This is a genomic window from Anaerostipes sp. (assembly GCF_018381315.1).
Lineage (GTDB): Bacteria > Bacillota > Clostridia > Lachnospirales > Lachnospiraceae > Anaerostipes.
This window is the reverse complement of sequence record NZ_JAGZSD010000005.1, coordinates 115344-173014: the sequence shown is the minus strand read 5'-3', so window position 1 is coordinate 173014 and position 57671 is coordinate 115344. Positions and strand designations below refer to the sequence as shown.

Here is a 57671-nt window from a genome sequence, read left to right as displayed (position 1 = left end):
CAGAGCATTGGGCAGAGCCATGTGAGTTCGTCCTCTGCGTCCCTGATACTGAGTCTGGAGTCCGTCTTCGGGGTGCTTTTCAGTGTGATTTTCTACGGAGAAAAGGCCACGGTTAAGATCCTGATCGGTTTTGCACTGGTGATGGCAGCCATATTAATCTCAGAGACAGATTTCGGCAGGAAGTCCAGACGAAAAAAAGTTATAAATAAGAAAACGGCAAATGTGGTATAATTTATCTTGAACGATGATAAAACTTCCATCTGTGTACACAGTGGATCAAAATATAAAAAGGAGTGAATTTCGGAGACTATGATAAAGAATTATGAGTTGGTAAAAGAAGAACAGATCAAAGAGCTGAATGGAACCGGCTATGTATACCGCCACAACAAGACGGGGGCCAGAGTGGTAGTGGTTTCCAATGAAGATGACAATAAGGTATTTCAGATAGGATTCAAAACACCGCCCAAAGATGATACCGGGGTTCCGCATATTATGGAACACTCCGTACTCTGCGGGTCAAAAGAGTTTCCTTTAAAAGACCCGTTTGTGGAGCTGGTAAAAGGCTCTCTAAACACCTTTTTGAATGCCATGACTTACCCGGATAAGACCGTTTATCCGGTGGCAAGCTGCAATGATAAAGATTTTTTCAACTTAATGCATGTTTATCTGGATGCGGTATTCTATCCGAATATTTATACAAAGCCGGAGATCTTAAAACAGGAGGGATGGCACTATTCCCTGGAATCTGAAGATGCCCCGGTGACTTACAATGGTGTCGTATATAATGAGATGAAGGGAGTGTTTTCTTCACCAGACCAGCAGCTGGCAAGGCTGATCCAGAAGTCTCTGCTCAGCGACACTCCGTATGGATTTGAATCCGGAGGCGATCCGGAAGCTGTCCCTGAGCTCAGCTATGAGCAGTTTTTGGATTTCCACAGAACCTACTACCATCCTTCCAACAGCTATATTTATCTGTATGGGGATATGAATGCGGAGGAATATCTCACATTTATCGATGAACATTACCTGTCTGACTTTGAAGAAAAGCAGGTTGACACATCCTGGGAACCCCAGAAAGCTTTTAAAGAAATGAAACGGGTGGAGGAAGTATATCCGGTCAGCGAACAGGACGAAACCCAGAGCAAAACGTTTCTTTCTTATAATGCAGTGATTGGAACAAGCCTCGATAAAGAGCTGTATATTGCATTTCAGATCCTTGACAGGGCTTTGTTTTCCATGCAGGGTGCTCCGGTGAAAAAGGCTTTGATGGAAGCCGGGATCGGAAAGGATATCAGCAGCTCCTATGACAACGGTATCGAGCAGCCGGTCTTTTCTGTAGTAGCCCAGGAGGCAGATGAGGAAAAGGAAGATGAGTTTGTCCGCATCATTGAGGATACTCTTCAGAAGATCGCCGAGGAAGGAATACAGAGGCGAAGCCTGGAGTCGGCACTGAATTATTATGAATTTCAATATAAAGAAGCTAATTTCGGAAGATTTCCGAAGGGGCTGATGTACGGGCTTCAGATGTATGACAGCTGGCTTTATGACGATAATGAGCCGTTTATGCATATCAAGACGAACGATGTGTTTGCATTTTTAAGAGAACAGCTGGATGGAAGCTACTTCACTGACCTGATTAAAACCTATCTGCTGTCAAATACCCATAAATCTATTGTGGTGCTGAAACCAGAGAAGGGGCTTCAGAGCCGGAAGGATCAAAAAACAGCACAGAAGCTGAAAGAATTTAAGGAGAGCCTTTCCAAAGAAGAGCTTGCAGAGCTTGTGAAAGATACCAAAGCACTGAAAGAATATCAGGAGGCAGCCACTCCGAAGGAAGATTTGGAGAAAATACCTCTTTTGGATATCAAAGATATTAAAAAGGAGATCCGTCCTCTGTGCAATGAAGAGGTGATGGTGGATGGAGTAAAGGTTATCTGGCATCCTTATTTTACCAATCAGATTTGTTATCTGAAGCTGGTATTCGATATGTCCAAGGTTCCGGCAAGGCTTGTGCCTTATGTGTCTTTGATGTCAGAGGTATTCAGAAGCGTGGACACCGAGAAGCACAGTTATTTTGAACTTGGCAATGAAATCGGCATTGAGACCGGAGGCATGGTGACAACAATGGATGTTCTTCCGGACGGTGCAGACGGAGTAAAAAGCTTTTTTGTCATCAGGACAAAGTGCTTCTATGAAAATGCAGAAAAAGCATTTGAACTTATGGAAGAGATTCTCTTTGACAGTAAGCTGGAGGATAAAAAACGTTTAAAAGAGATCATCGGACAGATCTACACCAACATGAAGACAGATCTCACTCAGGCCGGACATAAAACTGCATCCAACCGTGCCATGTCCTATTTTTCTGCCTATGCCAGGTATAAAGAGCAGATTCAGGGCGTCTCTATGTTTGAATTTGTAAAGGACTGGTATGAATCCTTTGAGCAGGAGAGCAGCAGGATCACAGATAATATGAGAGAGGCCTGCAGATATATTTTCCGTAAAGAGAACCTGATGGTGAGCTATACCGGAAAAGAAAAAGAGCCGCATTTTATGGAAGATGCCCTTCATAAGTTCACAGGACGTATGTTTACGGAAGAGCTGGACAAAGAGGAGACAAAGATTCTGCCGGAAAACAGGGAAGAAGGATTTGCCACTGCAGGAGGAGTACAGTATGTAGCCTGTGCAGGAAACTTTGCAAGACAGGGATATGAGTACACAGGGGCACTCAATGTGCTGCAGGTGATCTTTTCCTATGAGTATCTCTGGCTTAATATCCGTGTAAAGGGCGGGGCTTACGGCTGTATGTGCAGCTTTATGCCGCAGGGAGACAGTATGTTTGTCTCCTACAGGGATCCGAATCTTCTGGAGACTTATCAGGTCTTTGAAAATGCAGCGGATTTTGTAGAGCATTTCGATATCGATGACCGTGATATGGTAAAATATATCATCGGAACGATCAGCAATATGGATACTCCGCTGGAGCCGGATGATCTGGGAGAGAGAAGCTTCCAGGCATATCTTCTTGGAAGGACGGAAGCAGAACTCCAGAAGTACCGGGACCAGGTGCTGTCCTGCACCCAGGAAACCATCCGTGCATTGGCACCGTATGTGCGGTGTGTGGTAGATGCAGGCAATAACTGCACCATCGGAAATGAAGATAAATTAAAAGAGGCAAAGGATAAGTTTAAAGAGATCCGACACGTATTTTAGGAAGGAAGTTTATGGACGAAGGAAAAAGATCAGGATTTGTAACATTGATCGGAAGGCCCAATGTGGGGAAATCCACGCTGATGAATCAGCTGATCGGGCAGAAGATCGCAATCACCTCAAAGAAACCGCAGACCACAAGAAACAGAATACAGACAGTTTTTACGGATGAGAGAGGCCAGATCGTATTTTTGGACACTCCAGGCATCAACAAAGCAAAAAATAAGCTCGGCGACTACATGCTTAAGGTCGCTGAGCGCACGCTAAACGAGGTGGACCTTATCCTATGGCTGGTTGAGCCTACCACCTTCATTGGGGGAGGCGAGAGGTATATCATTGAGCAGCTGGGCAAAGTTAAGACCCCGGTCATCCTTGTCATCAACAAGACCGACACAGTAAAAGATGAGGAAATACTCAAGGCGATCACCACGTACAAAGATGTTTGTGAATTTGCAGAGATCATACCGGTTTCTGCCCTGAAAGGACAGAATACAGATGACGTCATTGACTGTATATTTAAGTATCTTCCGGAAGGGCCGATGTTCTTTGACGAAGATACGGTTACAGACCAGCCCGAAAGACAGATCTGTGCAGAGCTTATCAGAGAAAAGGCGCTTCGTCTTCTGGACCAGGAAATCCCCCACGGGATTGCGGTGGTGATTGATTCCATGAAAGAAAGGCGGCACGGCCATATCATAGATATTGACGCCACTATCGTATGCGAGAGAGACTCCCACAAAGGCATTATCATCGGCAAGCAGGGCAGCATGTTAAAGAAAATAGGAACCCAGGCCCGGATGGAAATGGAAAATCTGCTGGATATCAAAGTGAATCTCCAGCTTTGGGTGAAAGTGAAAAAAGACTGGCGTGACAGCGACATGCTTCTTAAAAACTATGGGTACAACAAGAAAGAAGTATAAAAATGGGTCAGGAGATCAAAGTTACCGGTCTGGTGCTGAATGCCGGAAATATCGGAGAATTTGATAAAAGGGTCACAATCCTCACAAAAGAGAGAGGCAGGATCACAGCATTTGCAAGAGGTGCCAAAAAGGCGACCAGTCCTTATGCCGCCGCCTGCCAGCCATTTACATTCGGAGAGTTTTCTCTGTATGAGGGAAGGAGTTCTTTTAATCTCATGTGGGCAGATGTAGGGCATTATTTTGAAGGGGTGAAAGATGATCTCCTGCTGATTTCCTACGGCAGTTATTTTTGTGAATTTGTGTCTTATCTGACCAGAGAAAACAACGATGAGATGGATATTTTAAAGCTGCTCTACCAAAGCCTGCGGGCATTGGAAAAGAAAACGATCGAGCCCGGATTAATCCGGAGAGTGTTTGAGATTAAAATTATGGCGCTGTACGGACAGGGTATGGAAGCGTTTTGCTGTACGCAGTGCGGAAGTACAGAAGAATTGAGTTATTTTGACAGCAGTGCAGGGGGAGTTTTGTGCTCAAACTGCGGAAAAGCCGGAGGGCGTACCGTACATATCTCCGGTTCTGCCATATATACGATTCAGTATATTTTAAGCAGCCCTTTGCAAAAGCTGTATACATTCAAGGTTTCCGAGGATGTGATGAAGGAACTTGACAGAATCAGCGAATCATTTTTAAAACAGTATGTGAGCCACCATTTTAAGTCATTGGATTTTTTGGAGCTGCTTTGACTTTTTTGGTATATCTCTTGAAAAAAGAGGGGTTACACGCTACAATAGAACAGATTATAGGAAATGAAAAAACGGTGAGGTAGAAACAATATGGAATTAACAATGGAGAAAATCGTAAATTTAGCAAAAGCCAGAGGGTTTGTGTACAGCGGATCTGAGATTTACGGCGGATTGGCAAATACATGGGATTACGGAAATCTGGGTGTTGAGCTTAAAAACAATGTCAAAAAGGCATGGTGGAAAAAGTTTATTCAGGAGAGCCCATACAATGTGGGTGTAGACTGTGCGATCCTGATGAATCCTCAGACCTGGGTTGCTTCCGGACATCTGGGCGGATTTTCGGATCCTCTGATGGACTGTAAGGAGTGTCATGAGCGTTTCCGTGCAGATAAGATCATTGAAGACTACATGGACGAACACGGCATGGAGATCGAAGGCGGTTCTGTGGATGGATGGACAAAAGAGGAGATGGTGGATTTCATCAGCGGGCATGATATCGTCTGCCCATCCTGCGGAAAGAAAAATTTTACAGATATCCGCGAGTTTAACCTGATGTTTAAAACATTCCAGGGAGTGACTGAGGATGCTAAAAATACTGTTTACCTGCGTCCGGAGACTGCACAAGGTATTTTCGTCAATTTTAAAAATGTACAGAGAACGTCCAGAAAGAAAATTCCGTTCGGTATCGGACAGGTGGGAAAATCATTCAGAAATGAGATCACACCTGGAAACTTTACATTCCGTACAAGAGAGTTTGAGCAGATGGAACTGGAATTCTTCTGTGAGCCTGATACAGACCTTGAATGGTTTGCATACTGGAAAGACTTCTGTATTAACTGGCTGAAGACATTAGGAATTACAGATGATCAGATGAGAGTCCGTGACCATGGAAAAGAAGAGCTGTCTTTCTACTCCAAGGCTACTTCCGACATTGAATTTTTATTCCCGTTTGGATGGGGAGAGCTCTGGGGAATTGCTGACCGTACAGATTATGACCTGACACAGCACCAGAATACTTCCGGGGAAGATCTTACCTACTTTGACGATGAGAAGAAAGAGCGCTATATTCCATATGTGATTGAACCGTCTCTGGGAGCCGACCGTGTGACACTTGCGTTCTTATGTGCCGCTTATGATGAAGAAGAATTGGAAGGCGGAGACAAGCGTACAGTTCTTCGTTTCCATCCGGCTATTGCACCGGTGAAGATCGGAGTGCTTCCGCTGTCCAAGAAATTAAGTGAGGGAGCAGGCAAGGTTTACGAGATGCTTGCAAAATACTACAACTGTGAGTACGATGAGCGCGGAAATATCGGAAAGAGATACAGGAGACAGGATGAGATTGGAACACCGTTCTGTGTAACTTACGACTTTGATTCTGAGGAAGACGGAGCAGTGACTGTCAGAGACCGCGACAGTATGGAGCAGGAACGAGTGAAGATCGAAGATTTAAAAGAATACTTTGAAAAGAAATTTGATTATTAAGAACTGCCGGCCGGCCGGATCCGTTGAATGATCCGGCCGTTTTTTTTATTTCATAGGAAAGAGCGCCCTATGAAATAAAAAACGCTCCGCGAAAATCGCACTGCGGCGACAAGGAATCATGTCGCCAAAGCGGCCCGCCTCAGGCGGAGAATCCCGCAAGCGGGATTCTTTCTGGTATTATATAGTTTTTTGGTAGGCAAGTCTTTCACTGCCGTCCTCTAAATAGATAATGCCGCAGTATGAAAAACCGTTCTTCATAAGAAGCCTCTGCATTACATAATTGTCTCTGTGCGTGTCAATGCGGAGATTCCCGCATTGTTCAAAAGCCCAGGAAAGACAGAAGGATGCAGATCCTTTCTTTACTCCGCTGGAAGCAAGTCTGTGAATTACTCCATAGGGATCCGGTCTGAGCCAGTTTCCCTGATAAATATTCTTATAAGAGGGATCATTCCCTGCTTTGTAAAAAAATACGGCAAGGATGTTTCCGTTCTCTGTACAGACATAGCTGTTTCCTGATGTTATGTCATTGGATATTACGGATTCACGGGGATGTGAATCTCCCCATTGGTGTGGATTCCCGTGCTGTTTCATAAACATTCTGGCACCGGAATAAAGTGTCATGATCTCGCTGAGCTGTCCGGGTACAGCTTTTTGTATTTTCATAAGTACTCCCTCTCTTACAGTATCTATATTATTTATGAGTGTTAATATACAATGCATTGCTGAAGAAAGCAATAAAATCCCTTTTCATCTAACTAAAATTTTTAGAAGAATACCTGATAAAAGAGAAAAAGTAAGTAATGATATAATGGAGGGACATTTATTATGAAGAAAAAGTTTTGGTTGATTTTTATGCTGGCAGCAGTCCTGACAGCAGGGCAGGGCATGATTTTTGCAGCGTCCGCAGAACAGGAGAACAAAATCCAGGCTGAGACATCAGATATACAGGCTACTGAAGAGAAAGCTGAATCTTCATCGGAAGAACAGTTTATATCCGGAAGTGAAGAAGCAACAACAGAAAAAGTAAAAAAGGAAAAACAGAAAACGGACAAAAAGGCCAGCAGTACTGTAAGAAAAACCCAAAATTCGGGGGGGGGGGGCAGACAAGGCTTGATGTAAGCAAAGGTGATATCCGAATCACAAAAAATGGGGCAATAGGGGGAGGACTTGATATAAATGAGACAAGTCTTAATCCGGAAGGATATTGGATAACCGGAACTACAACGAAATATAATATTTTAGTTGAAGAGAATGTGACGACTGACTTAACTTTGGAGTCTGTGGATATTACCTGTGATATGGCAAAACTAAGCTGTATTAATGTATCTCATGCAGATGTAACGATAACGCTGATCGGAGAAAACAAGCTGCTTTGTAATGCAGGGGAAAGCACTAATACAAGTGTAGGCGGGGCAGCACTTATGAAAGAAGGAATGGATGATCATGTTCTGACTATCCAGTGCGAATATGCAGAACAGAAAAATCACCGCTGCAATGAGCGCTGCGGATCCTTATCAGCCAAAGGGGCGGCAGATATGTATCATACAGGTGCGATTGGCAGTTCGATCAGTCATGTAAATGATGAAAAAAATTGTGGTTTTGCCAACTTTAAAATTAAGGGAGGCAATATTGAGGCGCTTGCGGGACTGCATACGCCTGGAATCGGCTCTGCCTGTATTTCTCAGACCAGCAAAAAAGGCTACACTAAAAATATTTGGATTACCGGTGGAAATGTAAAGGCCATCGGGACAACATCGGGCTCTGGCATCGGTTCAGGATATGGAAATGATGTGGACGGAATTTATATAACCGGAGGGACTGTGGAAGCAAAAGGAGGAGAATATGCACCTGGAATTGGTGCTTCCGGATATTCTGGAGGAGTCACTGCAGGGCAGCCCGCCAGAACAAAGAATATAAAAATAAGCGGGGGAGATACGGTTGTAACTGCTATAGGAGACAAAAATATGCCGGGAATAGGATCGGCAATGGGAAACTCTCTTGTCTCAAATGTTACTGCAGATCCCGAAGACGGATATCAGGGATATATTCAGGATGGAACATCACTGACTGATTATATATTTATGGATGGAACTCCTTTTGCAGAAGAGACAGCTATCAAAGTCGGAAGTTTTTATACAAAGGTATATTTCGGACCTTACCGGGATGCAAATGCGATTGAACAGAATACAAAAGAACAAATTGGGGCAAACCATGTAATCAGTAAGACCGGAGGCTCTGCATTTACGGAAGAACAGCTTAAAAATCTTACAAAAGTTACAGGAAAACAGCCTGACGGGACGAGCTTCCCTGACGGACAGCTGCATTTAGATAACCAAACCCAGCTGGAAGCTGTCAACAAGGCTAAAACAGCCGGAGAAACAGGGGAATTTCCGTTGGACTACATAACTCCGAACGGCACAAAAGTAACTGTGATTGTGTATCTTAGGGATGACGGGACAGACGCAGTAAAATTTGATCCGAACAACCCTACATCTTCTATTGGAGCCAATGATTTTACAAGAGAAACAGGGGGAGATCCTTTTACAGAAGAAGAGTTAAAAAAGATCGCAGCACTGAAAGGAAAAAATGAGGAAGGAACCAATATTCGGCTGGATGATTTTAGTGTTGATGAAGATCAGATGAAACAGATCAATGAGGCTAAGACAGCAGGCAAGGCGGGAACATTTGAGCTGACCTATACTTCACCGGATGGACAGTCTGTAACAGTGTCTGTCAGCCTGACAGGGGAGTATGATGAGATAGTATCGGATGCAGAAAAGGGAGAGATCATCAAAGCGATGAATATTATCAGCAGGACCGGAGGGAAAGGGTTTACGGAAGAGCAAGTGAAATCCCTGGCGAGGTTAAAAGCAGCCAATGCAGACGGAGATCCGCTGCCGGGTGAGCAGCTGTCTCTGAAGGATCTTAATCAGCTGGAGCAAGTAAACCAGGCGAAAACAGCGGGACAGACAGGAAGCTTTCCGCTTACATTCCAAACGCGGAATGGTTCAGAGGTGACTATACACGTATTTTTAACTGATGAGGGAACTGACGGGGCAGCAAATGATCTGTCTGACGGGAAGCCGGCTATCGGAGCAAACAATATAAGCCATGCTACAGGAGGAAAAGATTTTTCTCAGGAAGAGATCATAGAGCTGTGCAGTGCCCGGGGAAAGGATAAAAATGGGGACAGCCAGAAACTCAGAGCAGATGAGAACCAGCTGGATTTAATTAACAGAGCAAAGGCTGCAGGAAAGACAGGAACCTATGAGCTGCAGTTTTCTATGAAAGACGGGACGAAAACCAGCGTGAAGGTAACATTGACAGGAAAGCATAAAGTAATATTTGATTCAGACGGCGGAGATTATACTCCGGAAATGCAGATAGTGGAGGGGGGAGATCAGCTGATCTGCCCGGAGGCTCCAAAAAGGACAGGCTACACATTTGAGGGCTGGTATTTCAAGGACGATGAAAGCGGGAAAGAAGTGCTGTGGAAATTTGAAGACCCGGTACATCAGGATATGGAATTAAAGGCAAAATGGAAGAAAAATTCTGAGCCTGTGAAAAAAAAGAATACTGAAAACAGTAAACCGGAAAAAGCAGAAAATAAAAAAGAGAGTAAAAGCTATCCGGACTGGGAATACAGCAAAAGACCCAGGAATACCAAGACAGGGGAAGCTGCAAAAACAGGGGATAAAAAGTCTGTACTTCCGTTTCTGTTGATGACATTGGGAGCAGGCTCAGCAGTTTATGTGATCCGAAAGAGGAAACAATCATAGGATCCTAAGAAAATTGTAATAATTTATGCATTTTTTTATCATACTTTTCTGGTATACTTAATTTGTTGTGAAGCAGGAAGGGAGAAAAGTATGAGAAAGATCGTATTTAATAAAAAGTTTTTGGCAGCAGTAGGGATCGTGCTGGCTGTCGGAGGGTGTTTTTTTGTAAAAGGAAGGATGAATACAAAAGCTGCAGATGACAGTATTTTTGTCCAGAATATGAGTGTTCAGTTTAAACTGTGTGAGGGAACTTCAAAGGAAATTCTGGAAGAAGATATAGATGAGAATATTTCCGAGGAGATCATGGTACTGGAGGAGAAAGGACATTCATATGAGATCGGGGAGGCTTTATCTGCCGAAGACAGTGAGTTTATCCCGGTAACGAAACAGATCAACGATGAGACCGCATATGAAGCCATCGGCGGAATCACGGTGAAAAATAAGAACTACGTCATAAAGGTAAAATCTTCTCAGAAGATTACCGAACAGGATGTAGAGACTGCCCTTGAGGCAGTAAAGGATCAGTTAAACTAAAGATACTATGAAGCACAGAGTAAGAGCGTTTCTGTTGGTCAGACAGGGCGGAACTTCTCTGTGCTTTGTTTTTGTTTGCCCGTATTCAGGCACATATGTTATGATAAAACAAAATCGACAGGAGGAATATAGATGATTTTAATTAAAAACGGAAGAGTCATGGATCCGGAAACCGGATTTGACAAAGTTGCAGATATTGTTCTTTCCGCTGGAAAGATTAAAAGTATAGGAAAAACAGAAGAGACAAAATATGAGCAGATTATAGATGCGGAAGGCATGACCGTAGCTCCTGGGCTTATCGATGTGCATGTGCATTTCCGGGATCCCGGATTTACACATAAAGAAGATCTGCAGACAGGAAGCCAGGCTGCCCTCCATGGAGGAGTTACCACAGTAGTCTGTATGGCAAATACGAAGCCGGTGGTGGACAATACAGAGATCCTTGATGATATTCTGAAACGGGCAGAGAATCTGCCGGTCCGCCTGATTCAGACGGCGGCGGTATCCAAAGGATTTAAAGGCAGAGAGCTTGTGGATATGGAAGAACTGAAAGCCCATGGAGCTCTGGGATTTACAGATGACGGACTTCCTCTTATGGATGAAGAGGTTGTGCGAAAAGCTATGGAAACGGCGGCAAAACTGGATGTGCCGGTGAGTCTTCACGAAGAAGATCCCCAATATATAAAACGTCCGGGAGTCAATGCAGGAAAAGTTGCCGATCAGCTTGGATATGGAGGTGCTTCCGATGAGGCAGAGGCGGTGATGGTAGAGAGAGACTGCCGGCTGGCACTTGAGACCGGAGCTTCTGTGGATATCCAGCATATCAGTTCTGCAAAGGCTGTAGAGTTTGTCAGAGACGCCAAGAAAAAGGGAGCCCGCGTATCCGCTGAGGCGTCCCCGCATCATTTTACCCTGACGGAAGAGGATGTGCTTACCTATGGGGCACTGGCCAAGATGAATCCTCCGCTTCGGACCCCAAAAGACAGAGACAGAATCATTGAGGGACTGAAAGAAGGAACCATAGAAATCATTGCAACGGATCATGCCCCGCATTCTGAAGAAGAAAAGGCTGCAGGTCTTGCAAAAGCCCCCAGCGGCATTACCGGATTAGAAACCTCTTTGGGACTTGGGATCACCAAGCTTGTAAAAGAAGGACATCTCACTTTGATGGAACTTTTGGAGAAAATGACCGTGAATCCGGCAAAACTGTATCACTTAGAGCAGGGAAGGATTCAGGAGGGGAAACCGGCAGATCTGGTTCTGTTTAAAGAGGATGAAGAGTATACTGTAGAGAAGTTTTATTCCAAGGCCTCTAATTCACCGTTCAAAGGCTGGAAACTTTCCGGAAAGATTTATTATACAATCTGCAAAGGTAAAGTTTACAAAGTTGGTGAGGAGTAAAACTTCATGATAATGTCATATTTCTGAGATAACTGCATGATATAATAATAGAATAACATGTTCCGTATGATGTCCATTCCGGACAGTCTGCAGGACTTGCATTTAAAGGGATATTGGTTTTTCTTCTTTCAGCAGGATGTGCTGAAAGCTGAATTAAGACCATATGGAAAGAGTCATATTAAGCCGCTTTGACAGGGCAGATACGAAGGAGGGGTGTCTTATGAAAAGATACGGTATCTGTTTTACAAGTATCATTGTCGCTGTTGTTTTATGTACGGAACTTATTGGATTTCCGGCAGCCGTTTATGCCGGAAACATTAAGAATGCAGACAGTATTGCGGCAGATATTGGAGCCGGCAGACGTGCCAGAACTTCAGGCATGGACGAAAGCTTCATGGATGCAGGCCGGTTTGCCAGCATGGATGAAGCGTCTATGTATTTGATGTATGGAGACGGAATGTACACGTTTACCCAGTCCTACCCGAAAGATCATCCTGACAGGCTGATTGAGCTTAGAGTGAGAGAAGCGGGAAGCCTGATCCTTTTATATCTCCAAGAGGATGAGAAAGCACCTGTGCCTACGCTTCTGGACGGCAGGAAGCGGCCTGCAGGCAGCAGGATTCCGGACGGAGCCGTAATGCTGAAGGCTAAGCCCGGCACTTATTATGTAAGACTGCCCGCCGATTACAGTACGGTCTTCATTGCGCCGTTTGTCATCAAGGATGATCCCCGTAATTTATCCAATGAGACATCCTATATCCAGAGCGGCCAGGGAAAGTATACGTATCACACCTTCCATATGGCAAAGCGGGGAACTGCAGATATAACGGCATCCCCGGTCATAAAACAGACAAAACCGGTAACCTTTTTTATTCAGAGAAAAGAAAAGGGACGCTGGAAGAACATCGGCCGGCAGCAGAAGTCCTATTTCAGCAGTGAAACAGGAACCGTTGTCTATGGACTGAAAAAAGGCTCCTACAGGATAGCGGCCAAATCAGGAAAAGACCAGGGCTATTCTCTCTGTGTCATCAAGACTTATATAAAGTCCGGATATAAAACCCAAAAGAAGAAGGCCAGAACTTTAAAAAGATTCCGGGAACAGTATGATTTGTACACAGTGACAGAAAAAGCATCCAGATGGTATCGTATATCAGTGCCGAAAAAGAGGAAAAAGATTTCCGTGGAAGCAGAAACTTATATGAATTCCGGAAAAATCAAGTTTACGGTTTACAAAAAAGGCAGGAAAAAGCCGGTAAAGTCCCTGACTTTGTCCGGAGAGAAGATCAAGAGGTTCAGTTTTAAGGGCAGCAAAGGCACTTATTATATTAAAGTTTCAAAATCCGGAAAACAGGCGAACGGGTCATACTGGCTTTACCAGTACTGATCCGAAATACGGAATCTATGAAAAAGAATCTATGATACATCATAGGTTCTTTTTTCATTTCATGGGAAAGTGTGTCCCATGAAATAAAAAACACTCCGTGCAGGATGCGCAGAGAAATTATTCTATTGCAGCGAGGGTCTGAGTGTTAAATTTCCATGAGCTGTCTGTGAAATTTTACTCAGATTTAACACAACTTATCTTTTGAATTTTACATTGGGCAAGTAAGATATGACATGTAGCGATGAACAGCCAAAAGGAGATTATATATGAGAAAGATGAGGAAAAGGATTTTAAGTGTTCTGCTGACAGCAGTAGCAGCAACCAGTTTATTGGCCGGCTGCGGAAGTAAAGATGAAAGTAAAAAAGCAGCGGGTGAGGATATCACAGTCGTATCCAGAGAAGATGGCTCCGGTACCAGAGGGGCTTTTATAGAACTCTTTGGCATTGAAGAAAAAGACAGCGACGGAAATAAGATAGATAATACGACAACGGAAGCAATGATTACAAATTCTACTTCCGTCATGATGACAACCGTATCTGAAAATGAGGCAGCCATCGGATACATATCCTTAGGTTCACTCAATGATACAGTAAAGGCGTTAAAAATTGACGGAGCAGAGCCGAGTACAGAAAATGTAAAGAACAAGACTTATAAGATTGTGCGTCCGTTTAATATTATAACAAATAAGAAAAAACTGTCCTCACAGTCAAAAGACTTTATGAAGTTTATTATGAGCAAAGAAGGACAGAAAGTAGTGGCAGACAACGGATATATAACGGTCGATGACAAGGCACCAGCATATAAGGCTTCCGGAGCAAAAGGAAAGATTGTAGTAGCAGGTTCTTCTTCCGTGACTCCTGTAATGGAAAAATTAAAAGAGGCTTATACAGCTCTCAATAAAGATGTAAAAATCGAAGTACAGCAGAGTGATTCAACAACTGGCGTCACCTCAACAATTGACGGAGTATGTGATATCGGTATGGCATCCAGAGAGCTTGCCGACAGCGAGACAAAGAAGGGTGTGGAACCGACTGTCATTGCACAGGATGGAATCGCAGTGGTTGTAAACAAGAAAAACGATGTTTCCGAACTGAAGAGCAGCCAGATCAAGGAGATTTTTACAGGCAATGTGACTTCATGGGGCGATGTGAAGTAGGACGGTATACTGCAAAAAAGAATTAGTGGGGAAATGAAGATGAAACAGTACAAAGAAAAAATCATGAAAGGCGTATTTCTTGCCGCAGCCTGTACTTCCATACTGGCAGTCATACTGATCTGTGCTTTTCTGTTCATGAACGGACTTCCCGCTATTGGGAAAATCGGACCGGCAGAGTTTTTGGCCGGGGAGAGATGGATGCCAAAGAACGGACTCTTTGGCATCTTCCCAATGATCCTTGGAAGTCTTTACATCACGGCAGGAGCCATTATTGTAGGTGTGCCGATCGGTATTTTCACGGCAGTTTTTATGGCTAAATTCTGCAGCAGGAAGCTTTATAAGATTTTAAAACCGGCAGTTGAGCTTTTAGCAGGGATTCCATCTGTAGTTTATGGCTTCTTCGGGATGGTTGTTATGGTTCCGATGTTCAGAAATATATTCGGAGGAAACGGAAACAGCATTCTGACCGCCTCATTCCTTTTAGGAATCATGATCCTGCCGACGATTATCGGGGTATCAGAGAGTGCCATCCGTGCAGTGCCGGATCATTATTACGAAGGGGCGCTGGCTCTGGGAGCAAGCCATGAACGCAGTGTATTTTTTACAGTTCTGCCGGCGGCTAAATCGGGTATTCTTGCCGGAGTTGTACTGGGTATCGGACGTGCCATAGGCGAGACCATGGCAGTTGTCATGGTTGCAGGAAACCAGGCCAGGATGCCGATGGAACTTTACAAGGGAGTCAGGACTCTGACTGCCAATATCGTATTGGAAATGGGATATGCCACAGACCTGCACCGGGAAGCACTGATTGCTACCGCTGTTGTACTGTTTGTATTCATCCTGCTGATCAACCTTTCTTTTTCTGCATTAAAACGTAAGGAGGAATTCTGATGGAAGCAACGACAGCAAAGCCAATGGGCAGCATCAAACCGGTGAACAGGGTAAGCCGGAAGCAGCGCTTCTTTTCTTACAAAAGGACACCCCTTTCTCTGCTTTTATACCTGCTTGTCCTGGCATCTGCAATTTTTACAGCAGGAATCCTGATTTACCTGATCGGATATATTTTAATCCACGGGGTTCCGTATCTGACCAAGGATTTGTTTTCACTGAAATATACATCTACAAATGTGTCGCTGTTTCCGGCTATGATCAACACCGTCAGCATGACAGTTCTTGCACTGCTTCTGGCAGTGCCGCTGGGGATCTTTTCTGCCATCTATCTTGTGGAATATGCAAGGAAAGGAAATAAATTTGTTGGAATTGTCAGGATTACAGCTGAGACACTTTCAGGAATTCCGTCCATCGTGTACGGACTGTTCGGAATGCTGTTTTTTGTCACAACTTTAAAATGGGGGCTTTCGATTTTATCAGGAGCTGCAACGCTGGCGATTATGATACTGCCGGCTGTGATGAGGACCAGCGAAGAGGCATTAAAATCTGTTCCGGATTCTTTCAGGGAAGGAAGTTTCGGCCTGGGCGCAGGGAAACTCAGAACAGTCTTTAAGATTGTACTTCCGTCTGCAGTGCCGGGGATTCTCTCAGGAGTTATTCTGGCAGTGGGAAGAATTGTGGGAGAGACTGCAGCTTTAATGTATACAGCAGGAACAGTGGCGGAGATTCCGTCCAATGTGATGGGGTCTGGCAGGACATTATCTGTTCATATGTATGCCCTGTCCAGCGAAGGGCTCCACATCAATCAGTCTTATGCCACGGCAGTGGTTCTGCTCTTAGTGGTGATTTTAATCAACGCAGTGTCTACGTTTATTGCCAAGCGGATTACGAAAGGATAGAACATGGAATCAAAAATCAAAGTACAGGATCTGGATTTATATTACGGGGATTTTAAAGCGCTCAAAGCAATCAACCTGGATATTTCTCCAAATGAGATTACAGCATTTATCGGTCCTTCCGGCTGCGGAAAGTCCACACTTTTAAAATCTCTGAACCGGATGAACGATCTGGTGGAAGGATGCAAAATTACAGGAAAGGTTACCTTGGACGGGGAAGATATTTATGGGAATATGGATATTAACCTTCTGAGAAAACGGGTAGGCATGGTATTTCAGAAACCGAATCCGTTTCCTATGAGTGTCTATGACAATGTAGCCTACGGGCCGAGAACACATGGAGTCAGGAACAAGGCACAGCTGGATGAGATCGTGGAAAAGTCCTTGAGAAATGCGGCAATCTGGGATGAATTAAAAGACCGGCTGAAAAAAAGTGCTTTGGGTCTTTCCGGAGGACAGCAGCAGAGACTCTGTATTGCCAGGGCCTTGGCAGTGGAGCCGGAGGTGCTTTTGATGGATGAGCCAACTTCTGCACTGGACCCGATCTCTACCTCAAAGATCGAGGACCTTGCGGCAGAATTGAAATCCAAGTATACTATCATTATGGTGACCCATAATATGCAACAGGCTGTCCGCATTTCCGACAAGACCGCATTTTTCCTTTTAGGGGAGGTAGTAGAGTATGGAAAGTCTGATAAACTGTTTTCCATGCCGAAAGATCAAAGAACAGAAGACTATATTACAGGAAGGTTTGGTTGATATGAGAAATCGGTTTGACAGACAGCTTAGCCAGCTGAATATTGAAATGATCGAGATGGGTGCCCTCTGCGAAGATATGATTCATCTGGCAGGGAAGCTGGTAGACACAAAGAGCAAAGAGATGATCTTTCGGATTTATGATCTGGAGGAAGAGATAAATCAAAAAGAACGGGACATTGAGAGACGCTGCATGAAGCTGCTTCTGCAGCAGCAGCCGGTGGCAGGAGATTTGAGGGTAATCTCCGCAGTGCTTAAAATGGTTTCTGATATGGAACGGATCGGGGATCAGGCTGTGGACATTGCAGGCATTGTAAAAAAGAGTGATGTTGTGGCTGTGATGAATGACCATACCCATGTGCTGATGATGGCTTCAAAGACTATTGCCATGGTGACCAAGGCGGTGGATTCCTTTGTGAAAAAAGACCTGGACGCCGCAAATGATGTGATCAAAGCGGACGATGAGGTAGATGAACTGTTCTCCAAAGTAAAAAAAGAAGTGATCTCTTTGATCCATCAGGACCCGGAGAAAGGAGAAGCCTGTGTTGCCATTGTTATGATCGCTAAATATTTTGAGCGGATCGGCGACCACGCCAGCAATATTGCTGAATGGGTGGAATTCTCTATAACCGGGGAATATAAAGGAGGAAGTCTGTGATTTATATCGTTGAGGATGATGCAAACATACGTGAGCTTGTTATCTACACTCTTCAGAGTACAGGATTTGACGCAAAGGGATATGAAAGCGGCATCAGTTTTTTTAAGGATCTTTCTTCAGGGAAGATCCCTGAGCTGGTGCTTTTGGACATTATGCTTCCGGGAGAAGACGGCATCAGCATTTTGAGAAAGATCCGGAGCAATCCGGAGGCAAGGCATATCCCTGTGATTATGATGACTGCAAAGGGAGCAGAATATGACAAGGTACTGGGGCTGGACAGCGGAGCGGATGACTATATTACAAAGCCGTTCGGCATGATGGAACTGGTATCCAGGATCAAGGCAGTGCTCAGACGGGTAAAAAAAGAAGAACCGCGGGAAGAACTTTCAGCAGGAAATCTCTATATTCACGTAGGCAAGCATAAGGTGCTGGCAGACGGGGAAAAGGTTGAACTTACTTACAAAGAGTTTCGCCTGCTTTGTATGCTTTTGGAGAGCAAAGGCAATGTGCTTACCAGGGATCAGCTTCTCACAAATATATGGGGATATGATTTTGACGGGGAGACACGGACAGTGGATGTCCATATCCGTACCCTGCGCCAGAAACTGGGAGAGTGCGGAGCCATGATTGAGACCGTAAGGGGGATCGGATACCGTATCGGAGGCAGTGAATGAAGAACAAAATCTTTAAAAACATGTCCTACATTGCCCTGATTACAGTAATCTGTACCACAGTGTTTTTATCTGCGGTAGCATACAGCAGATATATGTCACAGGTAAAAGAAGGAATTCAGAACGAGGCAGGGTATATGGCTGAATCCCTGAACCAGCATGAGAATCAGAGTCTGGATGCCTATAAGGATATTACGATCAGCAGGATCACTCTGATATCTTCCGGCGGACGGGTTTTGTATGACAGTACAGGAAAAGAAAAGACGATGGGCAGCCATAAAAACAGAAAAGAGTTCAAAGAAGCCAGGACAAATGGTGCGGGGGAGAGCACCAGGGTTTCCAGGACACTGAACAAGCAGACATATTACTACGCGGTAAGGCTTTCCGACGGCAGTGTATTACGACTCAGCAGAGAGACACAGACCATTCTGAATCAGGTGGAAGGCATTCTTCCGGCACTGATCCTGATGATGGCAGTTGTGTTTGTACTTGCCCTGGCTCTTTCCAGACTTCTCACAGGAAGGATCATCGAGCCGATTAACCGGATTAATCTGGAGCATCCGGAGAATGAGAATACTTATGACGAACTTGCGCCTTTGCTGGTGAGGATTCACAGACAGAATGAAGCGATCGAGGAAAAAATAAAAGAGATCAAGGAAAAACAGATTGAGTTTACGACAATTACTGAAAACATGAGCGAAGGTTTTCTTGTTCTGAATAAGAAATCTGTTGTTCTCTCGTATAATACAAGTGCGCTGAGGATTTTGGATATTGACAAAGATCAGTGCAGCAATCAGAATGTTTTGTCCATCAACCGAAGCCATGAGTTCCGCAGTGCGGTGGAGATGGCTCTGGATGGAGAGTCTTCAGAAGAAGTGATGGAATTTCATGAGCGGAAATATCTTCTGATGGCGAATCCGGTGACAGTATCCGGCGCAGTTAAAGGAGCGGTGCTGATGATGATTGATGTTACAGAAAAAGAAGAAAGGGAAGAGCTGAGAAGAGAATTTTCAGCCAACGTATCCCATGAGCTCAAAACACCGCTGACGACCATTTCGGGATATGCAGAATTGATGAAGGACGGGTTTGTGAAGCAGGAAGATATCGGAAGGTTTTCTGAAAAGATTTACACAGAGGCCAAAAGGCTGATCTCCATGATAGAGGGGATTATCAAGCTTTCCAGGCTGGATGAAAACAAAATTGCTCAGGAAAAAGAAAATGTGGATATCTACCAGCTGGCCCTGGAAATTAAAAATTCTCTTTCTATGAAAGCAGCTGAGGCAGGGATTGATATCCAGGTTCTCGGAGCCCCTTCCCAAGTATCCGGTGTCCGGCAGATGCTGTATGAAATGCTTTATAATCTTGTGGAAAATGCAGTGAAGTATAATGACAGCGGAGGGCATGTTATTGTAACTGCGGCCAGCATGGAAGGCCGGCCCACACTCATTGTGGAAGATGACGGCATTGGAATTGCGCCGGAGGATGAGGAGCGGGTATTTGAGCGGTTTTACCGCGGAGACAAGAGTCATTCCAGTGAGAGGGAAGGCACAGGACTTGGGCTTTCCATCGTAAAACACGGGGCAAAATACCACAATGCCAGGATTCAAGTGGAAAGTGAAGTTGGCCGGGGAACAAAAATCGCTGTAATTTTTTAATACAAAAGAGACTGTCTTTTTGATAGTCTCTTTTTTTCTTTCTCTTTTTATGGTATGATTTCAGATAAATATGTACCTTTTTAACGAGTAAAGGAGAAACAACATGATCAATGAATTAGTAAAGAAGATAAAACAACTGGATGCACCGATTGTGGTCGGACTGGACCCGATGCTTGATTATGTGCCTGAACAGATAAAGAAAGCAGCATTTGACGAATTCGGGGAGACTCTAAAAGGGGCCGGAGAAGCTATCTGGCAGTATAATAAAGGAATCATTGACAGCACGTATGACCTGATTCCGGCAGTAAAGCCGCAGATCGCCATGTACGAGCAGTTTGGCGTGGAAGGACTGGCTGCATTTTACAAAACTTGTGAATATGCGAAAAGCAAAGGGCTTGTGGTTATCGGAGATATTAAGAGGGGAGATATCGGTTCTACCTCGGAAGCCTATGCAGTGGGACATGCGGGGCAGGTACAGGTAGGCAGTAAGAAATACAGAGGGTTTGATGAGGATTTCCTGACGGTAAACCCATATCTTGGCAGTGACGGCATTCTTCCGTTTATTGATGTGTGTAAGGAGGAAAAGAAAGGCCTCTTTATTTTGGTAAAGACATCCAACCCTTCCAGCGGAGAATTCCAGGACCAGCTGGTGAACGGAAAGCCGTTATATGAACTGGTGGCAGAAAAAGTGGCCGTTTGGGGCGAAAGCCATATGGGAGAGGACTACAGTTATATCGGAGCTGTGGTAGGCGCAACTTATCCGAAAATGGGAGAGATCCTTCGTAAAATTATGCCGAAAAACTATATTTTGGTTCCGGGATACGGAGCACAGGGAGGAAAAGCCGAGGATTTGGCCCCGTTCTTTAACGAGGATGGGCTGGGAGCTGTTATCAATTCTTCCAGAGGAATTATCTGTGCATACAAACAGGACCAGTACAGCCGGTTTGGGGCAGAGAACTATGCGGATGCATCCAGGCAGGCAGTGTTGGATATGAAAGAAGACTTAAAGAAGGCATTTGTGAAATAAGGAGCAGAATATGGGAAAACAGAACATAGAGGCTGAGATCATCAGCCAGAAAAAGCTTTCCGCGGACATATACGATATGGTATTAAGCGTAGGAGACATGGCCTCTGAGGCGGAAGCCGGACAGTTTGTGTCCGTTTACGTCAACGACGGAAGCAGGCTTCTGCCGAGGCCGATCAGCATCTGCGGCATTGACAGGGAGCAGGGAAGAATCAGGATTGTCTACCGCATTGCAGGAGGCGGAACTGAGCTTTTAAGCACCTATGAGGCGGGGACAAAGATTCAGGTTCTGGGACCTCTGGGAAGAGGATTTGAGAAGAAGAAAGAAAAAGCAATTCTGATCGGGGGAGGTATCGGGATTCCTCCGATGCTGGAGCTGGCAAAGCAGCTGGACTGTGAGAAAAGTATTGTGCTTGGGTACCGGGATCAGGATACGTTTCTGAAAGAGGAATTTGAACCCTGGGGCAGTGTATATGTCTCCACAGAAGACGGTTCTTTAGGTACAAAAGGCAATGTCATTGATGCGGCCAGAGAACAGGAAGTCGAAGGGGCGGTGATCTATGCCTGCGGACCAACGCCTATGCTCAGAGGTGTCAAAGCATATGCCCGGGAAAAGGGGATCAAAGCCCAGATCTCTCTGGAGGAGAGAATGGCGTGCGGTATCGGGGCATGCCTTGCCTGTGTGTGCAATTCAAAGGAAGTGGACGGCCATACCCATGTCCGCAATAAACGTGTCTGCAAAGACGGGCCGGTATTTGATGCAGAGGAGGTGGAGATCTGATGAATCTTGCAGTAGAGATCGCCGGAGTTTCCTTGAAGAATCCGGTGACAACAGGCTCCGGAACATTTGGCTCCGGGGAAGAATACAGTGAATTTGTTGATCTGTCCAGCCTTGGGGCAGTGACCACAAAAGGTGTTGCCAATGTGCCGTGGCCGGGCAATCCGACTCCGAGAGTGGCAGAGACCTATGGAGGCATGCTCAATGCAGTAGGGCTTCAGAATCCGGGAGTGGATGTGATGATCGAAAGAGATCTGCCCTTTTTAAAGAAGGCGGGGGCCACAGTGATTGTCAATGTCTGCGGAAAGACTGCAGAGGAATACATTGAGGTGGTGGAACGGCTTTCGGATCAGCCGGCAGACCTTTTGGAGATCAATGTTTCCTGCCCTAATGTAAAAGAGGGAGGAATCGCTTTTGGACAGGATCCGAAAGCACTGTATGAGATCACAAAGGCTGTGAAAGAAAAGGCAAAGCAGCCGATTATTATGAAGCTTAGTCCGAATGTGACGGATATTAGAGAGATGGCAAAAGCAGCAGAGGCAGCGGGCAGCGATGCACTGTCTCTGATCAATACTCTTACAGGAATGAAGATAGATATTGAAAAGAGAGATTTTCTTCTGGCCAATAAAACCGGGGGCCTTTCCGGACCGGCGATTAAGCCGGTAGCTGTGCGCATGGTATACGAAGTATGCAGTACGGTAAAGGTTCCGGTGATCGGGATGGGGGGAATCCTCACTGCGGAGGATGCCCTTGAGTTTATCATGGCAGGAGCAACTGCAGTAGCTGTGGGAACAGCCAATTTTACAGATCCTCGTGCTACGGTTAAGGTGATTGACGGGATCGGGGCTTACATGAAAGATCATGGTATTGAAGATATAAAAGAACTGATCGGATGTGTAAAATAAACTGCAAAAGATGACGGAAGTGAGGTCAGCATGAACATATTGTTTTTCTTGACGCCAAAAGAGAATGTTTCATATCTGCCGGAGGACTATACGCTGAGGCAGGCGCTGGAGAAAATGAAATACCACGGGTATTCTGCGGTTCCTGTTCTGACCGGGGACGGCAGATATGTGGGGACAGTGACAGAGGGGGACCTTCTCTGGGCGATGATGGATGAGGCCAGATTTGACCTTGAAAAGGCGGAGCTCATTTTTTTAAGGGATATGGAACGGAGACGGGATAACCGTCCGGTGACAGTCAATACAGATATGGACGATCTTGTGGACGTGATCAAAGATCAGAATTTTGTGCCGGTCATTGATGACGAACAGAGGTTCATCGGCATTGTCACGAGAAAAGATGTAATTGAATTTTATTATAGAGAATATCAGAAGGCGGAACATAAGGAGGAACACAATGGAACAGTATAAAAAAGAGTTTATCGAATTTATGATTGACTGCAATGTATTGAAATTCGGAGATTTTGTTACAAAAAGCGGAAGGAACACACCGTTCTTTGTCAATACAGGATTTTATCGTACCGGAGCACAGTTAAAGAAGCTGGGAACCTATTATGCAAAGGCCATTGAAGCAAAGTTTGGATTTGATTTTGATGTTCTGTTCGGGCCTGCATATAAGGGAATTCCTCTGAGTGTAGCAGCTGCGATTGCGATTTCAGAAGAGTATGGAAAAGATATTAAATATTGTGCCAACAGAAAAGAAGTAAAGGATCACGGAGACACAGGAATTCTGCTCGGAAGCCCTATTGAGGACGGAGATAAAGTGGTAATCATTGAAGATGTGACAACAGCCGGAACCTCCATCCAGGAAACACTGCCTATTGTAAAAGCACAGGGAGATGTGGATGTGCTGGGACTTGTAGTTTCGGTGGACCGCATGGAGCGCGGACAGGGAACCAAGAGTGCCCTGGAAGAGATCCGTGAAAATTACGGACTGGAAACTACAGCGATTGTGACGATGCAGGAGGTTGTGGAACATCTGTATAATAAACCGTACAAAGGAAAAGTTATCATTGATGATACATTAAAGACTGCTATTGACGCATACTATGAACAGTATGGCGTTCAATAAAGAAGGGCTTATTTGTGACGAAGAAAAAGAAAAAGGCAGCCAGATTAGGCTGCCGGATTTTGTTTTGTTTGTATATCATATTAATTTTTTATTTTGTGCTGCTGAGCGAGCGTTACGGAAGAGAGACAGGGTATGAGACATCCCATGTGAATCTGGTTCTGTTTAAAGAGATTAAACGGTTCTGGATGTACCGGTCTCTGCTGACGCCGGAGGCATTTATTACAAATCTGGCGGGCAATATTTTTGCGTTCTGTCCGTTTGGATTTCTGCTTCCTGTCATGACGGAGAAAAAGCGGGGCTTTATCAAAGTTGTGGCGGGAACATTTGCATTCAGTTTTATCATCGAAAGCTGCCAGTTTATTTTTAAGGTGGGGGTTTTTGATGTGGATGATTTATTGTTAAACACAGTGGGCGGACTGATCGGCTATATTATTTATAAGATTTCCGTCACCATATACCGGAGGAGGTAACATGAGGGTTAATAAAAAGAAGCGCCAGGCCTACCGTCCGTCAGATCATGTTGTATCCAGAGAGTCAGCGGTTTCCAGTATTCTCGGGGCAATCGGAATTTTTGGCTATCTGATCTTAGTGGGTGCTTCCTTCCGGGCTGGAGGGAACGGAGGCCTGTTGATCGGCGCAGCTGCGTGGGTTTTATTTGGGATGTCAGTCTTTGGAATGATGCTTGCAGTCAGAAGTTACCATGACACGGCATCTATGAGAATTTGGAAGGTGGTTGGAAGTATCACCAACGGGGCAGTTCTTCTGTTTTCTGCGGCTATATTTCTGATTGGATTAATTTAGGAGGCAGTATGGAACGATTACAGAAACAGATCGATTTTATCATAGAAGTGGACAAGCTCAAAGATATTATCCGTCAGACAAATCTTACAAATGGAGAAAGAAAAGAAAATGATGCAGAGCATTCCTGGCATCTGGCATTGATGGCAGTTTTTCTTTCTGAATATTCCACGGAGCCTGTGGATGTACTCCAGGTTATCAAGATGGTCCTGATTCATGATCTTGTAGAAATTGATGCCGGAGATACTTATCTGTATGACGAGGCTGGAAACGGAACAAAGGCAGCCAGGGAGAAGAAGGCAGCCGAGAGGATTTTTCATATTCTTCCGGAGGACCAGGCAGAGGAGCTGTTTGGACTTTGGATGGAATTTGAAGACAGAAAGACGCCGGAATCTAAGTTTGCCAACACTCTGGACCGGATCCAGCCTGTTCTTTTAAATGATGCAACAGACGGGAAAGCCTGGAGAGAGCATGATGTAAACATTGACCAGATTATGAGCAAAAACGGGTACACCAGCCAGGGATCAGATGTACTTTGGGAGTATATTCAGGAAGTTTTTGAGGAAAATATAAAAAAAGGAAATATTAAAAGGAGCTTGTAACGTGGATGAATTATTAATGGAACGCCATTATTTAAATCAGGAAAGGCTTAAGGCTATTTTGCAGGAGGACTCTGTGAAAGAGCCTTTTTTGACTTATTTCAAAAAGATGGCCGGGAGACTTTTGTTTGCCGATAAGGTATTTGAAGAAAAAGACAGGCCGTTAAGCCGGATGAAGGCCTGGAACAAGGAATGGTATGAGGATGTTTTTCCTTCTAATTATGATGTCTGTTACGGAAATCCTGATTATGCCCAGTCTGTTCTGGGGGAAGAGTTTGGTGATATTCTGTGCTTTTTATATGGAGAGATTCACGGATGCCTGATTTATGCGGTAGAAGAGCGTCTGTTTGAACTGTCAATTTTAAATGAGCTGTTTTTAGAAATATATCAGCTGTTTCTGGACGGAGATGTGCAGATGAAAACGGCGAAACAGATTATTTTTGACCATATGAGAGATTACAGCCAGGAGATCTGCTGTTACCGTGTCAGGGAACAGCTGGATCCATCTTTTCACTTTGCATCAGATATTGTCATGAAGGAAGATCTGTCCAATCCGGATGTGCTCTACCTTTACGGAGAGTATATTTCTGAGAATGAAGTTAAAATGCTGTCATTTTTAAACAGTCTTCCGAAAGAGAAAATACAGGCCATTGCCAAAACTTATGTGGATGGCTTTCATGACGGATTTATCATCAACAATATCGATATGTCCAAAAAGGCTACAGTCAATATCAGGTATCACATAGGATTTGAACCGGTAATCAGGGAAGCTGTCCGGCAGTTCCGGGAGATCGGGCTGACACCGATTCTATACCGCGGTACTACAGGGGTAATTACGAGAGGAATGTCGAAGGTCGGATATATTTCCACAAGTCCGAATCCCCAGTTTGAATATGATCATAGATTTGACCAGGCCCTGTATTTTAATAATGCATTTATGAGGCACAAGCTGGAATGTTACAGAAATGCCTATGAAAAGCTGAAAGAAGAGGCGGCTGCATTTGCGGGACCGGCCTGTATGGAGACTTTTGGGGAACTGCCGTTTACGCCTGAAAATAAGGAGGCGAGTCTTAAGCTGTCTGAAAAGCAGGAAAAGCTGTCAGTGGAATTCCAGAATGAATCCAGCAGGATTGCAAATGAATATATGAAACCTGAGGAGCGCAGTTTTACGATTATCGCGTACCCGCTTCCCGAAATTGGGGAGAACTTTGAAGAGATTTTTGAAGAAGTGGTGAAGGTGAATACGCTGGACAAAGAAAAATATAAAAAGATCCAGCAGTATTTGATTGATGCCCTGGACCAGGGCGTGGAAGTCCACATCAAAGGAGCAGGACACAATGAAACGGATCTGTATGTAGCCCTCCATGAACTGGAGCATCCGGAACAGGAGACAAACTTTGAGAACTGTCTGGCAGATGTGAACATTCCGGTGGGAGAGGTATTTACATCCCCGAAACTGCGGGGAACCAACGGTGTGCTCCATGTAAGTGAAGTATATCTGAGAGATTTGAAGTTTATTGATCTTAAGCTGGTGTTTAAAGACGGCATGATTGAACAATATTCCTGCAGGAATTTTGATACTGAAGAGGAGAACCATGCTTACATTAAGCAGAATCTTTTGTATAACAGGGAGACTCTTCCCATGGGAGAGTTTGCAGTGGGAACCAACACCACAGCCTATGCCATGGCACAGAAATACGGAATCCTTTATCAGCTCCCAATTCTGATCGTAGAAAAGATGGGTCCTCATTTTGCAGTGGGAGATACCTGCTACAGCCACAGCGAAGAAACTGAGGTACACAATCCTGACGGAAAAGAGATTGTTGCAAAGAGCAACGAGCGGTCCGTAAAGGGAGAGTACTTTAACTGCCATACGGATATCACCATTCCTTACGAGGAACTGGATTCTATCTGCGTGATCGGTCTTGGAGGAACAGAGACACTCTTGATCGAAAGCGGGAAATTTGTGCTCCCGGGCACGGAAATCCTGAACGAACCATTGACGTGACCGGGTACAGTGGGTAGAATAGAAGAAAACAAATCGAATTATGACAAAGGAGATAAAATTATGGCAAAAGTAGCAATCGTTATGGGCAGTGATTCCGACATGCCGGTTATGAGCAAAGCGGCGGACTTTTTAGAGGAGATGGGAATCGACTTTGAGATGACCATTATTTCTGCACACCGGGAACCGGATATTTTCTTTGAGTGGGCAAAAGGAGCTGAAGAGCGGGGAGTCAAGGTCATCATCGCAGGTGCAGGGAAAGCGGCACACCTTCCGGGTATGTGCGCAGCACTGTTTCCGATGCCGGTCATCGGAATCCCGATGAAAACATCAGATCTCGGAGGGGTAGATTCTCTGTACTCTATTGTTCAGATGCCGTCCGGAGTTCCGGTTGCATCAGTTGCCATTAACGGAGGACAGAATGCAGGTATCCTTGCAGCGCAGATACTGGCTTCCTCTGATGCAGAACTTCTGCAGAAGTTAAAGGCTTACAGAGAAACTATGAAAGATTCCGTAGTGGAAAAAGCCAAGAAGCTTGACCAGGTCGGATATAAGAACTATAAATAAAAACTTGCAGCCGTACTGTTATGTACGGCTGTTTGCGCCGGAACAGCAGACGGCATAGAGGATTATTTTTGAAGATAAAGAGAGCTTGAATTAGGAGGATAAACATGGATTATAAAAAAGCCGGAGTGGATATCGAAGCGGGATACCAGTCCGTTGAACTTATGAAAAAGCACGTACAGGCTACAATGAGAGAGGAAGTTTTGACAAACATCGGAGGTTTTTCCGGAGCTTTTTCATTAAAGAAGTTCAAGGATATGGAAAATCCCACTCTTGTTTCCGGTACTGACGGAGTCGGCACAAAGTTAAAGCTTGCATTCATCATGGATAAACATGATACGATTGGTATCGACTGTGTGGCCATGTGCGTCAACGATATTGCATGTGCAGGCGGAGAGCCTTTGTATTTCTTAGACTACATTGCCTGCGGAAAAAACTTTCCGGAAAAGATTGCTACTATTGTCAGCGGTGTGGCAGATGGGTGCAGACAGTCAGATGCTGCACTGATCGGCGGAGAGACAGCAGAGATGCCTGGATTTTATCCGGAAGATGAATACGATCTGGCAGGTTTTGCCGTTGGTATCGTAGATGAGAAGGATTTGATTACCGGCAAAGAGATCAAAGAAGGAGATGTGCTGATTGGTATTGCATCTTCCGGCATTCACAGCAACGGATATTCATTGGTGCGCAGGGTGTTTGACATGACGAAGGAATCTTTGGATACCTATTACGAAGAATTGGGCACTACTCTTGGGGAAGCGCTGCTGGCACCTACGAAGATATATGTAAAGGCACTGAAAGCGATCAAGGAAGCAGGGGTAGAGATCAAAGGATGCAGCCATATTACCGGAGGAGGATTCTACGAAAATATCCCAAGAATGCTCCCTGACGGAGCTCATGCGGTTGTGCACAAGGATTCCTATGAGGTGCCGGCTGTCTTTAAGCTTCTGGCAAAGACCGGAGATATTGATGAAAAGATGATGTACAATACATACAATATGGGAATCGGCATGATGGTAGCCGTGGATGAAAAAAGTGTCAATGACACACTGGAAGCTTTGGAACGTGCGGGAGAAACCGCTTTTGTAGTAGGTGAGATCAAGGCCGGTGACAAAGGTGTGACAGTATGCTAAAGGTTGCAGTATTAGTGTCCGGAGGCGGCACCAATTTACAGGCTGTCATCGATGCCATAGAAGAAGGGCGTATCTCAAATGCCCGGATAGATGTGGTGATCAGCAACAATAAAAAAGCGTATGCCCTGGAGCGTGCCAAAAAGCATGGAATCGAGGCTGTGGGGCTTTCGCCGAAGGACTTTGAGAACAGAGATTTATTTAATGAAGCGCTCTATCAGGAACTGGTCAGCAGAGAGATTGATCTGGTTGTGCTGGCAGGATGCCTGGTAGTGATCCCTGACAAGATCATCCGCAAGTTTGAAAACCGGATGATTAATATCCATCCGTCCCTGATCCCGTCTTTCTGCGGTAAAGGCTGTTATGGGCTGAAGGTCCACGAGCAGGCTCTTTTAAGAGGTGTTAAAATTTCAGGTGCTACGGTTCATTTTGTAGATGAAGGAACCGATACCGGACCGATCATTATGCAGAAAGCGGTGGAAGTCAAAGAGGACGATCTGCCGGAGACTCTCCAGAGACGGATTATGGAACAGGCAGAGTGGGTGATTCTTCCTGAGGTTATCAATCTAATTGCAGAGGGAAGAGTCACCGTTTCAGAAGGACATGTAAAGATCGAGAATTGAGTAGGAAGGATAAAAGTATGAATGTACTGATTGTTGGCAGCGGAGGAAGAGAACATGCCATTGCATGGGCGGTGTCAAAGAGCCCGAAAGCGGATAAGATTTACTGTGCTCCCGGTAATGCAGGTATTGCAGAATATGCAGAATGTGTGGATATAGGAGCTATGGAGTTTGATAAACTTGTTGCTTTTGCAAAGGAAAAAGAGATTGGACTGACGATCATCGGAATGGATGATCCGCTTGTAGGTGGGGTTGTGGATGCTTTTGAAGCTGAAGGCCTCCGAGTATTCGGCCCGCGTAAGAATGCGGCCATCATTGAAGGATCCAAAGCATTTTCTAAAGATCTGATGAAAAAGTATGAGATACCTACAGCGGCCTATGAAAATTTCACAGATCCCGAAAAGGCTCTTGATTACCTGGAGACTGTGAAGATGCCGATTGTACTGAAAGCGGACGGCCTGGCTCTGGGCAAAGGCGTATTAATCTGCAGCACGCTGGAAGAAGCAAAGGCGGGCGTTAAAACGCTGATGCTGGACAAACAGTTCGGAGATGCGGGCAATGAGATCGTGATCGAAGAGTTTATGACCGGACGGGAAGTTTCTGTTCTTGCTTTCTGTGACGGCAAAACGATCAAATGTATGACTTCTGCACAGGATCATAAGCGTGCCAAGGACGGAGACCAGGGCCTCAACACAGGAGGTATGGGAACATTTTCTCCGAGTCCGTTCTATACAAAGGAAGTGGAAGAATTTTGTGAAAAGTATGTCTACCAGCCGACAATGGATGCCATGGCAGCAGAGGGCAGACCGTTTACCGGTATTCTGTTTACCGGCCTGATGCTTACGGAAGACGGACCGAAGGTACTGGAATATAATGCACGGTTCGGTGATCCTGAGGCACAGGTTGTCCTTCCCCGTATGAAAAATGACATCCTTGATGTGATGGAGGCTTGTATTGACGGAAAACTTTCTGATATTACATTGGAATTTGAGGATAATGCGGCAGTGTGTGTCGTATTGGCATCTGACGGATATCCGGAGAAGTATGAGAAAGGTTTTGAGATTGAAGGACTTGATGCCTTCAGGGAAAAGGACGGCTATTATGTATTCCACGCGGGAACCAAGTTTGACAAGGATAAGATTGTCACAAACGGAGGACGCGTTCTCGGTGTAGTGGCAAAAGGCGCCGATCTGAAAGAGGCCCGAAAGAATGCATATGAAGCCACAGAATGGATCAGTTTTGCCAATAAATACAAGAGAAATGACATTGGAAAGGCCATTGATGAGGCATAAATAAAAGCATGAATCAGAAGCAGGAAAGAGAGAAAAGTCTCTTTCCTGCTTCCTTTTTATGCTATTGACATTCCGTGCTATTTATTATAGTCTAAGTATAACAAAAGATATGAAAGAAGGAAGGGATGAAAATGCTGCTTGAAGTAGATTTTAACAGCGATCAGGCCATTTATATTCAATTAAGGAACCAGATTATTGTCGGCATTGCATGTTCTGACATCCAGGATGGTGAGTCCCTGCCATCGGTGCGGCAGCTGGCACAGGTTTTAGGAGTAAACATGCATACGGTAAATAAAGCATATGCTATATTGAGGGAAGAAGGCTACTTAAAGCTGGACCGAAGAAAAGGCGCAGTTGTAAGCGTGAATGCCAATGAGAAGGCAAAACAGCTGGATGATTTGGAAGAAAGCCTGCAGCTTTTGGTGGCACAGGCTATCTGCAAGGGCGTGACAAGAGAAGAATTATATCAGCTGGTAGATCATGTTTACCGGCAGCTTGACAAGAGTTAGGAGGACAGAATGAGGAAATTACCACTTACCAGATATTTAAGCCGCGCACTGGAGGAGGCGGGAAAGATATCCGCAAGGCTTGGAGCAGAAAATATAGAAACACTGTTTCTTTTAATGGGACTTTTGAAAATGAAAGGCTCTCTGGCATATGAAATCCTCAAAATGCACGGAGTGTCTGATGAGATATTTTCAGAAGCATTAAAAGAGCGGGATACAGAGAAAAGAAGACGGACAAAAATAAAAAGTTTTACCCCCAGGGCTGAGGAAATCTTAAGCCTTGCCGGCCAGATGGCAGCCAAGTACGGAAGTGATGTAGTCGGTACAGAACACGTGCTGCTTGCGATCTTAAAAGACGGGGAAAATGAGGCCGTCCAGATCCTCGGACAGGAAAAGATTCAGATAGATGCTATTTTTATCGATACTCTGGTAACTATGGGGATTGACTACAAGTCCGCAAAAAACGAGTTTTCCAATAATACGGCGGATGATTATTTTACAGAGGACGGTGCGGGAGAGAACATTTTAGAAAAGTTCAGCACAGATTTAACACAGAAGGCAAAAGATGATGAACTGGATCCAATGATCGGGAGAGAAGATGAGATGGAACGTCTGATGCAGGTGCTCTGCAGAAGATCCAAAAATAATCCCTGCCTGATCGGAGATCCGGGAGTGGGAAAGACCGCCATTGTTGAAGGGCTGGCTGCCAGGATTACAGAGGGAAACGTTCCTCTGAATCTGAGAGATAAAAGGCTGCTTTCCCTGGACCTGACGAGAGTAATCGCAGGTACAAAGTACCGGGGCGAGTTTGAGGAGAGGATGAAGCAGATCATCTCTGAAGTAACGGAAGATTCCTCTGTGATTTTATTTATTGATGAGATACACACAATGATCGGAGCCGGAGGATCTGAAGGAGCCATGGATGCATCCAACATTCTGAAGCCGTCCCTGGCCAGAGGGGATTTTCAGCTGATTGGTGCCACAACCAGTGAAGAGTATACAAAGTATTTTGAGAAAGATGCAGCGTTAGTGCGCAGATTCCAGTCTATTTTGGTAGAGGAGCCTTCGGCAGAAGAAGCTGCAAAAATCCTTGACGGACTGAAATATAAGTTTGAATCTCATCACAGAGTGATGATTCCGGAGGATGTGACTGCCTATGCAGTAGATCTTTCCTGCCGGTATGTCAATGACAGGTTCCTGCCTGACAAGGCCATCGATGTTCTGGATGAGGCATGTGCCAAGAAGAGGATGAAAGTTCTCAAAGTGCCGGCTGATATGAAAGAGGAACAGGAGAAGCTTAAAAATCTTGTCCGGGAGATGGAAGAGTATATCAGCAGGGGACAGATTGCGGAGGCACGGAAATTAAAGGAAGAGAAAGAGGAACTCCAGAAAAGTCTGGATAAAAAGTTCCGCAGGATGGAAAATCAGCAGAAAAAAATCCCTGCCATTGAAAAAGAAGATGTAGAAGAGATCATTTCCCTGTGGACCAAGATTCCGGTGAGCCAGTTGAAGCAGGGGGAGATGGAGAGGCTTAAAAATCTTGAAAAGACTCTGCATAAGCAGGTGATCGGACAGGATAAGGCCGTGGAAGCTGTGGCGAGAGCTATAAAACGCAGCAGGGTCGGCCTGAAAGACCCCAAACGTCCTATTGGTTCATTTTTGTTCCTTGGGCCTACGGGTGTGGGAAAGACTGAACTTTCCAAAAGTCTTGCCAGAGCCATGTTCGGGAGAGAAGAAGACCTGATCCGGGTAGATATGTCGGAGTATATGGAAAAGCACAGTGTATCCAAAATCATTGGATCGCCTCCGGGATATGTGGGATTCGGCGAAGGCGGCCAGCTCAGCGAACAGGTCAGGAGACATCCTTATTCTGTGATTTTGCTGGACGAGATCGAGAAAGCCCATCCAGATGTTTTCAACATTCTGCTTCAGGTGCTGGATGACGGGCACATTACAGATTCAAACGGCAGAAAAGTGGATTTTAAAAATACGGTCCTTATTATGACATCCAATGCAGGAGCATCCAGAATCATCTCACCGAAACAGCTTGGTTTTGTGCGGACTTCTGACAAGGAAAAGAATCATGAGAAGATGACCCAGGGAGTGATGGAAGAAGTACGCCAGATATTTAAACCTGAATTCCTGAACCGGATCGACGGGACGATTGTATTTACCATGCTGACAAAGGAAGAACTGAAGGAAATTACCAAACTGTTTTTAAAGAATGTCAAAGAACAGCTGATGAAGAATCATCAGGTTTCCATGAAGGTTACACCAAATGCCATTTCTCTGCTTGCAGATAAGGGCTACAGCGAAACTTACGGTGCAAGACCGCTCCGCCGTGTGATCACAAGCGAGATTGAGGATGTTTTGGCGGATAAGATATTGGATGGAGAGCTTAAGGACGGAGCTGTGCTGACTATCGGAGCAAAAGACAAAAACCTTACTTTTTCGATAAAGGATGCTAGTAAATAAGTAGGAAATATTATATAATAAAATAACAAATGCAGATTTAATAGGAGGATAAGAACATGTCAGTGGTAACAGAGTTGTTTCGCAGCGAAGAAAATGGGACATTAAGCTTTGGAGATTACACATTAGATACGAAAGCCAAAAAGGACAAAATTGAATTTGAAGGGGATATGTATAAGGTCAAGACCTTCAAGACAATGACGAAGCTGGATAAGAACGGACAGCTGATCTTTGAATCTGTACCGGGATCCGCAGTCCACAATTTTGCTGCAGCAACAGAGGGAGTGGCATTTGAGATTGAGGCATCAGAGGATGTGCAGGTGACCCTGGAAGTGGAGCCTGAACAGGAGTACCGCGTATATATAGACAATACGAATGTTGGAACTATGAAGGCAAATCTGGGCGGAAAGCTGACACTGAGCGTTGAGCTGAACCCAGGCATGACGGCCATGGTCCGTGTAAAGAAACAGTAAGGAGCAGGAACTGATATGGCAAAGGCAAAAACCGTATTTTTCTGCAGCGAGTGCGGACACGAGTCGTCCAAGTGGATGGGACAGTGTCCGGCCTGCAAATCATGGAATACCTTTGTAGAAGAAAAGCAGTCAGTGACAAAAAAAGGAGGGGCAAAGCCCAGGCGGGCTTCTGCCTCTCCTATGAGTATGTCCGAGGTTTCCATAAAGAGCGAAGAGCGGATTCCTACCGGTATCAGCGAGCTGGACAGAGTGCTTGGAGGAGGTATTGTAACCGGTTCTCTGTCTTTGGTGGGAGGAGATCCGGGCATCGGAAAATCCACACTGCTTCTCCAGGTGTGCAGGAATTTAGTCAATGCAAAGCGTAAGGTTTTATATGTGTCGGGAGAAGAATCTGCACATCAGATCAAAATCCGTGCAGAGAGGATCGGAGCATTTGAAGACGAGCTTCTGCTGTTTTGTGAGACGAATCTCGAGGAAATTCTTGAGGGGATCCGAAAGGTCAGGCCGGAGTTTGTTGTAATCGACTCCATCCAGACAATGTATAGTGAAGAGCTTACAGCAGCGGCGGGAAGTGTTTCACAGGTAAGGGAAGTAACGGCCCAGATGATGCGGATTGCTAAGGAAGAGAATATCGCAGTCTTTATTGTAGGACATGTGACAAAGGAAGGCGTTGTGGCAGGGCCGAGGACACTGGAGCATATGGTGGATACGGTTCTTTATTTTGAGGGAGAGAGAGAAGCAGCATACCGGATTCTGCGGGGAGTAAAAAACCGTTTTGGATCGACAAACGAGATCGGAGTGTTTGAGATGTGCGGAAATGGGCTCGTGGAAGTGGAGAATCCGTCCAAGATGATGCTCAACGGCCGTCCCGTGGATGCTTCCGGCTCTGTGGTGGTATGTTCCCTGGAAGGCACAAGGCCGATTCTCATAGAGATCCAGGCACTGATTTCTCCGACCAGCTTTCAGATGCCCAGAAGGACAGCGGTGGGGATTGACTACAACAGAGTTAATCTTCTCATGGCAGTTTTGGAAAAAAGGGTGGGGCTGCAGCTGGGAGGCTGTGATGCCTATGTGAATTTGGCAGGAGGCATGAGGCTGGGAGAGCCGGCCATTGACCTGGGTATTATTTTAGCTATTGCATCCAGTTATAAAAATATGCCTTTGCCGGAGGATACGATCATTTTCGGCGAAGTAGGACTTGTGGGAGAGGTCAGAAGAGTATCCCAGGGTGACCAGCGGATCAAAGAGGCTGAGAAGCTCGGCTTTAAGACCTGTATTCTGCCGAAAGCAAATGTGGACAGCTTAAAGATAAAGACAAAGATGCAGCTTCTTGGCGTTGCAAATGTAAGGGAAGCCCTTGATTGTATTTAAAATATGTCTTATATTATTAAAGAATAATGAAAAGTATGGAGGAATGGAGACACAATGGAAGAGGCGATCTCAAAAAATTTTATAGAGCAGATCATTGAAGAGGATCTGAAAGAAGGGAAATACGAAAAAATTGTTACCAGATTTCCGCCGGAGCCAAACGGTTATCTGCACATTGGACATGCCAAATCAATTCTTTTAAACTATGGTCTGGCCAAGGAGTACGGCGGGGATTTTCATTTCCGGTTTGACGATACAAATCCAACAAAGGAAAAGACTGAATATGTGGATTCTATCAAAGAGGATGTAGAGTGGCTCGGAGCAGATTATGACAAGACTATATATTTTGCATCCAGCTATTTTGACCGTATGTATGAATGTGCTGAGTTTCTGATTAAAAAAGGGAAAGCTTATGTGTGCGATCTGACTCCGGAGGAGATCCGGGAGTACAGAGGGACTTTGACAGAACCGGGAAAGAACAGCCCATACAGGGAGCGGACGCCGGAAGAAAATCTTAAATTATTCCGTGCAATGAAAAACGGAGAATTTGAGGACGGCAGCAAGGTACTTCGTGCCAAGATTGATATGACTTCCGGAAATATGAATATGAGGGATCCGATTCTTTACCGCATTGCCAGAATGGAGCATCATAATACTGGCGGAGATTGGTGTATTTATCCGATGTATGATTTTGCCCATCCGCTGGAAGACGCCTTTGAGGGTGTAACCCATTCTATCTGTACCTTGGAATTCGAGGATCACAGGCCGTTATATGACTGGGTAGTGGAACAGTGTGAATTTGAACATCCGCCGAAACAGATAGAATTTGCCAAGCTTTACCTGACCAATGTTGTGACAGGAAAGCGTTATATTAAGAAATTAGTAGATGACGGAATTGTGGATGGATGGGATGATCCAAGGCTGGTAACGTTATCCGCATTAAGACGCCGGGGTTATACACCGGAAGCTATCCGCAGGTTTATGGAACTGGTCGGTGTGGCTAAGAGCCACAGCTCTGTAGATTATGCCATGCTGGAGTACTGCATCAGGGACGATCTGAAACTGAAAAAACCAAGAGTATCGGCTGTGCTGGATCCTATTAAGCTGGTTATCACAAACTACCCGGAAGACCAGGTGGAATATATGGAAGTAAAAAATAATCAGGAAAACGAAGAGATGGGCGTTCGGAAAGTTCCGTTCTGCAGAGAGCTTTATATTGAAAGAGATGACTTTAAGATTGAACGTCCGAAGAAGTATTTCCGTCTGTATCCTGGAAATGAAGTACGCCTGATGAACGGTTATTTTGTGACCTGCACAGATTATAAAACAGATGAAGAAGGAAATGTGACAGAAGTACACTGTACGTATGATCCTGCTTCCAGAGGAGGGAACAGCCCTGACGGCCGAAAAGTCAAAGGGACAATTCATTGGGTTGCAGCTCCTTTTGCCAAGAAAGCGGAAGTGCGTTTATACGAGAACATTGTAGATGAAGAAAAAGGTGTATACAATGAGGACGGCTCCATTAATCTGAATCCGGATTCCCTTAAGATCCTGACAGAGTGTTATGTTGAGCCGTGTCTTGAAGAGGCTGCTCCGGGGGACAGTTTTCAGTTTGTTAGGCAGGGATATTTCTGCCTGGATACGAAGGACACAACACCGGAACATATGGTATTTAACCGAATTGTTTCCATGAAAAGTTCTTATCAGCCTAAATAAGAAAAAGATAAGCTGTTTTACGACGGCTTATCTTTTTGCGTTTTGGGAACAATGAAGAAAGGAGATCATATGAAAAAACTGACTGAAATGTCCAATGAAGAGCTTTGGGGGCTTTTCCCTATTGTTTTAAGCGGACATAAAAAGGAATGGAAACAGATGTATGAAAATGAAAAAAAGCTTCTGCTTCATGTTATAGGGAAGGAGCATGTGGCAAGGATCAGCCATATTGGCAGCACTGCGGTAGAAGGGCTTTTGGCTAAACCAACGATTGATATTCTGCTGGAGATCAGGGAAGGATATGATCTGGATCATCTGGTCAGAGTGCTTGAAAAGGAAGGATATATTTTTACGAGGAAGCCTGCGAATCCGCCGCCTCATATGATGTTTATGAAAGGATATACATTAAATGGATTTGCCAAACGGGTATACCATCTCCATGTGCGGTATCCCGGGGACTGGGATGAATTGTATTTCCGTGACTATTTGAGAAGGCATAAAAGTACTGCTGAGGAGTACGGCAAATTAAAGGTCGGGCTGCAGAAGAGGTTTGAACATGACAGGGATGCATATACAAGAGCCAAGACAGATTTTGTCAGACAATGCACAAAAAAAGCCAGGAAAGAGTTTGGAGATGTCTATCGTCCTGGCATGAAAAAGTGAAAAAATTTTTCGAAAAAGCACTTGCATTTTTTTGATAGGGTGTTATACTATATTTTGTGATTAGCACTCGAGTTAAGTGAGTGCTAACAATAATCGGGTAAATAAGACAAAAGAATTTCATCTGAATTTTAGGAGGTAATGATATGAATTTAAAACCATTAGGAGACAGAGTAGTACTGAAACAGTTAGAGGCAGAAACTACCACAAAATCCGGAATCGTGTTGACAACAGCATCTCAGGAAAAACCGCAGGAGGCGGAAGTTGTTGCAGTGGGACCTGGAACGGATGAAGTAAAAATGGAAGTAGAAAACGGACAGAAAGTCATCTATTCCAAATATGCGGGAACTGAAGTGAAATGTGGAGATGATGAGTACATCATCGTAAAACAGAACGATATTTTAGCAGTTGTAGAATAAGATTTTTGGAGGAGACGAATCATGGCAAAAGAAATCAAATACGGTATTGAGGCAAGAAAAGCATTAGAAGCAGGTGTAAACCAGTTAGCAGATACAGTAAGAGTTACCATCGGACCAAAAGGAAGAAATGTAGTATTAGACAAATCCTTTGGTATTCCGCTGATTACAAATGACGGTGTAACCATCGCAAAAGAGATTGAACTGGAAGATGCATTTGAGAACATGGGCGCTCAGATCGTCAAAGAAGTTGCAACAAAAACAAATGATGTTGCAGGTGACGGTACTACAACAGCTACTGTACTGGCTCAGGCAATGGTAAATGAAGGAATGAAAAACCTTGCAGCAGGAGCTAATCCTATCATTTTAAGAAAAGGAATGAAAAAAGCTACCGATGCAGCAGTAGAAGCAATTGCTGAAATGAGCAGCAAAGTAAACGGCAAAGATCAGATTGCAAAGGTTGCAGCAATTTCTGCAAGCGATGAGGAAGTCGGAGAATTAGTTGCAGATGCTATGGAAAAAGTATCTAATGACGGTGTTATTACAATCGAAGAATCTAAGACTATGAAGACAGAGTTAGATTTAGTAGAAGGTATGCAGTTTGACCGCGGATACTTATCTGCTTACTTCTCAACAGACATGGAAAAAATGGTTGCTGAACTGGAAGATCCATACATCCTGATCACAGACAAGAAAATCTCTAACATTCAGGATATTCTGCCGATCTTAGAGCAGATTGTACAGAGCGGAAAGAAACTTCTGATCATTGCAGAAGACATTGAAGGTGAAGCACTGACTACTCTGATTGTAAATAAACTTCGCGGAACATTCTCTGTTTGCGCTGTAAAAGCTCCTGGATACGGTGACAGAAGAAAAGCTATGCTGGAAGATATCGCAATCTTAACAGGCGGTACTGTTATTTCTGAAGAAGTTGGATTAGACCTGAAAGAAATGACGATCGACCAGTTAGGACGCGCAAAATCTGTTAAGGTTGAGAAAGAAAATACGGTCATTGTTGACGGAGAAGGATCAAAAGATGCGATCCAGGCTAGAATCGGTCAGATTAAAGGACAGATTGAAGAGACAACTTCTGAATTTGATAAAGAAAAATTACAGGAAAGACTTGCAAAATTATCCGGAGGAGTTGCAGTTATCCGTGTAGGTGCGGCAACTGAGACAGAAATGAAAGAAAGCAAGCTTCGTCTGGAAGATGCTCTTGCAGCAACTAAGGCAGCAGTTGAAGAAGGCATCATTTTCGGAGGAGGATCTGCATATATCCACGCTTCTAAGAAAGTAGCTGCAATGGCAGAAGGATTAGAAGGAGATGAAAAGACAGGAGCAAATATTATCCTGAAAGCACTTCAGGCTCCGTTATTCCATATTGCAGCAAATGCCGGACTGGAAGGATCTGTGATTATTAATAAAGTGGAAGAACAGGAAGTCGGATTTGGCTTTGATGCATTAAACGGAAAATATGTTAATATGATTGATGCAGGTATCATCGACCCTGCGAAGGTAACAAGAAGTGCGCTGCAGAACGCAACATCCGTGGCTTCTACACTTCTGACAACCGAATCTGTTGTAGCTGACATCAAAGAAGATGCGCCGGCAATGCCAGCCGGAGCAGGAGCACCTGGAATGGGAATGATGTAAGCTGTTATACCACAGGATTCAGATGTAAAAGGAATACAGAAACAGAAAGAAGGCTGATTTTTTGTCAGCCTTCTTTTTTTCATGACAAAATAAAGGTCTTTTATGTCAAATAGCTGGACAAAGAAGAGTAAAGAAAGTATAATATTTACAAATAATAACATTTACTCAGGGGAGGGGGCGAGCGTATGCCGGAAGAAAAAATGATAAAAGACATATATAATTTGGTGCAGCAGATGAATTCCAATATGCATCAAATGAGTTCAGACATGTATCAGATGAACACCCATCTGGGTACACTTGGCGAAAGAACGGGGCGTGTGGAGGAGAAGGTTGATCTTCTTACAGCCAAGACAGATAAGCTGGAAGAAAAAACAGACAGAATGGAGCATGACATACGGGAACTGAAGAAAAGGACAGATTCTCTGGAAGAAAAAACGGACAAATTAGACAGAACAACACAGCTATTATGTGAACAAAACAGTATACTGCTGCAGAGGACTGACGTTCTCACAGAAAAAACAGATCGTCTCACAGAAAAGACAGATTTTCTCACAGAGAAAACAGATCGTCTCACAGAAAAGACAAATTCTCTTACAGAGAAAACAGATCTTCTTACAGAAAAGACAAATTCTCTTACAGAGAAAACAAATCTTCTTACAGAAAAGACAGATTTTCTCACAGAGAAAACAGATCTCATCTCAGAGAAGACAGATTTTCTCACAGAGAAAACAGATCTCATCTCAGAGAAGACAAACCTCCTTTCAGAAAAGGCAGACTGTATGGAAAAGCGTTTCGAACATACGGAATCAGAAATATCTGAACTCAGGACTGCTATGGAATCCGGATTTTCAAATATCCATCTGATTCTGGAAAATGAGATCTGTACAAAACTGAATGTTTTATTTGAGAACAGAGAAGATCCGGCCAGATACCAGATGCTTATAAAAAGGCAGGAGATGCTTGAGACGGATGTTGAGCTTCTGAAAAAGACAGTAATCAGCCACAGTGATAAGCTGAAAAAGATATTATAAGGAGAAGGGCGGATGTTCCTTCTCTTTTTGTTTCATAGAAAAGTTCGCCCTATGAAATAAAAAGCACTCCGTGCAGGATGCGCACAAATGTACAGGGAATCTATTTGCCTCTGGCCCTGAGGCGGGCCTTCCTGCTTTGTTGTGTCCTAAATGCAGAAATACTATATTGGCGGAGAAGTATTTCAGCAAATTGCTGTGCAGAAACATAGTACTGTTTTTGCTTTTATTAAGAGTATTTTAAGAATTTGCAAAAAATGCTTTGCTATTGTGCAGATTCACGATATAATAAAAAAGATATTAAAAGATGCAGAAAGAGGTGTATTTGGTGTATAAAATAGTAAAAAAAGAGACACTTAATAACTTGGTTGAATTGATGGAAATTCACGCGCCGTTTGTGGCAAGGAAATGTGAACCGGGGCAGTTTATCATTATCCGTGTGGATGAAAATGGAGAGAGGGTTCCTTTGACCATCGCTGACTATGACAGAGAGAAAGAAACTGTTACGATCATTTATCAGGTTGTTGGATATTCGACTGAATTATTAAGCAAGAAAAAAGAGGGAGATTTTGTAGCCGATTTTGTAGGTCCTCTTGGACAGCCATCCATATTACATAAAAGAGAGAGAGTTTTAGGTGTGGCAGGAGGAGTCGGCGCAGCACCTCTTTACCCTCAGCTCCGCAAACTTGCAGAAATGGGAGTTCCTGTTGATGTTATCATCGGCGGCAAGAGCGCAGAGTTTGTAATCTTAAAAGAAAAATTTGAAGAGTTCTGTGAAAATGTTTTCATTGCCACAGATGACGGAAGCCTTGGAACAAAAGGATTTGTTACCAACGTGCTTGAAGATCAGATCGCAAAAGGTGTAAAATACGATGAAGTGATTGCCATTGGACCGTTGATTATGATGAAGAATGTTGTAAATATTACGAAACAGCATGATATTCCTACCATGGTATCCTTAAACCCGATCATGATTGACGGAACCGGAATGTGCGGCGGATGCCGCGTCACTGTAGGCGGAGAAACAAAGTTTGCATGTGTGGACGGACCGGATTTTGACGGATTCCAGGTAGATTTCGATGAGTGTATGAAACGTCAGACAATGTTTAGAGAAGAAGAGCATGAATGCAAGATTGGGAGGGGTAAATAGTCATGGCAAATATGAGTCCAAATAAAGTAGCAATGCCGGAACAGGATCCGAATGTTCGGAACAAGAACTTTAAAGAAGTTGCTTTGGGATATACGAAAGAAATGGCTATGGAAGAAGCAACCCGCTGCCTGAACTGCAAGAATAAGCCATGTGTAAACGGATGTCCGGTCAATGTGCCGATTCCTGAATTTATTGAAAAGGTAGCAGCCGGAGACTTTGAAGGTGCTTATGAAGTGATCACAAGCGAAAATGCCCTGCCTGCCATCTGCGGCCGTGTATGTCCTCAGGAGAACCAGTGTGAAGGAAAATGTGTCAGAGGAATCAAAGGTGAGCCTGTAGGTATCGGACGTATGGAACGGTTTGTTGCAGACTACCATATGGCAAATGCAGAGCCTTCAGAAGTAAATATCGAAAAAAACGGAAAAAAAGTAGCAGTCGTCGGATGCGGACCTGCCGGTATCACTTGTGCCGGAGAGCTGATCAAGAAGGGCTATGAGGTTACAGTATTTGAGGCGCTCCATAAACCGGGCGGAGTATTGAGCTATGGAATTCCGGAATTCCGTCTGCCGAAAGACCTTGTAGCAAAAGAAATAGAATCTGTTGAAAATCTCGGTGTTAAGATCGAGACGAACGTAATTGTCGGAAGATCCGTTACCATTGATGAACTGATGGAAGAAGGATATGAGGCTGTCTTTGTTGGAAGCGGCGCAGGACTTCCAAGATTCTTAAATATTCCGGGAGAGAACTACCTGGGTGTTTATTCTGCCAATGAATTTCTTACCCGTGTGAATCTGATGAAAGGGTATGAATTCCCAGAGTATCCGACACCGGTAAAGATCGGAAAGAAAGTTGCTGTAGTGGGAGCAGGAAACGTAGCGATGGATGCAGCCAGAACAGCAAAGCGTCTGGGAGCAGAAGAAGTCTATATTGTTTACAGAAGAAGTGAAGAAGAAGCACCGGCCCGTCTGGAAGAACTTCATCATGCAAAAGAAGAAGGAATTATTTTTAAATTCTTAAATAATCCGGTTGCCATCAAAGCAAATGAAGACGGCTGGGTAAATAAAATGGAAATCGTAAAGCAGGAGTTAGGTGAGCCTGATGCGTCAGGAAGAAGATCTCCGGTTCCTGTTGAAGGATCAAACTATGATATTGATGTGGATACAGTTGTCATTGCAATCGGCCAGAGCCCGAACCCATTGATCCGCCAGACCACTCCGGGACTGGATGTTCAGAAATGGGGCGGAATTATTGTCAACGAAGAGACAATGGAATCAAGCAAGGACGGTGTTTATGCAGGAGGCGATACTGTCACTGGTGCAGCAACTGTTATTTTAGCTATGGGTGCCGGAAAGAAAGCAGCTGCAGCGATTGATAAAAAATTAAGAGGATAATCAGGAGGACAGGATATGAGCAAAACAATTTTTCAAACGTCTGTCTATGAGTTGGGAGACCAGGTTGATGCCTTTTATGATGAAGGAATGTTTGTGCTGTTCGGTGAGAATGTTCCGGACACGCTGAAAGACTTTTGTCATTTCATTGATGTCAATCAGGTAGACGGAACGATCAGCAAAGGAAATGTACTGGTTATTGACGATGCCGAATTTAAGATTACGGCTGTAGGAGAAATCGCCCAGTCAAATTTAGAGACATTGGGACATCTCACTGTGGTATTCAGCGGAGCCTCTGAGGCAGGGCTGCCGGGAAGCATCTGTGTGGAGGCAAATCCGATGCCTAAATTAAAAGCCGGTTCAAAGATCTCAATCAGAGAAGACTAAAACGAATGTACAAAGGATTATTGTTGTCAGACAATAATCCTTTGTTTGTTGACAAAGATTTTAGAATTTGTTATAGTATAAAACTATAAATTAGATTACGAAGGAGATAGAAAGCGAGGAAAAAATGGGAAAGTTAATTGGCCAGGGAATTACATTTGACGACGTATTATTGGTGCCGGGATATTCAGAAGTAATCGCAAATGAAGTTGTGACAGCAACCCGTCTGACGGATAAGATTACATTAAATATCCCTTTGATGAGTGCCAGCATGGATACTGTGACAGAGCACCGTATGGCGATTGCAATGGCAAGACAGGGCGGAATCGGGATCATTCATAAGAATATGACCATTGCACAGCAGGCGGATGAAGTGGACAAGGTGAAGCGTTCAGAGAACGGCGTTATTACGGATCCATTCTCCTTAAGCCCGGAGCATACAATTCAGGATGCAGATGATCTGATGGCAAAATACCGTATTTCAGGAGTGCCGATTACTGAGGGAACCAAACTGGTCGGAATTATCACAAACCGTGATTTAAAGTTTGAGACGGATTTTTCTAAGAAGATTAAAGAATCCATGACATCTGAAAATCTGGTGACAGCTCAGGAAGGCATCACCCTGGAAGAAGCAAAACAGATTTTAGGAAAGGCAAGAAAAGAAAAACTTCCGATCGTAGACAAAGATTTTAATTTAAAAGGTCTGATCACGATCAAGGATATAGAAAAACAGATTAAATATCCACATGCAGCAAAAGACGAACAGGGCAGGCTTTTATGCGGTGCCGGCGTAGGAATCACAGCGGATATTTTAGACCGTGTAGCTGCATTGGTAAACGCACATGTAGATGTGGTTGTAGTTGATTCTGCACACGGACATTCAGCAAATGTGCTGAAAGCAGTTAGAATGGTAAAAGAGGCATACCCTGAACTCCAGGTAATTGCAGGCAACGTTGCTACAGCAGAGGGTACGAAAGCACTGATCGAGGCAGGAGCAGATGCTGTAAAGGTAGGAATCGGACCGGGATCCATCTGTACCACACGTGTAGTGGCAGGAATCGGTGTACCTCAGATTACCGCTATCATGGGTGCATATGAGGAAGCCAAAAAAGCCGGAATTCCAATTATTGCCGACGGTGGAATCAAGTTTTCAGGAGATATTACGAAGGCAATCGCAGCCGGTGCCAGCGCATGTATGCTCGGAAGCATGATGGCAGGCTGTGACGAAAGCCCGGGAGAATTTGAACTTTACCAGGGAAGAAAGTACAAAGTTTACCGCGGAATGGGATCCCTGGCAGCTATGGAATGCGGAAGCAAAGACCGCTACTTCCAGACCAATGCCAAGAAACTGGTACCGGAAGGTGTCGAGGGACGTGTGGCATACAGAGGAACAGCGGAAGATACTATATTCCAGCTGCTGGGAGGGCTTCGTTCCGGCATGGGATACTGTGGGGCTAAGACAGTGGAAGAGCTGCAGGAAAAGGGACAATTTGTACAGATTACAGCTGCATCACTGAAAGAAAGCCATCCGCATGATATTCATATTACAAAAGAAGCACCGAACTACAGTGTAGACGTTTAATATCCAAAAACGAAGGGGAAACTCTGATACCCTTAAAAATTCAAAAAGCCGCAGTTGTTTCAATAACTGCGGCTTTGCCATTCTCTAAATTTATTGCTGAGCCTCAAACCATTTTTTGCTGTCTTCCAGCCGTTTGTTCACATAATCCCAGTTGATCAGTGAAAACCAGTTGTTTACATAGTCCGGTCTTCGGTTTTGATACTGAAGGTAATATGCGTGTTCCCAGACGTCTACCGGGAGCAGGGGATAGAGAGAATCACTGAGAGGCACATCCTGATTCGGAAGCTTCATCACTTCCAGTTTCCCATTGTGATTAACAAGCCATCCATAGCCGGAACCGAACTGTGTGAGTGCGGCCTCTGTCATTTCTTTCATAAAAGCATCCAAAGATCCGAAATCCCTTTCGATTGCTTTTCCGATTTCTCCTTCAGGGGTAGTGAATTCATCTTTTTCCATAGCCTTAAAATATACTTGATGGTTGTAAACACCGCCTCCGTTGTTTTTAGTGGCAGTTCTTGCGCCCTCCGGGATTTTCTCCGGCTCCGTAAGAAGCTGTTCCAGCGTCATGCTGTGAAGCTCCTCATGGGGTTTAATGGCAGCATTCAGTTTCTCGACATAAGCAGCAAGATGCTTATCATGATGGAATCTGAGGGTTTCAGCGTCGATCACCGGCTCCAGTGCATCATAATCGTAAGGAAGCGGTTCGAGGGAAAATGGATATGTCTCATTCATATTTCAATATTTCTCCTTTTTTCTTTTTATTTTACGTTGGAATTCAAAATATTATTCAAAAAAACTTGAATCCTTTCTGCGGTCATGCTAACATTGTATTATTCTTATAATACAAAAATCAGAAGGGGTAAAATCATGTTTTCAAAGTTTAGTGTACGAAAGCCATATACTGTCATTGTGGGCGTCGTCCTGGTGATCATTTTGGGAGTTGTATCTTTTTCAAAAATGACAACTGATCTGCTTCCGAGTATGGAACTTCCATATGCTCTTGTTATGACTACATATCAGGGTGCATCTCCGGAAGAAGTAGAGACAGCAGTGACAAAGCCCGTAGAACAGGCTATGGCTACAATTTCCAATATCAAGCAGGTTGCATCTTCATCCAGTGAGAATATGTCCATCGTGTATATGGAGTTTGAAGGGGATGCCAACATGGATTCCGCAGCTCTGGATATGAGGGAAAAGCTGGATATGATCAAAGGGTATTGGCCTGACAAGGTGGGCAATCCTACGATTATGAAGTTAAATCCGGACATGATGCCGGTACTTGTAACAGCTATAGATTCCGACAAAAAGGATATGTCTGAAATATCCAAGATGATTAAGGATAAAGTATCGCCTGGAGTGGAGGCAGTGGAAGGCGTAGCATCCGTAAGCCAGACCGGTATGCTGGAAGAAAATATCAATGTAATCATCAATGAAGATAAGATCAAAGCACTCAATAAAAGGATCCAGAAGGCCTTAAACGGTCAGTTTGATGAGGCCCAGGATAAGCTGGACCGTGCAAAATCAAAATTGGACGGAAGCAAAGCCCAGCTCAACTCTAAGAGAACTGAACTGAACAATACACTGGCAAAAGCGCAGACTGCTCTAAACAGCGGAAAACTAAGCCTTGCCCAGAAGGAAGTGGAAGTTACAAGTGCACTGACAAATCTTGAGAATCAAAAAAAGGCCTTGGAGCTTGTAAAGCAGGCGGGAGAAGCAAGTCTTAAACAGTTGGAGGAACAGCTTAAGACAGTGACGGACCCTGCGCAGAAAGGGCAGCTGCAGGTACAGATCGCAGAGATTTCAAAACAGCTTAAGACAGCGGACAGTACCATCAAAACTTTGGACAAAAATATAGAAGCGTTAAAAAAGGCTTTAAAACAGATACAGAAAGGCAAAAAAGAGGTTGATGCCAATCTGACGAAAGTGACGGCCCAGTCAGCCAATGCCAACAGTCAGATGACATCAGGAGAGATAGGCATTGCCCAGGGAGAATCCCAGATTATTATGGGACAGCAGCAGCTGGATGCCAGCAAAAAACAGGCCAAAGCGGCAGCTGACATCAAGGACAAGATCACTGTTGACAATGTAAAAGCCATGCTGACTGCGCAGAACTTTGAGATGCCGGCAGGATATATATCTGAGGACAATACCCAGTATCTGGTGAGAGTCGGAGACAAGGTTTCCAGCCAGGAAGATCTGGAGGATATGGAATTGATGGACATGGGCATTGATAATTTTGCTCCGATCCGTCTCAGCGATGTAGCAGATGTGGCAGTTGTAAACAACAAAAAAGATACTTACTGCAGGATTAACGGCAACGATGCTGTGGTGCTCAGCGTACAGAAACAGAATAATTATTCCACAGCAGACGTATCCAAAAGAGTTTCTGAAAAGCTGGATACCCTCAAAAAAGAAAACCCCGGGCTGCATTATACAAACCTGATGGATCAGGGAATTTATATTGACATGGTAGTCGGTTCTGTTCTGCAGAATCTTGGTATGGGTGCCGTGCTCGCCGTGCTGATTCTCCTTATATTCTTAAAGGATATTAAACCTACGGCAGTCATTGCCTGTTCCATTCCGATCAGTGTCATATTTGCTGTGGTCATGATGTACTTCAGCGGTATTACCCTGAACGTTATTTCTCTTTCGGGCCTGGCACTCGGAGTCGGTATGCTGGTAGATAACTCTATTGTTGTCATAGAAAACATTTACCGGCTGAGGAAAGAGAGAGTGCCGGTTAAAGAGGCAGCCATTGAAGGAGCCAAGGGAGTGGCAGGTGCTATAACGGCCTCCACCCTGACAACGATCTCGGTTTTCCTTCCGATCGTATTTACGACAGGACTTACCAAAAAACTGTTCGCTGATATGGCACTGACTATCGGATATTCACTGATTGCAAGTCTGATTGTAGCGGTGACCTTTGTGCCGATGATGTCTGCGGGTGTACTGCACAAGGTGACAGAGAAGGACAATAAACTTTTTGACAGGCTGCAGTCTCTGTACCGCGGTGTTATGGAAAAGGTTCTCAAGCGTAAGTGGATTGCGATCATACTCACACTGGCAGTGTTTGCCGGAGCAGTGATCGGAGCTACAAAGATCGGAAGCTCCCTGATGCCGTCCATGGACAGCACGGAGATGAGCCTTACCATTGAGATGCCGAAGGGCTCAGATTTAAGTGACACAGCAGCCATGTCTGATACTGTCATGAAGAAGATAAGAGAGATACCTGATGTAGACAGTGTGGGTGCTATGGTGAGCAGTTCCTCAGGGCTTGGAGGCACTTCATCATCAAGCAAGTCAAATCAGGATACAGCAAGTGTTTACATTATGCTGAAGGAAGATAAGAAGAACACAAACAAAGAAATTAAAAATGAGATATTAAACAAAACAAAGAAATTCGACTGTGAGATTCAGGTGCAGGAGTCTAACATGGACATGAGCGCCCTTGGGGGAAGCGGCATTTCTATTGAAGTTAAGGGAAATGACATGGATACCCTCAGGAAGACAGCCAGTGACATTGCAAAGAAAGTAGAATCCGTCAAGGGGACTAAGAATGTAAGTGACGGTCAGGAAGAAACGACTCCGGATATTCATGTTACGGTGGATAAAGCAAAGGCAGCAAAATATGGACTGACAGTGGCTACGGTTTATCAGCAGTTAAGCTCCAAGCTTCAGGAAGGTTCCACGGCTACGACGATTGATCAGAACGAGAAGCAGTGGGATGTTAAAGTGTCTAATGATACAAAGGATAATATTACGAGAAAACAGCTGAAAAAGATAAAGATCAGCGGAACTCAAAAAGGAGAGAGCAAAGAAATTGCTCTGTCTAAAGTTGCCAGCTTCAGCAGCACTGACAGCCTTTCTACAATTTCAAGGTCAGGGCAGGAAAGAATCCTGAATGTAACCGCAGAACTGAAGGACGGATATAATATCGGAATTGTCAGCGAGAACGTGGGCAAGGCGCTGAAGGGATATAAGGCACCGGCAGGCTACAGCTATAAAATTGCCGGTGAGATGGAATCCATCAATGAGACAGCAGGACAGGTAGGGCTGATGCTGATACTGGCTATTGCATTTATGTATCTGATTATGGTTGCCCAGTTCCAGTCACTGAAGTCTCCGTTTATCATCTTGTTTACGATACCTCTGGCATTTACGGGAGGACTTATCGGGCTGTTTGTGGCAGGCAAAGATCTGAGTATTATCGCAATGATTGGTTTCGTCATGCTGTCCGGTATCATTGTAAATAACGGAATCGTGCTGGTGGATACTGTGAACCAGCTGAGAGATAAAGGTTATGAAATAATGGACGCTGTTATAACAGCAGGAGCCATGAGAATCCGGCCGATTCTGATGACAGCCATCACAACAATTCTGGGGCTTTCCACAATGGCAATAGGAATCGGATCAGGGGCAGAGATGGTTCAGCCGATGGCGATTGTCACCATTGGAGGCTTGATTTACGGAACTTTGCTGACATTGATTTTCATCCCTTGTATTTACCTTGTATTTAACAGAAAGAAGAAAAAGCGCAGGTCTTGATTTTCTTACAAATGTATTAAATAAATGCGCTTGGCTTTACATTTTGATAAGGGAAAGCTATAATAAAACAAGAATCATGTCATATATATGACATGGTTTTTGTTTGTAAAGGAGTGAAACATGAAAAAACAGGAAGGTTATTTATGGAATATAATTCCCAAATATGCAGTGCTTCCATTGATCTGTTCTTTCACTTTTAATTCACTGATTTATACAGGGACTCAGATTTTGTGCAGAGATCTTAAGCATTATGATTTTACTACGGCTTTTGACAGAGCAGTGCCGGTTGTCCCTTGGTTTACAAGTATTTATCTGATCTGTTATGTTTTTTGGGCAGTGAATTATATTATGATAGGAAGAATCGGAAAAGAGCATTTATATCGGTTCCTGGTGGGGGATTTTCTTTCCAGAATTATCTGCGGAGTTTTTTTTGTGTTAATTCCCACAACGCTGGCAAGGCCTGAGATAACCGGAGGCGGGATCTGGGATCAGATGCTGAGAATGGTGTATACGATAGATCCCTCGGCAAATCTGTTTCCGTCAATCCACTGTCTGGTCAGCTGGTTTTGTTATGTAGGAATCCGCGGACAGAAAAAAGTTCCTGTATGGTATCAGAGATTTTCTTGTGTTTTTGCGGTTCTGGTATGTATCTCCACACAGGTAACGAAGCAGCACTACATCATAGATCTGATTGCAGGGATTCTGCTGGCAGAAGCTATGTATCTGGTCGGACAGAAGACAGACTGGTATCTGAAGCTGCAGAGAGTTTTTACAAAAGTGAACAGAGGAGTACATTTGGAGAGGGCAATCGACAAAGAGGTAGGTTATGGAGAATAAGAAGCGCTGGATTGGCAACGGCATCTTCTTCTTTGCACTGTTCGGGCTTACATTTTATGCAATTTTCAGAGGAAAAGAGCTGCCTGAACTGATGCATGTCATGAGAAGTGTCAGTCCTGTTTACTATATATTAGGGTTTGCCCTGATTATTATATTTGTCTGCTGTGAGTCTTTTATCATAGACAGGATGCTTCGTGTGCTTCGGTACCGCGTACCGAAAAGACACTGCATTCTTTATTCATTTGTAGGATTTTTTTTCAGCTGTATTACACCGTCAGCGACAGGAGGCCAGCCGGCCCAGCTTTACTATATGAACCGGGATAAGGTCGATGTATCGGTAGGAACTGTGGTTCTGATGATCGTCACCATTTTGTATAAGTTTGTCCTTGTTTTCCTTGGAGCAGTGATCTTTATTTTCCGCCATGGCCTGGTTACGGATTATATATCCCAGGTGGCTTTTTTCTTCTATCTTGGAATGGGCTTAAACATTTTTTGTGTGGCGCTTATGCTGATGCTTGTTTTTGAACCCACTTTGGCGTCCAGAGTTTTGCTGGCTTTGACACGGGGACTGGAAAAGATTCACATTCTGAAAAAGAAAGAGGAGAGAATCCGCAAGATTGAAGGATGGATGCAGGATTACCATAAGGCGGCTGCGGTTATTAAAAATCACAAGCTGATGATCTTTGAAATGTTTTTGGTTACATTAGTGCAGAGGATTCTGCATTTTTCCATCACATATCTGGTTTATAAGGCATTGGGACTGTCTGCACTTGGATTTGTGGACATTGTGGCTCTTCAGTGTGTGATTTCAATTTCTGTAGATATGCTGCCGCTGCCGGGAGGAATGGGAATCAGTGAGGGACTGTTTTTAAGTATTTTCAGAAAAATATTCAGAGGCAACTTATTGTATCCGGCTATGTTATTGAGCCGCGGAATCAGTTATTATGCGCTGGTTCTGATCAGTGCATTTTTAACATTTGTGGCACATGTGACAATAAAGCGTAAGGAATAGAGGTTTAAATTATGATAGGATTTTATAATGTATCAGTCATACTGACATATGCGGGCGTTGTGAGTGCAGTGTTCGGCATGTCAGCTGCATTTAACGGCAACTTTAAAATAGCAATGATTTGTCTGATGATATCCGGATTCACTGATATGTATGACGGGACTGTTGCAAAGATGATCAAACGTTCTGATGATGCAAAGAAATTTGGAATTGAGATTGATTCGCTGTGTGACCTGATCTGTTTCGGGGCATTCCCGGTTGTGATTGGATATTCTATGGGAATGGATGCCTGGTACGCAAAGATCATTTATATGATGTATATTTTAGGGGCAGTGATCCGGCTGGCATTTTTTAATGTCACTGAGGAACAGAGACAGGCAGAGACAAGTGAGAGAAGAAAACATTACCGGGGGCTCCCGGTTACGTCAGTGGCGCTGATACTGCCTATTGTATATCAGCTGAAGCGTTTTTTTACCGCTCAGTTTCCTTACATATATCTGCTGGCTGTGCTGATCATTTCTCTTTTGTTTGTGATTGATTTCAGTGTGTTTAAGCCTGGCAAAAAGTGTATGTTCGCATTTGTCATCATTGGCATTCTGGTGGCAGTCCGTATTTATTTTCTGTAAAGGAGACAGGCAATGAAGTATATAGACCAAAACGGCCGCTGTTATGAAGAGGAAACTTTTCAGGATAAGTTTTTAAAACTGCTCTACGGAACATTCCTGGGAAGGATAAAGCTTAAATTTCTTACAAGACCATGGATTTCAAGGCTGGGAGGATTTATATTAAATACCCGCTGTTCTAAATGTCTGATTCAGCGTTTTATCAGAAAGAACAGGATTGATATGAGGGAGTATGAAGACAGAGTGTACACCTCATATAATGATTTTTTTACAAGAAGAATCAGGCCGGGGAGACGTCCTCTGCCGGAGGATGAGACGATTCTGTTCAGCCCGTGCGACTGTAAAGCCAGTGCCTACCGCATCACAGAGGAAACTTCCTTTTGTGTAAAGGATACAGTATATACGGTGGAGTCGCTGCTGAGAAGCAAAAAAATTGCAGATCATTTCATGAATGGCTATGCAGTTATTCTGCGCCTGACGGTGGACGATTATCACAGGTACTGCTATATCGATAACGGTGTAAAAAGCAAGAACTATTTTATAAAAGGGAAGTATCACACGGTAAATCCGGTGGCAAATGATTATGTTTCTGTTTATAAAGAAAATGCCAGGGAATTTACCATGATGAAAACAGAGCATTTCGGTCATGCAGTCCAGATGGAAGTGGGTGCTTTGATGGTGGGGCGGATTGTAAACCACCACGAAGAAGGTATGATGACCCGCGGTATGGAAAAAGGTTATTTTGAATTCGGCGGTTCTACCATCGTCCTGCTTTTTGAGGGAGATAAGGTGGTTATTGACCAGTGCCTTCTGGACAGGACTCAGGATGGGTGTGAGACAAAACTAAAACAAGGACAGCGTCTGGGCGTTGGAAGGAAGGAAAGTCTGCAATGATGATTGCGGGCTTTTTCCAATTGCATAGGAAATTCCTTCAGAATCCCATATGCAGTAAAAAGCACTTTGTGAAGGATGCGCACTTGCCCAATTTATTCAAAAGGAGGAGAAAATGCTTCATTATCATGAATTATCAAAAGAGCTGCAGCAGGAGATCATAAGGGACCGGCAGAAAGGATGGGAGAATCCGTCTGCCTGCCGGGATGAACAAGTGATCCGTAAAGATGCCGAACGGGATGGCGCCAGTCTCTGGAGGCCGGCATTTGTCAGGGATGTGGAGAAGATTATTCATTCTCCATATTATAACCGCTATACCGATAAAACACAGGTTTTTTCATTTTACTTAAATGACGATATATCAAGGAGGTCCCTCCATGTCCAGCTCGTGTCCAGAATTGCAAGGAATATCGGCAGGCTCCTTGGTTTAAACTGTGACCTGATTGAAGCGATTGCTCTGGGACATGATATCGGGCATACACCGTTCGGTCATGCCGGAGAACGTTATTTAAACCAGATATACCATGAGAAAACAGGACGCTGCTTTCAGCACAACGTTCAGAGCGTGCGGGTCTTGGATGGAATGTTTAACAGAAATGTTTCTCTGCAGACGCTGGACGGAATTCTGTGCCATAACGGGGAGTTTGAGCAGCGGGAGTACCGTCCATGCCATATGGCTTCTTTTGATGAGTTTTATGAAAAGACAGAACAGTGCAGCAGAGATGAGGCTTATATTAAGACTCTCATTCCCTCTACTTTGGAAGGATGTGTGGTGAGGATCTGTGATATGGTGGCTTATCTCGGAAAGGACCGGCAGGATGCAAAAAAAGCGAAGCTCATCGAAGACAGCGGAATTTTTACCCAGGGAGAAATCGGGGTGGAGAATGCGGAGATCATCAATAATCTGACGGTGAACATTGTGGAAAACAGTTACCGGAAAGATTATATTATGCTGGATGCTGAGTATTATGATGCTTTGAGAACTGCAAAGAAAGAAAACTATAAGCAGATTTACTTTAATAAAAAGCTGGACCGCATTTATTCTGAGAATGTAGCGCCTATGTTCAGAGAGGTATATGAAAAGCTGTATTCTGATTTGATAAAAGGTGATGAGAATTCAGTTATTTTTAAACATCACATCGAGTATGTAGAGGACGCAAGAGCCCATTATGTGGCATCAGGTGCCTATAGAGATGAGGAACCCAACCAAATCGTAGTGGATTATATTGCAAGCATGACAGATGATTATTTTGTGGACTTTTATCATTATCTATTCCCGGATGGAAAGTGCCGCGTCAATTATATGTCTTATTTCAATGAACAGGAATAAAGGAGACAGCAGATATGGGCGGATACAAAAAGAACAGGGCTTTGAAACTAACATGTATCTTTATGATGATACTTTTTCTGGCTGTGCAGTCTGAGGTGAAGGCAGGAAAAAAGAAGAAATTCACCTATTCCTACGGTGTATTTTTAAATGCGGACAGAAAAGATATGGGCAGATTAAAAAAATATAAAACCATTGTCATTGACGCACAGTATTTTAAGAAAAAGGATATCAGGAAACTGAAAAAGCAGGGTCATACGGTTTACAGCTATTTAAATATAGGGTCTCTGGAAACATTCCGCCCTTATTATAAAAAGTACCGAAAATATACACTGAAACCCTATGAAAATTGGGGAGGAGAGTATTGGACAGATGTATCCAGAAAGGCCTGGCAGAATAAAATCAAGCAGCTGGCAGATCAGCTGGCCAAAAAAGGAGTGGATGGTTTTTTTGTGGATAACTGTGATGTCTATGCGGAATTTCCTCAAAAGAAGATTTACCGCGGCGTGACGAAGATTCTTTTGAATCTGCGGTCTTATCCGAAGAAAGCAGTCATACTGAATGGCGGGGATACTTATGTCAGAAGGTATTATAAAAACAACAGAAAGCTCGGCTCTATTCTTACCGGAGTCAATCAGGAGGAGGTCTTTACAAGGATTGATTTCAAGAAGAAAAAGTTAAAAAAAGCAAGAGCAGAGGATAAAAAATACTTTCTGGACTACTTAAAGCTGATTTCAGGGAAGAAAAAGAAAGTTTACCTTTTGGAGTATACGAAAGATCCCAAATTAAAAAAAACTATCCGGCAATACTGCAGAAAGAAACATTGGACGTATTATATTTCGCAGTCAGCGGATTTGGGATTCTGAGAATTGATATCAAAAATAACTTGACAAGTGAAGAGAAGTTGCGTATGATAAAACTGTAAATGATATTGGTTATCAATTTTGAGAGAAGCGGCAAAAAGGCAGATGTAAACGGGAGGAATTATGACCACAGAACTTAGCCGGGAAAAGATCATAGAGCAGCTTCGGGAGCAGGGGCTTCGGATTACAAATCAGAGAAAAGTGATTTTAGATGTGATTTTAAAAAATAACTGTTCCTGCTGCAAAGAAATATTTTATGAAGCCAGCAAAATCGATCCGGCAATCGGAAGAGCTACGGTCTACCGGATGATGAATACACTGGAAGAGCTTGGAGTTATCGACCGGGGGAAGCAGTATGAGATCTGCTACGAAGGACTGTTCGGGACGAAGAAGGATCAGACGACTCTTCTCACAAAAGAAGAGATGAAGGAACTGCCGAAAGATATTTGGTATCCTGCACTGAAAAAGATGCTCAGGGCTTTGGGCGAAATAAAAGATGAAGATATTTCCGTTGTTGTAAAAGTCAGCCGGAAAAGCAGTTAAAAGCTGCGGAACAGGATTTTCTGCTCCGCAGTTTTTGTTTTTCATTCCTGATACTTTATGTTATAATACAGTCTAGATTAATTTATTCAAAAATCAATTATGAGAAAGAGGTCAATCAATCATGGGAAAATATTTTGGCACAGACGGCTTCCGGGGAGAGGCAAATATCGATCTGACAGTAGAGCATGCATATAAAGTGGGAAGATTTCTGGGATGGCATTTAGGAAAGGATAAAAAACGTCCTAAAGTAGTTATCGGGAAAGATACCAGAAGAAGCAGTTACATGTTTGAGCATGCGCTGGTGGCCGGACTGACCGCATCAGGGGCCAATGCTTATATGCTGTATGTAACAACAACACCGAGCGTGTCCTATGTGGTGCGCACGGAGCAGTTTGACTGCGGAATTATGATCTCAGCCAGCCATAATCCTTATTACGACAACGGGATTAAGCTGATCAATGCCAAAGGGCATAAGATGGAAGCAGAGATCGAAGATCAGATAGAGGCGTATATTGACGGCGAAATCGGTGAACTGCCGTTTGCAACAAAGAGTGATATCGGCAGGGCAAAGGATTATGCTTCCGGAAGGAACCGCTACATAGGATACCTGATTTCTCTTGCCACCCGGTCATTCAAAAATATAAAAGTCGGCCTTGACTGTTCCAACGGAAGTTCTTCAAGTATCGCAAAGAATGTATTTGAGACACTTGGAGCAGAAGTTTATGTTATCAACAATGAGCCGGACGGCACGAATATTAATACCAACTGCGGTTCAACCCATATCGAGATCCTCAAGGGCTTTGTAAAAGAAAACCGCCTGGACGTGGGATTTGCATATGACGGAGACGCAGACCGCTGCATCGCTGTAGATGAAAACGGAGCGGAGGTAAACGGTGACCTGATCCTCTATGTATGCGGAAAATACATGAAAGAGCACGGAGCACTGAACAACAATACAGTCGTGACTACGGTTATGTCAAACCTCGGACTTTATAAAGCATTTGACAGAGCAGGAATTGACTACGAGAAGACAGCCGTGGGTGACAAGTATGTCTATGAAAATATGTCTAAGAACGGGCACGGCCTGGGCGGGGAGCAGTCCGGACATATTATTTTCAGCAAGTTTGCAACCACAGGAGACGGAATCCTTACTTCCCTTAAAGTGATGGAGGCTATGCTGGAACAGAAGCAGTCTCTGGGACAGCTGGTAAGGGATGTGGAGATCTATCCGCAGATCCTTGAAAATGTCAAGGTCAGAGATA

General features: G+C 44.1%; 54 protein-coding genes (2 of these 54 cut by a window edge). 52 read left to right on the top strand and 2 right to left on the bottom strand.

Annotated features, from left to right (window positions below; translation table 11 throughout):
* From KH180_RS05830 to KH180_RS05810, 5 genes are all read left to right on the top strand, one after another.
* Window positions 1-231, top strand: the 3' end of a protein-coding gene (locus KH180_RS05830) for a DMT family transporter (protein WP_290757701.1). Its footprint begins 684 nt before the window's first position; only the last 231 of its 915 coding nucleotides appear in the window; the start codon falls outside the window, past its left edge; it ends in the stop codon at window positions 229-231.
* Between the two features lie 78 nt (window positions 232-309).
* A complete protein-coding gene (locus KH180_RS05825; protein WP_290757699.1) occupies window positions 310-3210 on the top strand; it encodes an insulinase family protein in 2901 nt (966 codons plus the stop codon).
* A gap of 11 nt (window positions 3211-3221) precedes the next feature.
* Window positions 3222-4127: a GTPase Era gene (gene era / locus KH180_RS05820; protein WP_290757696.1), complete on the top strand. Its 906-nt coding sequence runs from the start codon at window positions 3222-3224 to the stop codon at window positions 4125-4127.
* Between the two features lie 2 nt (window positions 4128-4129).
* The gene (gene recO, locus KH180_RS05815) at window positions 4130-4870 is read left to right on the top strand and encodes a DNA repair protein RecO (RefSeq protein ID WP_290757693.1); all 741 of its coding nucleotides are present in this window, start codon (window positions 4130-4132) and stop codon (window positions 4868-4870) included.
* A gap of 90 nt (window positions 4871-4960) precedes the next feature.
* Window positions 4961-6352 carry a glycine--tRNA ligase gene (locus KH180_RS05810; protein ID WP_290757691.1) on the top strand — a complete coding sequence of 464 codons (1392 nt, stop codon included), beginning with the start codon at window positions 4961-4963 and terminating at the stop codon, window positions 6350-6352.
* 177 nt (window positions 6353-6529) lie between these two features.
* Here KH180_RS05810 and KH180_RS05805 read toward each other — a convergent pair whose 3' ends face one another.
* Complete coding sequence (locus KH180_RS05805) at window positions 6530-7015, bottom strand: GNAT family N-acetyltransferase (RefSeq protein WP_290757688.1); 486 nt, start codon at window positions 7013-7015, stop codon at window positions 6530-6532.
* 162 nt (window positions 7016-7177) lie between these two features.
* Between KH180_RS05805 and KH180_RS05800 the strand changes: the two genes are divergently transcribed.
* From KH180_RS05800 to guaB, 38 genes are all read left to right on the top strand, one after another.
* A complete protein-coding gene (locus KH180_RS05800) occupies window positions 7178-7471 on the top strand; it encodes a hypothetical protein (protein ID WP_290757685.1) in 294 nt (97 codons plus the stop codon).
* Between the two features lie 134 nt (window positions 7472-7605).
* A complete protein-coding gene (locus KH180_RS05795) occupies window positions 7606-10131 on the top strand; it encodes an InlB B-repeat-containing protein (protein ID WP_290757682.1) in 2526 nt (841 codons plus the stop codon).
* A 90-nt stretch (window positions 10132-10221) separates the two neighbouring features.
* Window positions 10222-10665, top strand: coding sequence for a hypothetical protein (locus KH180_RS05790; protein WP_290757680.1), 444 nt, complete (start codon window positions 10222-10224; stop codon window positions 10663-10665).
* Between the two features lie 132 nt (window positions 10666-10797).
* Window positions 10798-12066, top strand: a complete 1269-nt coding sequence (locus KH180_RS05785) for a dihydroorotase (RefSeq protein WP_290757678.1) — start codon at window positions 10798-10800, stop codon at window positions 12064-12066.
* A gap of 220 nt (window positions 12067-12286) precedes the next feature.
* On the top strand, window positions 12287-13450 hold the full coding sequence (locus tag KH180_RS05780; RefSeq protein WP_290757675.1) for a hypothetical protein: 1164 nt from the start codon (window positions 12287-12289) through the stop codon (window positions 13448-13450).
* Between the two features lie 266 nt (window positions 13451-13716).
* Window positions 13717-14607, top strand: coding sequence for a substrate-binding domain-containing protein (locus KH180_RS05775; protein ID WP_290757673.1), 891 nt, complete (start codon window positions 13717-13719; stop codon window positions 14605-14607).
* Window positions 14608-14646: 39 nt separating this feature from the next.
* Window positions 14647-15498 (top strand): phosphate ABC transporter permease subunit PstC, encoded by an 852-nt coding sequence (gene pstC, locus KH180_RS05770; RefSeq protein ID WP_290757670.1) that lies wholly within the window; start codon window positions 14647-14649, stop codon window positions 15496-15498.
* Window positions 15498-16397: a phosphate ABC transporter permease PstA gene (gene pstA, locus KH180_RS05765; protein WP_290757668.1), complete on the top strand. Its 900-nt coding sequence runs from the start codon at window positions 15498-15500 to the stop codon at window positions 16395-16397. Before pstC ends, pstA begins: the two co-directional genes overlap by 1 nt.
* Window positions 16398-16400: 3 nt before the next feature.
* On the top strand, window positions 16401-17153 hold the full coding sequence (gene pstB / locus KH180_RS05760; RefSeq protein WP_290757665.1) for a phosphate ABC transporter ATP-binding protein PstB: 753 nt from the start codon (window positions 16401-16403) through the stop codon (window positions 17151-17153).
* Window position 17154: 1 nt separating this feature from the next.
* Window positions 17155-17808: a phosphate signaling complex protein PhoU gene (gene phoU / locus KH180_RS05755; RefSeq protein WP_290757662.1), complete on the top strand. Its 654-nt coding sequence runs from the start codon at window positions 17155-17157 to the stop codon at window positions 17806-17808.
* A complete protein-coding gene (locus KH180_RS05750) occupies window positions 17805-18482 on the top strand; it encodes a winged helix-turn-helix domain-containing protein (RefSeq protein WP_290757659.1) in 678 nt (225 codons plus the stop codon). The genes phoU and KH180_RS05750 overlap by 4 nt, the downstream gene beginning before the upstream one ends.
* Window positions 18479-20134: a sensor histidine kinase gene (locus KH180_RS05745; RefSeq protein ID WP_290757656.1), complete on the top strand. Its 1656-nt coding sequence runs from the start codon at window positions 18479-18481 to the stop codon at window positions 20132-20134. The genes KH180_RS05750 and KH180_RS05745 overlap by 4 nt, the downstream gene beginning before the upstream one ends.
* A gap of 103 nt (window positions 20135-20237) precedes the next feature.
* Window positions 20238-21161, top strand: a complete 924-nt coding sequence (pyrF, locus tag KH180_RS05740) for an orotidine-5'-phosphate decarboxylase (RefSeq protein ID WP_290757654.1) — start codon at window positions 20238-20240, stop codon at window positions 21159-21161.
* Window positions 21162-21171: 10 nt separating this feature from the next.
* Complete coding sequence (locus KH180_RS05735) at window positions 21172-21939, top strand: dihydroorotate dehydrogenase electron transfer subunit (RefSeq protein WP_290757651.1); 768 nt, start codon at window positions 21172-21174, stop codon at window positions 21937-21939.
* Window positions 21939-22841 (top strand): dihydroorotate dehydrogenase, encoded by a 903-nt coding sequence (locus KH180_RS05730; protein WP_290757648.1) that lies wholly within the window; start codon window positions 21939-21941, stop codon window positions 22839-22841. The genes KH180_RS05735 and KH180_RS05730 overlap by 1 nt, the downstream gene beginning before the upstream one ends.
* Before the next feature lie 30 nt (window positions 22842-22871).
* On the top strand, window positions 22872-23309 hold the full coding sequence (locus KH180_RS05725; RefSeq protein ID WP_290757645.1) for a CBS domain-containing protein: 438 nt from the start codon (window positions 22872-22874) through the stop codon (window positions 23307-23309).
* Window positions 23296-23970: an orotate phosphoribosyltransferase gene (gene pyrE, locus KH180_RS05720; protein WP_290757643.1), complete on the top strand. Its 675-nt coding sequence runs from the start codon at window positions 23296-23298 to the stop codon at window positions 23968-23970. Before KH180_RS05725 ends, pyrE begins: the two co-directional genes overlap by 14 nt.
* A gap of 14 nt (window positions 23971-23984) precedes the next feature.
* Window positions 23985-24440: a VanZ family protein gene (locus tag KH180_RS05715; RefSeq protein ID WP_290757640.1), complete on the top strand. Its 456-nt coding sequence runs from the start codon at window positions 23985-23987 to the stop codon at window positions 24438-24440.
* A 1-nt stretch (window position 24441) separates the two neighbouring features.
* On the top strand, window positions 24442-24771 hold the full coding sequence (locus KH180_RS05710) for a hypothetical protein (protein WP_290757637.1): 330 nt from the start codon (window positions 24442-24444) through the stop codon (window positions 24769-24771).
* Window positions 24772-24779: 8 nt separating this feature from the next.
* Window positions 24780-25370 (top strand): HD domain-containing protein, encoded by a 591-nt coding sequence (locus tag KH180_RS05705; protein WP_290757634.1) that lies wholly within the window; start codon window positions 24780-24782, stop codon window positions 25368-25370.
* A 16-nt stretch (window positions 25371-25386) separates the two neighbouring features.
* Window positions 25387-27375 carry an aminopeptidase gene (locus tag KH180_RS05700; protein WP_290757937.1) on the top strand — a complete coding sequence of 663 codons (1989 nt, stop codon included), beginning with the start codon at window positions 25387-25389 and terminating at the stop codon, window positions 27373-27375.
* 60 nt (window positions 27376-27435) lie between these two features.
* Window positions 27436-27939, top strand: a complete 504-nt coding sequence (gene purE / locus KH180_RS05695) for a 5-(carboxyamino)imidazole ribonucleotide mutase (protein ID WP_290757632.1) — start codon at window positions 27436-27438, stop codon at window positions 27937-27939.
* Window positions 27940-28043: 104 nt separating this feature from the next.
* Window positions 28044-29069, top strand: coding sequence for a phosphoribosylformylglycinamidine cyclo-ligase (purM, locus tag KH180_RS05690; protein ID WP_290757629.1), 1026 nt, complete (start codon window positions 28044-28046; stop codon window positions 29067-29069).
* Entirely contained in the window at window positions 29063-29689 is a 627-nt protein-coding gene (gene purN, locus KH180_RS05685; protein ID WP_290757626.1) for a phosphoribosylglycinamide formyltransferase, read from the top strand. The genes purM and purN overlap by 7 nt, the downstream gene beginning before the upstream one ends.
* 17 nt (window positions 29690-29706) lie before the next feature.
* Complete coding sequence (gene purD, locus KH180_RS05680; RefSeq protein WP_290757624.1) at window positions 29707-30978, top strand: phosphoribosylamine--glycine ligase; 1272 nt, start codon at window positions 29707-29709, stop codon at window positions 30976-30978.
* A 131-nt stretch (window positions 30979-31109) separates the two neighbouring features.
* Window positions 31110-31487 (top strand): GntR family transcriptional regulator, encoded by a 378-nt coding sequence (locus KH180_RS05675; RefSeq protein ID WP_290757621.1) that lies wholly within the window; start codon window positions 31110-31112, stop codon window positions 31485-31487.
* A gap of 9 nt (window positions 31488-31496) precedes the next feature.
* A complete protein-coding gene (locus KH180_RS05670) occupies window positions 31497-33959 on the top strand; it encodes an ATP-dependent Clp protease ATP-binding subunit (protein ID WP_290757618.1) in 2463 nt (820 codons plus the stop codon).
* Window positions 33960-34015: 56 nt separating this feature from the next.
* Window positions 34016-34429: an endosialidase gene (locus KH180_RS05665; RefSeq protein ID WP_290757615.1), complete on the top strand. Its 414-nt coding sequence runs from the start codon at window positions 34016-34018 to the stop codon at window positions 34427-34429.
* A gap of 15 nt (window positions 34430-34444) precedes the next feature.
* Window positions 34445-35800 (top strand): DNA repair protein RadA, encoded by a 1356-nt coding sequence (gene radA, locus KH180_RS05660; RefSeq protein WP_290757613.1) that lies wholly within the window; start codon window positions 34445-34447, stop codon window positions 35798-35800.
* 54 nt (window positions 35801-35854) lie between these two features.
* Window positions 35855-37513, top strand: a complete 1659-nt coding sequence (locus tag KH180_RS05655) for a glutamine--tRNA ligase/YqeY domain fusion protein (RefSeq protein ID WP_290757611.1) — start codon at window positions 35855-35857, stop codon at window positions 37511-37513.
* 69 nt (window positions 37514-37582) lie between these two features.
* Window positions 37583-38173, top strand: a complete 591-nt coding sequence (locus KH180_RS05650; protein ID WP_290757608.1) for a GrpB family protein — start codon at window positions 37583-37585, stop codon at window positions 38171-38173.
* Window positions 38174-38316: 143 nt separating this feature from the next.
* Window positions 38317-38589 (top strand): co-chaperone GroES, encoded by a 273-nt coding sequence (locus KH180_RS05645; protein ID WP_137329312.1) that lies wholly within the window; start codon window positions 38317-38319, stop codon window positions 38587-38589.
* Between the two features lie 21 nt (window positions 38590-38610).
* A complete protein-coding gene (gene groL, locus KH180_RS05640) occupies window positions 38611-40239 on the top strand; it encodes a chaperonin GroEL (protein ID WP_290757602.1) in 1629 nt (542 codons plus the stop codon).
* 185 nt (window positions 40240-40424) lie between these two features.
* A complete protein-coding gene (locus KH180_RS05635) occupies window positions 40425-41270 on the top strand; it encodes a hypothetical protein (protein ID WP_290757599.1) in 846 nt (281 codons plus the stop codon).
* A gap of 325 nt (window positions 41271-41595) precedes the next feature.
* The gene (locus tag KH180_RS05630) at window positions 41596-42417 is read left to right on the top strand and encodes a sulfide/dihydroorotate dehydrogenase-like FAD/NAD-binding protein (RefSeq protein WP_290757598.1); all 822 of its coding nucleotides are present in this window, start codon (window positions 41596-41598) and stop codon (window positions 42415-42417) included.
* Window positions 42418-42419: 2 nt separating this feature from the next.
* On the top strand, window positions 42420-43808 hold the full coding sequence (gltA, locus tag KH180_RS05625; protein WP_290757595.1) for an NADPH-dependent glutamate synthase: 1389 nt from the start codon (window positions 42420-42422) through the stop codon (window positions 43806-43808).
* Between the two features lie 15 nt (window positions 43809-43823).
* Window positions 43824-44192 (top strand): PTS glucitol/sorbitol transporter subunit IIA, encoded by a 369-nt coding sequence (locus KH180_RS05620; RefSeq protein ID WP_290757593.1) that lies wholly within the window; start codon window positions 43824-43826, stop codon window positions 44190-44192.
* Window positions 44193-44316: 124 nt separating this feature from the next.
* Window positions 44317-45771, top strand: coding sequence for an IMP dehydrogenase (gene guaB / locus KH180_RS05615; protein WP_290757590.1), 1455 nt, complete (start codon window positions 44317-44319; stop codon window positions 45769-45771).
* 90 nt (window positions 45772-45861) lie between these two features.
* Here guaB and KH180_RS05610 read toward each other — a convergent pair whose 3' ends face one another.
* Window positions 45862-46503 carry a superoxide dismutase gene (locus KH180_RS05610; protein ID WP_290757588.1) on the bottom strand — a complete coding sequence of 214 codons (642 nt, stop codon included), beginning with the start codon at window positions 46501-46503 and terminating at the stop codon, window positions 45862-45864.
* 135 nt (window positions 46504-46638) lie between these two features.
* Between KH180_RS05610 and KH180_RS05605 the strand changes: the two genes are divergently transcribed.
* The 9 genes from KH180_RS05605 to glmM form a co-directional block, all read left to right on the top strand.
* Entirely contained in the window at window positions 46639-50316 is a 3678-nt protein-coding gene (locus tag KH180_RS05605; RefSeq protein WP_290757585.1) for an efflux RND transporter permease subunit, read from the top strand.
* Between the two features lie 120 nt (window positions 50317-50436).
* Complete coding sequence (locus KH180_RS05600) at window positions 50437-51153, top strand: phosphatase PAP2 family protein (RefSeq protein ID WP_290757582.1); 717 nt, start codon at window positions 50437-50439, stop codon at window positions 51151-51153.
* On the top strand, window positions 51143-52165 hold the full coding sequence (locus KH180_RS05595; protein ID WP_290757579.1) for a lysylphosphatidylglycerol synthase transmembrane domain-containing protein: 1023 nt from the start codon (window positions 51143-51145) through the stop codon (window positions 52163-52165). Before KH180_RS05600 ends, KH180_RS05595 begins: the two co-directional genes overlap by 11 nt.
* A gap of 11 nt (window positions 52166-52176) precedes the next feature.
* On the top strand, window positions 52177-52788 hold the full coding sequence (locus tag KH180_RS05590) for a CDP-alcohol phosphatidyltransferase family protein (RefSeq protein WP_137329301.1): 612 nt from the start codon (window positions 52177-52179) through the stop codon (window positions 52786-52788).
* Window positions 52789-52800: 12 nt separating this feature from the next.
* A complete protein-coding gene (locus KH180_RS05585) occupies window positions 52801-53679 on the top strand; it encodes a phosphatidylserine decarboxylase (RefSeq protein WP_290757569.1) in 879 nt (292 codons plus the stop codon).
* Between the two features lie 112 nt (window positions 53680-53791).
* Window positions 53792-55006, top strand: a complete 1215-nt coding sequence (locus tag KH180_RS05580) for a deoxyguanosinetriphosphate triphosphohydrolase family protein (protein ID WP_290757565.1) — start codon at window positions 53792-53794, stop codon at window positions 55004-55006.
* Window positions 55007-55020: 14 nt separating this feature from the next.
* Complete coding sequence (locus tag KH180_RS05575) at window positions 55021-55869, top strand: endo alpha-1,4 polygalactosaminidase (RefSeq protein WP_290757563.1); 849 nt, start codon at window positions 55021-55023, stop codon at window positions 55867-55869.
* Between the two features lie 120 nt (window positions 55870-55989).
* Entirely contained in the window at window positions 55990-56409 is a 420-nt protein-coding gene (locus KH180_RS05570) for a Fur family transcriptional regulator (protein ID WP_290757560.1), read from the top strand.
* A gap of 121 nt (window positions 56410-56530) precedes the next feature.
* A protein-coding gene (gene glmM, locus KH180_RS05565) for a phosphoglucosamine mutase (protein ID WP_290757557.1) crosses the window boundary here: on the top strand, window positions 56531-57671 show its 5' portion. It continues 209 nt past the right edge of the window; the window shows 1141 of its 1350 coding nt (coding positions 1-1141); it begins with the start codon at window positions 56531-56533; its stop codon lies beyond the right edge, outside the window.

Bases quoted from the DNA above. Each gene is read 5' to 3' on its own strand.
- purN (WP_290757626.1), top strand. From the start codon at position 29,063: ATGCTAAAGGTTGCAGTATTAGTGTCCGGAGGCGGCACCAATTTACAG.
- radA (WP_290757613.1), top strand. From the start codon at position 34,445: ATGGCAAAGGCAAAAACCGTATTTTTCTGCAGCGAGTGCGGACACGAG.
- KH180_RS05610 (WP_290757588.1), bottom strand. From the start codon at position 46,503: ATGAATGAGACATATCCATTTTCCCTCGAACCGCTTCCTTACGATTAT.
- KH180_RS05650 (WP_290757608.1), top strand. From the start codon at position 37,583: ATGAAAAAACTGACTGAAATGTCCAATGAAGAGCTTTGGGGGCTTTTC.
- pyrE (WP_290757643.1), top strand. From the start codon at position 23,296: ATGGAACAGTATAAAAAAGAGTTTATCGAATTTATGATTGACTGCAAT.
- phoU (WP_290757662.1), top strand. From the start codon at position 17,155: ATGAGAAATCGGTTTGACAGACAGCTTAGCCAGCTGAATATTGAAATG.
- KH180_RS05700 (WP_290757937.1), top strand. From the start codon at position 25,387: ATGGAACGCCATTATTTAAATCAGGAAAGGCTTAAGGCTATTTTGCAG.
- KH180_RS05635 (WP_290757599.1), top strand. From the start codon at position 40,425: ATGCCGGAAGAAAAAATGATAAAAGACATATATAATTTGGTGCAGCAG.
- KH180_RS05825 (WP_290757699.1), top strand. From the start codon at position 310: ATGATAAAGAATTATGAGTTGGTAAAAGAAGAACAGATCAAAGAGCTG.
- KH180_RS05595 (WP_290757579.1), top strand. From the start codon at position 51,143: ATGGAGAATAAGAAGCGCTGGATTGGCAACGGCATCTTCTTCTTTGCA.
- KH180_RS05710 (WP_290757637.1), top strand. From the start codon at position 24,442: ATGAGGGTTAATAAAAAGAAGCGCCAGGCCTACCGTCCGTCAGATCAT.
- KH180_RS05605 (WP_290757585.1), top strand. From the start codon at position 46,639: ATGTTTTCAAAGTTTAGTGTACGAAAGCCATATACTGTCATTGTGGGC.
- purE (WP_290757632.1), top strand. From the start codon at position 27,436: ATGGCAAAAGTAGCAATCGTTATGGGCAGTGATTCCGACATGCCGGTT.
- purM (WP_290757629.1), top strand. From the start codon at position 28,044: ATGGATTATAAAAAAGCCGGAGTGGATATCGAAGCGGGATACCAGTCC.
- KH180_RS05655 (WP_290757611.1), top strand. From the start codon at position 35,855: ATGGAAGAGGCGATCTCAAAAAATTTTATAGAGCAGATCATTGAAGAG.
- KH180_RS05580 (WP_290757565.1), top strand. From the start codon at position 53,792: ATGCTTCATTATCATGAATTATCAAAAGAGCTGCAGCAGGAGATCATA.
- KH180_RS05645 (WP_137329312.1), top strand. From the start codon at position 38,317: ATGAATTTAAAACCATTAGGAGACAGAGTAGTACTGAAACAGTTAGAG.
- KH180_RS05665 (WP_290757615.1), top strand. From the start codon at position 34,016: ATGTCAGTGGTAACAGAGTTGTTTCGCAGCGAAGAAAATGGGACATTA.
- KH180_RS05585 (WP_290757569.1), top strand. From the start codon at position 52,801: ATGAAGTATATAGACCAAAACGGCCGCTGTTATGAAGAGGAAACTTTT.
- KH180_RS05745 (WP_290757656.1), top strand. From the start codon at position 18,479: ATGAAGAACAAAATCTTTAAAAACATGTCCTACATTGCCCTGATTACA.
- KH180_RS05600 (WP_290757582.1), top strand. From the start codon at position 50,437: ATGAAAAAACAGGAAGGTTATTTATGGAATATAATTCCCAAATATGCA.
- KH180_RS05810 (WP_290757691.1), top strand. From the start codon at position 4,961: ATGGAATTAACAATGGAGAAAATCGTAAATTTAGCAAAAGCCAGAGGG.
- gltA (WP_290757595.1), top strand. From the start codon at position 42,420: ATGGCAAATATGAGTCCAAATAAAGTAGCAATGCCGGAACAGGATCCG.
- KH180_RS05780 (WP_290757675.1), top strand. From the start codon at position 12,287: ATGAAAAGATACGGTATCTGTTTTACAAGTATCATTGTCGCTGTTGTT.
- recO (WP_290757693.1), top strand. From the start codon at position 4,130: ATGGGTCAGGAGATCAAAGTTACCGGTCTGGTGCTGAATGCCGGAAAT.
- KH180_RS05575 (WP_290757563.1), top strand. From the start codon at position 55,021: ATGGGCGGATACAAAAAGAACAGGGCTTTGAAACTAACATGTATCTTT.
- pyrF (WP_290757654.1), top strand. From the start codon at position 20,238: ATGATCAATGAATTAGTAAAGAAGATAAAACAACTGGATGCACCGATT.
- KH180_RS05705 (WP_290757634.1), top strand. From the start codon at position 24,780: ATGGAACGATTACAGAAACAGATCGATTTTATCATAGAAGTGGACAAG.
- KH180_RS05735 (WP_290757651.1), top strand. From the start codon at position 21,172: ATGGGAAAACAGAACATAGAGGCTGAGATCATCAGCCAGAAAAAGCTT.
- KH180_RS05670 (WP_290757618.1), top strand. From the start codon at position 31,497: ATGAGGAAATTACCACTTACCAGATATTTAAGCCGCGCACTGGAGGAG.
- pstB (WP_290757665.1), top strand. From the start codon at position 16,401: ATGGAATCAAAAATCAAAGTACAGGATCTGGATTTATATTACGGGGAT.
- purD (WP_290757624.1), top strand. From the start codon at position 29,707: ATGAATGTACTGATTGTTGGCAGCGGAGGAAGAGAACATGCCATTGCA.
- KH180_RS05790 (WP_290757680.1), top strand. From the start codon at position 10,222: ATGAGAAAGATCGTATTTAATAAAAAGTTTTTGGCAGCAGTAGGGATC.
- groL (WP_290757602.1), top strand. From the start codon at position 38,611: ATGGCAAAAGAAATCAAATACGGTATTGAGGCAAGAAAAGCATTAGAA.
- KH180_RS05775 (WP_290757673.1), top strand. From the start codon at position 13,717: ATGAGAAAGATGAGGAAAAGGATTTTAAGTGTTCTGCTGACAGCAGTA.
- KH180_RS05725 (WP_290757645.1), top strand. From the start codon at position 22,872: ATGAACATATTGTTTTTCTTGACGCCAAAAGAGAATGTTTCATATCTG.
- KH180_RS05805 (WP_290757688.1), bottom strand. From the start codon at position 7,015: ATGAAAATACAAAAAGCTGTACCCGGACAGCTCAGCGAGATCATGACA.
- KH180_RS05785 (WP_290757678.1), top strand. From the start codon at position 10,798: ATGATTTTAATTAAAAACGGAAGAGTCATGGATCCGGAAACCGGATTT.
- pstC (WP_290757670.1), top strand. From the start codon at position 14,647: ATGAAACAGTACAAAGAAAAAATCATGAAAGGCGTATTTCTTGCCGCA.
- KH180_RS05590 (WP_137329301.1), top strand. From the start codon at position 52,177: ATGATAGGATTTTATAATGTATCAGTCATACTGACATATGCGGGCGTT.
- guaB (WP_290757590.1), top strand. From the start codon at position 44,317: ATGGGAAAGTTAATTGGCCAGGGAATTACATTTGACGACGTATTATTG.
- KH180_RS05675 (WP_290757621.1), top strand. From the start codon at position 31,110: ATGCTGCTTGAAGTAGATTTTAACAGCGATCAGGCCATTTATATTCAA.
- KH180_RS05570 (WP_290757560.1), top strand. From the start codon at position 55,990: ATGACCACAGAACTTAGCCGGGAAAAGATCATAGAGCAGCTTCGGGAG.
- KH180_RS05620 (WP_290757593.1), top strand. From the start codon at position 43,824: ATGAGCAAAACAATTTTTCAAACGTCTGTCTATGAGTTGGGAGACCAG.
- era (WP_290757696.1), top strand. From the start codon at position 3,222: ATGGACGAAGGAAAAAGATCAGGATTTGTAACATTGATCGGAAGGCCC.
- KH180_RS05800 (WP_290757685.1), top strand. From the start codon at position 7,178: ATGAAGAAAAAGTTTTGGTTGATTTTTATGCTGGCAGCAGTCCTGACA.
- pstA (WP_290757668.1), top strand. From the start codon at position 15,498: ATGGAAGCAACGACAGCAAAGCCAATGGGCAGCATCAAACCGGTGAAC.
- KH180_RS05730 (WP_290757648.1), top strand. From the start codon at position 21,939: ATGAATCTTGCAGTAGAGATCGCCGGAGTTTCCTTGAAGAATCCGGTG.